At 36.9% G+C, this 57,671-nt stretch carries 39 protein-coding genes and 1 tRNA gene (1 of these 40 running past the window's edge); 24 read left to right on the top strand and 16 right to left on the bottom strand.

Going from position 1 to position 57,671, the window contains the following annotated elements; all coding sequences use genetic code 11:
• The 15 genes from HC176_RS12885 to HC176_RS12815 all read left to right on the top strand — a co-directional run.
• A protein-coding gene (locus HC176_RS12885) for a RagB/SusD family nutrient uptake outer membrane protein (protein WP_167918926.1) crosses the window boundary here: on the top strand, window positions 1–1,207 show its 3' portion. 374 nt of this gene lie to the left of the window's left edge; the window shows 1,207 of its 1,581 coding nt (coding positions 375–1,581); its start codon lies off the left edge, out of view; it ends in the stop codon at window positions 1,205–1,207.
• A 14-nt stretch (window positions 1,208–1,221) separates the two neighbouring features.
• Window positions 1,222–2,847, top strand: a complete 1,626-nt coding sequence (locus HC176_RS12880) for a glycoside hydrolase (protein WP_167918924.1) — start codon at window positions 1,222–1,224, stop codon at window positions 2,845–2,847.
• A 93-nt stretch (window positions 2,848–2,940) separates the two neighbouring features.
• Window positions 2,941–4,368, top strand: a complete 1,428-nt coding sequence (locus HC176_RS12875; RefSeq protein ID WP_167918922.1) for a hypothetical protein — start codon at window positions 2,941–2,943, stop codon at window positions 4,366–4,368.
• Between the two features lie 118 nt (window positions 4,369–4,486).
• Window positions 4,487–6,058 carry a glycoside hydrolase gene (locus tag HC176_RS12870; protein WP_209309711.1) on the top strand — a complete coding sequence of 524 codons (1,572 nt, stop codon included), beginning with the start codon at window positions 4,487–4,489 and terminating at the stop codon, window positions 6,056–6,058.
• 83 nt (window positions 6,059–6,141) lie between these two features.
• Window positions 6,142–7,746 carry a sulfatase gene (locus tag HC176_RS12865; RefSeq protein ID WP_167918920.1) on the top strand — a complete coding sequence of 535 codons (1,605 nt, stop codon included), beginning with the start codon at window positions 6,142–6,144 and terminating at the stop codon, window positions 7,744–7,746.
• A gap of 36 nt (window positions 7,747–7,782) precedes the next feature.
• Entirely contained in the window at window positions 7,783–9,186 is a 1,404-nt protein-coding gene (locus tag HC176_RS12860) for a sugar porter family MFS transporter (RefSeq protein WP_167918918.1), read from the top strand.
• A gap of 5 nt (window positions 9,187–9,191) precedes the next feature.
• Complete coding sequence (locus tag HC176_RS12855) at window positions 9,192–9,956, top strand: SGNH/GDSL hydrolase family protein (RefSeq protein ID WP_209309710.1); 765 nt, start codon at window positions 9,192–9,194, stop codon at window positions 9,954–9,956.
• A gap of 7 nt (window positions 9,957–9,963) precedes the next feature.
• On the top strand, window positions 9,964–12,804 hold the full coding sequence (locus HC176_RS12850; protein ID WP_167918916.1) for a glycoside hydrolase family 2 TIM barrel-domain containing protein: 2,841 nt from the start codon (window positions 9,964–9,966) through the stop codon (window positions 12,802–12,804).
• A 27-nt stretch (window positions 12,805–12,831) separates the two neighbouring features.
• Window positions 12,832–16,134, top strand: coding sequence for a DUF5107 domain-containing protein (locus HC176_RS12845; RefSeq protein WP_167918914.1), 3,303 nt, complete (start codon window positions 12,832–12,834; stop codon window positions 16,132–16,134).
• 71 nt (window positions 16,135–16,205) lie between these two features.
• Window positions 16,206–17,666, top strand: coding sequence for a sulfatase family protein (locus HC176_RS12840; protein WP_209309709.1), 1,461 nt, complete (start codon window positions 16,206–16,208; stop codon window positions 17,664–17,666).
• 6 nt (window positions 17,667–17,672) lie between these two features.
• Complete coding sequence (locus HC176_RS12835; protein WP_167918911.1) at window positions 17,673–19,547, top strand: sulfatase-like hydrolase/transferase; 1,875 nt, start codon at window positions 17,673–17,675, stop codon at window positions 19,545–19,547.
• Window positions 19,548–19,566: 19 nt separating this feature from the next.
• On the top strand, window positions 19,567–22,365 hold the full coding sequence (locus HC176_RS12830) for a sugar-binding domain-containing protein (protein WP_167918909.1): 2,799 nt from the start codon (window positions 19,567–19,569) through the stop codon (window positions 22,363–22,365).
• 339 nt (window positions 22,366–22,704) lie between these two features.
• On the top strand, window positions 22,705–23,547 hold the full coding sequence (locus HC176_RS12825) for a T9SS type A sorting domain-containing protein (RefSeq protein ID WP_167918907.1): 843 nt from the start codon (window positions 22,705–22,707) through the stop codon (window positions 23,545–23,547).
• 180 nt (window positions 23,548–23,727) lie between these two features.
• A complete protein-coding gene (gene lacZ / locus HC176_RS12820) occupies window positions 23,728–26,931 on the top strand; it encodes a beta-galactosidase, LacZ type (protein ID WP_167918905.1) in 3,204 nt (1,067 codons plus the stop codon).
• A gap of 27 nt (window positions 26,932–26,958) precedes the next feature.
• Window positions 26,959–28,374 carry a sulfatase-like hydrolase/transferase gene (locus HC176_RS12815; RefSeq protein WP_167918904.1) on the top strand — a complete coding sequence of 472 codons (1,416 nt, stop codon included), beginning with the start codon at window positions 26,959–26,961 and terminating at the stop codon, window positions 28,372–28,374.
• A 71-nt stretch (window positions 28,375–28,445) separates the two neighbouring features.
• Here HC176_RS12815 and HC176_RS12810 read toward each other — a convergent pair whose 3' ends face one another.
• The 13 genes from HC176_RS12810 to kduI all read right to left on the bottom strand — a co-directional run bounded on the left by HC176_RS12810 (window position 28,446) and on the right by kduI (window position 49,107).
• Entirely contained in the window at window positions 28,446–29,474 is a 1,029-nt protein-coding gene (locus tag HC176_RS12810) for a hypothetical protein (RefSeq protein WP_167918902.1), read from the bottom strand.
• A gap of 303 nt (window positions 29,475–29,777) precedes the next feature.
• Complete coding sequence (locus tag HC176_RS12805) at window positions 29,778–31,046, bottom strand: DUF4998 domain-containing protein (protein WP_167918900.1); 1,269 nt, start codon at window positions 31,044–31,046, stop codon at window positions 29,778–29,780.
• 31 nt (window positions 31,047–31,077) lie between these two features.
• Entirely contained in the window at window positions 31,078–32,283 is a 1,206-nt protein-coding gene (locus tag HC176_RS12800) for a DUF5000 domain-containing lipoprotein (protein WP_167918898.1), read from the bottom strand.
• Window positions 32,284–32,303: 20 nt separating this feature from the next.
• On the bottom strand, window positions 32,304–34,232 hold the full coding sequence (locus tag HC176_RS12795; protein ID WP_167918896.1) for a RagB/SusD family nutrient uptake outer membrane protein: 1,929 nt from the start codon (window positions 34,230–34,232) through the stop codon (window positions 32,304–32,306).
• A 28-nt stretch (window positions 34,233–34,260) separates the two neighbouring features.
• Window positions 34,261–37,389 carry a SusC/RagA family TonB-linked outer membrane protein gene (locus HC176_RS12790; RefSeq protein WP_167918894.1) on the bottom strand — a complete coding sequence of 1,043 codons (3,129 nt, stop codon included), beginning with the start codon at window positions 37,387–37,389 and terminating at the stop codon, window positions 34,261–34,263.
• Between the two features lie 192 nt (window positions 37,390–37,581).
• Window positions 37,582–38,136: a PepSY domain-containing protein gene (locus tag HC176_RS12785; RefSeq protein ID WP_167918892.1), complete on the bottom strand. Its 555-nt coding sequence runs from the start codon at window positions 38,134–38,136 to the stop codon at window positions 37,582–37,584.
• A complete protein-coding gene (locus tag HC176_RS12780; protein WP_245234894.1) occupies window positions 38,136–40,004 on the bottom strand; it encodes a Xaa-Pro dipeptidyl-peptidase in 1,869 nt (622 codons plus the stop codon). Before HC176_RS12780 ends, HC176_RS12785 begins: the two co-directional genes overlap by 1 nt.
• A 26-nt stretch (window positions 40,005–40,030) precedes the next feature.
• Window positions 40,031–42,604, bottom strand: a complete 2,574-nt coding sequence (locus tag HC176_RS12775; RefSeq protein WP_167918890.1) for a T9SS type A sorting domain-containing protein — start codon at window positions 42,602–42,604, stop codon at window positions 40,031–40,033.
• A gap of 20 nt (window positions 42,605–42,624) precedes the next feature.
• Window positions 42,625–44,631 (bottom strand): discoidin domain-containing protein, encoded by a 2,007-nt coding sequence (locus tag HC176_RS12770; protein ID WP_167918888.1) that lies wholly within the window; start codon window positions 44,629–44,631, stop codon window positions 42,625–42,627.
• A 412-nt stretch (window positions 44,632–45,043) separates the two neighbouring features.
• Complete coding sequence (locus tag HC176_RS12765; RefSeq protein ID WP_167918886.1) at window positions 45,044–45,928, bottom strand: AraC family transcriptional regulator; 885 nt, start codon at window positions 45,926–45,928, stop codon at window positions 45,044–45,046.
• Window positions 45,929–46,269: 341 nt separating this feature from the next.
• Window positions 46,270–47,358: a DUF4861 family protein gene (locus HC176_RS12760; protein ID WP_342448694.1), complete on the bottom strand. Its 1,089-nt coding sequence runs from the start codon at window positions 47,356–47,358 to the stop codon at window positions 46,270–46,272.
• 104 nt (window positions 47,359–47,462) lie between these two features.
• Window positions 47,463–48,257, bottom strand: coding sequence for a gluconate 5-dehydrogenase (locus HC176_RS12755; RefSeq protein ID WP_167918882.1), 795 nt, complete (start codon window positions 48,255–48,257; stop codon window positions 47,463–47,465).
• 7 nt (window positions 48,258–48,264) lie between these two features.
• Window positions 48,265–49,107: a 5-dehydro-4-deoxy-D-glucuronate isomerase gene (gene kduI / locus HC176_RS12750; RefSeq protein ID WP_167918880.1), complete on the bottom strand. Its 843-nt coding sequence runs from the start codon at window positions 49,105–49,107 to the stop codon at window positions 48,265–48,267.
• 134 nt (window positions 49,108–49,241) lie between these two features.
• Between kduI and HC176_RS12745 the strand changes: the two genes are divergently transcribed.
• The gene (locus HC176_RS12745) at window positions 49,242–50,258 is read left to right on the top strand and encodes a LacI family DNA-binding transcriptional regulator (RefSeq protein ID WP_167918878.1); all 1,017 of its coding nucleotides are present in this window, start codon (window positions 49,242–49,244) and stop codon (window positions 50,256–50,258) included.
• A gap of 6 nt (window positions 50,259–50,264) precedes the next feature.
• Window positions 50,265–51,236, top strand: coding sequence for a type I phosphomannose isomerase catalytic subunit (locus tag HC176_RS12740; RefSeq protein WP_167918876.1), 972 nt, complete (start codon window positions 50,265–50,267; stop codon window positions 51,234–51,236).
• Window positions 51,237–51,265: 29 nt separating this feature from the next.
• Here HC176_RS12740 and HC176_RS12735 read toward each other — a convergent pair whose 3' ends face one another.
• Window positions 51,266–52,228: a D-2-hydroxyacid dehydrogenase gene (locus HC176_RS12735; RefSeq protein ID WP_167918874.1), complete on the bottom strand. Its 963-nt coding sequence runs from the start codon at window positions 52,226–52,228 to the stop codon at window positions 51,266–51,268.
• Between the two features lie 60 nt (window positions 52,229–52,288).
• A complete protein-coding gene (locus tag HC176_RS12730) occupies window positions 52,289–52,762 on the bottom strand; it encodes a hypothetical protein (RefSeq protein ID WP_167918872.1) in 474 nt (157 codons plus the stop codon).
• Between the two features lie 161 nt (window positions 52,763–52,923).
• Between HC176_RS12730 and trxB the strand changes: the two genes are divergently transcribed.
• Window positions 52,924–53,904 carry a thioredoxin-disulfide reductase gene (trxB, locus tag HC176_RS12725; RefSeq protein WP_167918870.1) on the top strand — a complete coding sequence of 327 codons (981 nt, stop codon included), beginning with the start codon at window positions 52,924–52,926 and terminating at the stop codon, window positions 53,902–53,904.
• Between the two features lie 81 nt (window positions 53,905–53,985).
• Here the strand turns inward: trxB and HC176_RS12720 are convergent, their stop codons facing one another.
• The gene (locus tag HC176_RS12720; RefSeq protein ID WP_245234893.1) at window positions 53,986–55,017 is read right to left on the bottom strand and encodes a helix-turn-helix domain-containing protein; all 1,032 of its coding nucleotides are present in this window, start codon (window positions 55,015–55,017) and stop codon (window positions 53,986–53,988) included.
• A 226-nt stretch (window positions 55,018–55,243) separates the two neighbouring features.
• Here HC176_RS12720 and HC176_RS12715 point away from each other — a divergent pair, with 226 nt between their 5' ends.
• The 6 genes from HC176_RS12715 to HC176_RS12690 all read left to right on the top strand — a co-directional run bounded on the left by HC176_RS12715 (window position 55,244) and on the right by HC176_RS12690 (window position 57,577).
• Window positions 55,244–55,678, top strand: a complete 435-nt coding sequence (locus tag HC176_RS12715; protein WP_167918868.1) for a hemerythrin domain-containing protein — start codon at window positions 55,244–55,246, stop codon at window positions 55,676–55,678.
• Window positions 55,679–55,791: 113 nt separating this feature from the next.
• A complete protein-coding gene (locus tag HC176_RS12710) occupies window positions 55,792–56,241 on the top strand; it encodes a DUF2383 domain-containing protein (protein WP_167918866.1) in 450 nt (149 codons plus the stop codon).
• Window positions 56,242–56,419: 178 nt separating this feature from the next.
• Window positions 56,420–56,581: a DUF1328 domain-containing protein gene (locus tag HC176_RS12705; RefSeq protein WP_167918864.1), complete on the top strand. Its 162-nt coding sequence runs from the start codon at window positions 56,420–56,422 to the stop codon at window positions 56,579–56,581.
• A gap of 37 nt (window positions 56,582–56,618) precedes the next feature.
• A complete protein-coding gene (locus HC176_RS12700; RefSeq protein ID WP_167918862.1) occupies window positions 56,619–56,780 on the top strand; it encodes a hypothetical protein in 162 nt (53 codons plus the stop codon).
• Window positions 56,781–56,952: 172 nt separating this feature from the next.
• Window positions 56,953–57,027: transfer RNA gene (locus HC176_RS12695), tRNA-Pro, on the top strand.
• Window positions 57,028–57,256: 229 nt separating this feature from the next.
• Window positions 57,257–57,577, top strand: a complete 321-nt coding sequence (locus HC176_RS12690; RefSeq protein ID WP_167918860.1) for an Arm DNA-binding domain-containing protein — start codon at window positions 57,257–57,259, stop codon at window positions 57,575–57,577.
• The last annotated feature ends 94 nt before the right edge of the window (window positions 57,578–57,671 follow it).

Below are 57,671 nucleotides of genomic sequence, written 5' to 3'. Positions count from 1 at the left end.
TCTTCCAGAGAGTCCTATTTCTGAAGATTTAAAAAGACGATTTACTGGAGAAGCACAATTTTTAAGGGCATTTTTTTATTTTGAGTTAGTTAGAAATTTTGGAGGAGTGCCAATTGTTACCACCTATAGTGAGTTATTCGACCCATCTATTAATGATAAAACAAGAGCAACCGTAGCAGAGGTTTATGCTTTAATCGAGGACGATTTAGAAGATGCGATAAACGGATTGCCAGAAAAAAGCGAATACGCAGCAGAAGATTTAGGTAGAGCAACCAAAGGAGCAGCTCAAGCTTTGTTAGCCAAAGTGTATTTGTTTCAAGAAAAATGGGCAGAAGCTCAAGCTATGGCAAAAACAGTAATGGATTCGGGAGAGTATAGTTTGGAGCCTGATTTTGCCGATATCTATAAAGTTGGTAATGCTAATGGCGTAGAATCAATATTCGGTGTAGAATTTGTAAGTAATCCTAATCTAGTAGATGTTGGAGGTTATCTTCCTCAAACCAACGGAAGTCGTGGCGACGGAGGCTGGGGCTGGGGGTCACCAACAAGCGATTTAGAAAATGCATTTTTAAGTGAAGGCGACAACATCAGGTTGCGGTCAACAATAATTAAACATGGTGAACCTGTTTTCGGCGACCCTGATGTTACGGAATTCGACGGCAAGCCAACCGAAAACAAGTCAGGTCGTACCAACAGAAAATACTATTTACCCAAAGCAGAAAGACCAGCAAATTATGTGCAAGGTCAATTGCCAGGACATGTACTTTACTTAAGGTTAGCTGATGTTATTTTAATGCACGCAGAGGCTGCATTTTTTAATGGCGATGAAACTTCGGCTAAGAATTCTTTGAAACTAGTTAGGGATAGAGTAGGATTAAGCACTAATATGTCCTTGACCGGTTCTGCTTTGAGAGACGCAATCTGGAAAGAAAGACGTCTGGAATTGGCTTTGGAACAGCATAGGTTGTACGATTTAAGAAGACAAAAAATTAATGGGGTTCCTAGAATTGCATTAATCTTAGGTCCTAATGGGACGTTTGTAAAATATAATACCGAGGTAAGCACCGATCCATTTGAAACAACAAATTTGAAAGAATCTCAGGATAGCGGTGTGTTGTTCGACCCTAGCATACATCTACTTTGGCCTATTCCTCCTGAAGAAATACAGGCTTCTAGAGGTAATTTAGAGCAAAACCCTGGATATTAATAACAAGAGGCTATATGGGATATAGATTTTTTAAAGTATCATTTTGCTTGTTATTGGTTTTAGCGGTTTTTGGATGCAGCACAGATAAGGCTACAGATCCCAACGATCCTAAATTTGATGTGCCAGAAGAAGGAATAGTGCTAAATCTAAATAACACATTTCAAACCATAGATCACTTTGGGGCATCGAGCGGATTTCAGGATCAGTGGGTTGGTAAATGGCCCGATGCTTCCAAAAATAAAGTTGCAAAATGGTTGTTTAGTACTGAAACTAATACTTCTGGGGATCCCGAAGGTATTGGGTTGTCTATGTGGAGAACCATTATAGGAGAAGGCTCTGCCGATCAAGCTAATAGTGGCTTTAGCGCTTCTAATTGGTTTCGTGAAATGGAATGCTATTTAGCGCCAGATGGTACTTATGATTGGTCTAAACAGGCCGGCCAGCGCTGGTTTATGTCTAAAGCCAAAGAGTATGGTGTAGACAAATTCACAGCCTGGACCGGTTCACCTCCTTATTTTATGAGTAAAAATGGTTTTGTGTTTAGTACTTCTGATGTACCTGGCTTTAATTGTGACCCAGATAAATATGATGACTTTGCTAATTTCTTGGCAGATGTTGTTAAAAAATACGAGGATGACGGTTACAATATCACAGCATTATGTCCTTTTAATGAAACGCAATACGAGTGGAATGCAACAGTTGGAGAAGCACAGCAATCTGGTACTAGGGCAACTAATGCAGAAATAGCTAGCGTTACTAGAATTATTGATGATGCATTTACACAAAAAAATGTAAATGCTAAAATAATGATTCCAGAAGCGGCTCAATTAAAGTATTTGTTTGAAGGTAGTAGTAATAGGGAAAACCAGATAAATGATTTCTTTAATCCTTCTAGTACTAATTACATAGGTAACTTAACTAATCTATCAAAAAATATAGCTGGGCATAGCTATTTCAGTAATGAAACCACTAATGAGTCTTTAAGGCAACGCAAGTCTTTGAGGACAACACTAGAGAATTATGGTTTGAATTATTGGCAAACGGAGTATAGCCTTTTGGGTACTGCTTATCAACAAAACAAAGACGTATCAACTTTTCAAGAAATTGACTATGCGTTATGGATGAGTCGTATAATCCACACAGATTTAGTTTTTGGTAATGCTACTGGCTGGAGCTTCTGGACAGCTCTTAATCGTTCTACTTTCGGAGATCATCCATACCGATTCAACCTTGTACTTTGGACACCCAATTCCAATAGTCCAGCACATACAGATGGTACGGTTGAAGATAATAAATTATTGTGGGCGCTAGGGAACTATAGTAGGTTTGTTAGGCCTGGAATGGTCAGGTTTGAAGTTAAAGACCCTGATTATAGTGATAATACTTCGGTTGAAAATTTCATGATTTCGGGCTACAAAAGTACCTCGGGCAACGATTTGGTTTTAGTATGTGTTAACAATACCAATAGTAATAGGGAAATTATTTTACAAGAATATGGGACGCAATTTGAGGTTGTAAATGATCTTTTCGAGGTTTATACAACATCATCTACTAAGAACCTAAAAAAATCTACAACTACGTATGACAATATAGTTGTGCCGTCCAAATCAATAGTAACATTAAGGGCTCAGATAAAATAAACACATTAAATAGCTTTAAAGCTATTAGGTGTGTTAAGTTACAAGAGAGGGGTAACAATTTTCGAACTGTTATAAATTTTAAAAAAAACAAACATGAAAAAGACATTATTAATACTATTACTAGGAATAATTTTTTCCTGTACTTCGAATGATTTTACAGATCCTAACGATCCTAAATTTGGTGAAATTGAAGATGGAATAGGGGGTGAAGAAGAAGGAGAAGAAGAGGTAAACGCAGATGTGGTTATTATGGTTGATGCTACTGATGGGGTCGATATAAGTCCAGAAATTTTTGGTGTTAATAATGATTGGCGCCTAGTTCCAGATAATACCTTTTCAGCTTTTGCTTCTACACTCGGTACTATTGGTAGCACAGTGGTAAGATACCCTGGAGGGTGGGAATCTGAATTTTACGACTGGACAACCAATACAACCCCTAGATGGGACAAATCACCCGATACGCCAGGAGCTTCAATAGAAACGTTAAAGAGCAATGTTTCAAATTATAGTATTGTTCTACCAACGGAAGAAGCAATGATTACAGCGGTTGGTTCTTCTCAATATAACCTTGCAATTGCTAACTTAAAGACTAGAGCGAAACAGGCTATTAACATGTCTGGTATTAACTCTGTTAACGGAGGTCTTGTGGAAATTGGTAATGAATGGTGGTTGCAATGGGCAGGAGGCGTGAGTAGGTCGCAAAAACTCGATAAATATGTTAACATTGCCATGGACTTGACGGAATATATAGTTAGTGAATATCCAAATCGTAAGTTCAAGTTGTTAATTAATGGAGATTATACCCAGCCTCAGGAGTTTACAACCATGAAGAATAAGTTTACTAGAGGTTATGGTGCTATTGATGGGGTAGGTTTACATACCTATACAGGTTATGTAACTGATTCACATAACATCGCTGATTTAGAAGAAAGAATAAAGGAATGTGCCGATAACTTCAATCCAGATAAGAACTTCAAATACCTATCAGAATGGATGCCTTCTCGAGACTACAATGAAAGAGCATTATATATGGAAGCCGCTAATATTATACCAGATATTATTCATATTTATGCCAGATCTGGAGCTCAAGCAGCTGCATATTGGCCGCCAATCAACAGTCCTGTGCCTGGTTTGGGTATAACCAACTGGAACTATTCTAAAGTGTTTCCAACAGGGCAAATTTTAGGAGATATGGCAGCTTCATACAAGGGCAAATCTTTAAAAACAACATCAAATAAGGTTCATTTAGCAGCTGCGCTACAAGATGCAAATACTATGGTAATGTATATAACTGGAGCCAAGGAAAGTGGTAAAAAAGTAGCAGTTAAAGTAAATGGGTTTACAATAAATTCTATACAGAGTGTTGAGCGTTTTGTGCCAGCAGATTATAATGACACGGCAAAAGCAGAGCCTTATCTCACAGAAACGGCGTCTGCCCAGATTAGCTCAAACCATGTAGTGGTAGATGTTAATAAAGAAGGTTTATATCAAATCTATAAAATTGTTGTTAAGGGGAATTAGTTAGTGATGAAAATATTATTGTCTATGTTTTTAGTTGTTGTGTCTATTTTTGTGAATAAACATGTTTTTAAATTTGTCTTGTGTAAAATAGGCGTTTAAGCGATTTACTGTGTTTTAAATGAGATATAAAAAAACAAATTTTGTGCATGTTTTTGTTGTGGTATGGTTTGCAGGCTTTATCGGCACTGCTGGAATGGCACAAACTTTACAAGTGCAATTAAATATTGAAAAGGAACATCAAACTATTTTAGGTTTTGGAGCTTCTGATGCTTGGAGGTGTCAATTTGTGGGCAGTAATTGGCCAGAACATAAAAAAGAGAAAATAGCAGAATGGCTTTTTAGTAAAGAAACAGACAAAAAAGGAAATCCTAAAGGCATTGGGCTATCTATGTGGAGGTTTTATATCGGGGCAGGAACTACTGAGCAAGGTAACGATTCTAATATTGCAAATGAATGGCGTAGAGCAGAATCTTTTATAGATGTTAATGGAAATTACGACTGGAAAAAACAAGAGGGGCAACAGTGGTTTTTGAAAAAGGCGAAGCATTATGGTGTAGATAAGTTATTAGCATTTTCAATCTCGGCCCCTGTACAGTGGACAAAAAATGGTAAGGGATATAATGGCGATAATAAAGACGGTGAAATTAATTTAAAACCGGAGTATTTTGATGATTATGCCAGTTTCATGGTAGAGTTTCTAAAACATTTTGACTCCCAAGGAATCTTTTTTGATTATCTAAGTCCAATAAATGAACCGCAATGGGACTGGGAGAAAAAATCTCAAGAAGGCACGCCAGCAACCAATCAAAATATTTTAAAACTTACTAAAATGTTAGATAAGGGTATAGACGAGAGTGGCGTGTCTACAAAAATAGTGTTGGGAGAAGCAGCCGATTTGCGTTGGTTATACTCAAACTACAATAAGTCAGAACGGGGTAATCAAATCGACTTTTTTTTCAACGAAAAGAAAGAACTAAAGCATCTAGATAATACAATTACAGGTCATAGCTATTTTACAACATGGCCAGTAGATAGCCTAATTGGTATACGAAAAAAGTTGAAACATAAACTAAATGAATATCCTGGTCTTGATTATTGGCAAAGTGAGTTTTGTATTCTAGAAAAAAATGATGACATAGGCGGAGGGCATCAACGGGATTTAGGGATAAACACCGCTCTATATGTAGCTCGTGTTATACATGCCGATTTAACCCTAGCCAATGCCAGTTCTTGGCAATGGTGGACAGCTTTGACCATAGCCAACTTTAAAGACGGGCTTATTTATTTGGATACAGGTAACCCAAATGACCTCTATAATAAACAATCGCTAAAACATGATGGAGAATACCACGATTCTAAATTATTATGGGCGTTAGGCAACTATTCAAGATTTGTAAAGCCTGGAATGGTAAGGGTAGAGGTTGAATCAAACCGAAACAAAGAAGCTTTAAAAAAAGCATACAACAATATGATGGTTTCTGGGTACCTTGATAAAGATACTTCAGAGGTGGTTTTAGTTGCTATTAATTACAGTGACGAGGATCAGGTTTTAAATGTAACCAACTGTAAAATTGAAAATGTAAACGTTACCTCCGAAAATAGCAATTTAGAAACATTTAAAGTAGACGGCAAAGACGTTGTCCTTAAAGCAAAATCAATAAATACGCTAACGGGATCTTTAAAAAAGTAATAAAACACCCTAAACCAAAACAGCTCTAAGAATTAGAGAAAATAGGTTGGAAATTTTGGATACCATAAATTATAATGACACAAATGAAAAACAAAAATAAGTTCAGTTTAGTAGCACTTTGCTTAGCAGCTATTGTTTTTAATAGCTGCAAAAGCAAAGTTAATAATGAAGTAGTTAAAGTAGACAAAAAACCTAATGTCTTGTTTATTCTTGCAGACGATTTAGGTGCACACGATTTAAGCTATGCAGGGAGTAGCTATTATGAAACGCCTAATATTGATCGTATAGCAAAGGAAGGAACTGAGTTTACACAAGGTTATGCAGCATGCCAGGTATGTAGTCCTTCAAGGGCGAGTTTAATGACAGGTCAAGACCCTGCGCGCCATGGCATAACAGACTGGATTGGAGCCGCTACAGGTGAAAAATGGGGCGATTATTACAATACCAAAGTTATGCCACCAGAATATGTACACGCGCTTCCCGAAGAAAGTATCACTATAGCTGAAGCACTAAAACAAAACGGATACAAAACCTTTTTTGCAGGTAAATGGCATTTAGGAGATGTGCCATATGGTCCTGAAAACAATGGTTTCGATATAAACAAAGGAGGCTGGGAAGTAGGAGGGCCTAAAGGAGGATATTATGCGCCTTGGAGAAATCCTAAGTTAGATTATAAATATGATGGTGAAAACCTTACTAAGCGTTTAGCCCTAGAAACAGCTGATTTCATTACCGCAAATAAAGACAAGCCGTTCTTTGCATACCTTTCTTTTTACGCGGTACATGGCCCTATAGAAACTACAGAGGCAAAATGGAAAAAGTACAGAGATAAGGCCGAATCACAAGGAATTCCTGAATCTGGTTTTGAAATGGAAGCTAGATTACCTATTAGAACCGTACAAGATAACCCTATTTATGCAGGCTTGGTAGAGTCTATGGATGATGCAGTAGGCGTTGTTCTCAATAGGTTAAAAGAGTTAGGTTTAGAAGAGAATACCATTGTAGTATTTACATCTGATAATGGAGGTGTAGCTAGTGGAGATGCCTTTTCTACTACAAACTATCCTTTGAGAGGTGGTAAGGGATACCAATGGGAAGGTGGTATTAGAGAGCCATACCTAATTAAAGCACCCATGATAAAGAATGCGCCTAAACAAATTGAGTATCCTGCTTCAGGAATTGATTTTTATCCAACACTATTAGATATGGCTGGGGCAGAAAAAGACCCAAACCATATAATTGACGGAGTAAGTTTAGTGCCGCTATTAAAGGGTGGAGAATTAGAAGAAAGGCCCCTGTTCTGGCATTATCCTCATTATGGAAATCAAGGTGGTGATCCTGTAAGTATTATCAGAAGAGGGGATTATAAGCTTATTCATTTCTGGGAAGATGGACGTGATGAATTGTATAATTTATCATTGGACCCAAGTGAGGCAAATGACGTTTCTGCGGACAACCAGGAGATTGCACGAAATTTAAGAAAAGAGCTGGATGCATATTTAAAAAGTGTAAATGCTAGAATTCCTGAAGTGTATGCTAAGTATGATGATAGCAAAGCAAAAGCCAAGTATGAAGAGCGAAAAACTAAGATGAAACAACGTTTAGAAAAACAACGTATGGATTTTTTAAGTAAAGATTTTAATCCCAATAATAATTGGTACGATAGCAGTTTAAATACAAAAGACTAAAGTTTTAAATACACCAACACCAACTAACTAAACACCATGAATCAAACAAAATTTAATTTCACTTATTTATTATTTCTAGCACTTGTATCTGCTATGGGCGGTTTCCTGTTCGGTTATGACTGGGTAGTGATAGGAGGAGCTAAGCCATTTTACGAGCTCTATTTTGATATTACTTCAGAGCCTACCTTACAAGGATGGGCTATGAGTAGTGCGTTGATTGGTTGCATTTTTGGTGCGGTTATTTCTGGTTTTGTAGCTGATAAATTTGGTCGAAAAATACCGTTGATTTTAGCAGCAGCACTCTTTATTATTTCGGCCTTTGGAACCGGGTATGTTGATAATTTTACGCCTTTTATAATTTATAGATTGATAGGAGGTTTAGGTATTGGTCTGGCTTCTACATTATCGCCAATGTATATAGCAGAAATAGCTCCAGCAAAATATCGAGGTCAGTTTGTGGCTATCAATCAACTCACACTGGTAATTGGGATTTTGGCCGCACAAGTGGCGAATTACTTTATTGCCGAAGCCATTCCCGAAAATAGTACGCCCGAAATGATTTTAAATTCTTGGAACGGACAAACTGGTTGGCGCTGGATGTTTTGGGCAGAGTTAGTGTCGGCTACCTTGTTTTTTGTTTTAATGTTTGTTGTTCCAAAGAGTCCAAGATTTTTAGTAAAGATTAATCAGGGTGAAACAGCTAAAAAAGTGTTGGCAAAAATAGGAGGAGACTTCTATGCTCAAGAAGAATTGAATAGCATCAAGTTGACCTTGAAAGAGAGCGGACATGCGAAAGTTAATATAGCAGATTTAAAATCGGCTAAAATAAAACCCATTTTGGTAATAGGAATCGTACTAGCAATATTTCAGCAGTGGTGTGGCATTAACATCATTTTTAATTATGCCGAGGAAATTTTTACGGCTGCGGGTTATAGTGTAGGTGATATGCTATTTAACATAGTGATTACCGGAAGCGTTAATTTAATTTTCACATTAATTGCCATGCGAACTGTTGATAGCTGGGGTCGTAGAAAACTCATGCTATTAGGGTCTATAGGCTTAGGTGTGGTATATCTTATTTTGGGTGGTGCTTACTTTTTTCAGTTTACGGGGTGGCCAGTACTATTGTTAGTAATTACCGCAATTGCTATTTACGCCATGTCTTTAGCTCCAATTACATGGGTTGTGCTTTCCGAAATTTTCCCGAATAAAATTAGAGGGGTTGCCATGTCTATTGCTACGTTTTCTTTATGGGTAGCGTCGTTTGTTTTAACCTTTACATTCCCAATTTTAAATGATGCTTTAGGAGCTTCAGGAACGTTTTGGGTATATAGTATAATATGTATTGCTGGATTCTTATTTATTAAGTCGAAGTTACCAGAAACCAAAGGTAAAAGCCTTGAGGAAATAGAACTAGAATTGACTAAAGATAAGGAATAGAAACGATGAAAAAAGTATTTGTTACATACATGTTTTTAGGGGTGTTTTTAATCTGTAATGCCTCTAAGTCTTATGCTCAGGATATGGCCAATGAGACGATTGAAGATTGTCCTCATTCAGCACATTATTTAGATAGCTTAAAAACCGAACTTAAAGTAAAATGGCCAAATAACCGCACTATCAATTTAGTCTTTCATGGGCATTCAGTACCTACGGGATATACCACAAGAGGTGTTTTGGATAGGATAAATGCTTACCCGTATCGCACACTAAAAAAGGTTAATGATTTCTATCCGTACTCAGTGGTAAATACTATTACAACGTCCATTGGAGGGGAACAGGCAGAACAAGGCGCTAAGCGTTTTAAAGAGGAAGTTTTAATTTATAAACCAGATGTGCTGTTTATCGATTATGCGCTTAACGATAGAAAAATGGGTGTGGAACGCGCAAAAGTGGCTTGGGAACAAATGATAAAGGAGGCTTTGGAATATGGCACTAAAGTGATTTTATTGACACCTACACCTGATACTAGAGAAGATATTGCATCCAATGAATCGCCGCTAGCAAAACATAGTGAACTCATTCGTGATTTAGCTAATAAATATAAAGTAGGCTTGGTAGATAGCTATGCTTTATTTAAAAAATTGGCAGAAACTGAACCTTTGGAAGGCTACATGTCCCAAAGTAATCATATCAATATGAAAGGGCATCAATTCGTAGCAGATGCTATTTTCGAATATTTTAAAACTTCAAACTGCACAAAGAATTAAACATTATATGAAAGTTTTCAGAAAGTATATCATTCTTTTTTTAGTCGCATCAAGCTTCATTTTGCAAAATTGCAAAAGTGATGAAACTGCTTATATCGATTTATCTGGAACGTGGAGTTTTAAAATCGATTCGCTAGACCAAGGTGAAAAAGAAAAGTGGTTCAAATTGAATTTAGGGGACAGCATCAAATTACCTGGTTCAATGCCCGAAAATGGTAAGGGTAATGATATATCGGTTAAAACCAACTGGACGGGCAACATGTGGAACGATAGTCTTTGGTATAAGTCTGAAGAGATGAAAAAGTACCGACAAGAAGGCAACGTAAAAGTATCGTTTTGGTTAACGCCTGTTAAAGATTATAAAGGGGCTGCTTGGTATCAGAAAAGAATAGCCATTCCACAATCTTGGGAAGGTAAAAACATTGTCTTAAATCTAGAACGTGTGCATTGGGAATCTACAGTTTGGATAGATGACAAGAAACTGGGAATGCAGAATAGTCTGGCTACTGCTCATCACTATAATTTAGGCGAATTAGCAGCAGGAAATCATACTGTTTCCATTCGAGTGGACAACCGAATTAAAGATATCAATGTTGGTTTAGACGCCCATAGTATTTCAGACAACACCCAAACCAATTGGAATGGCATCGTTGGTGAAATATCACTTTCTGCGGTTCCTAAATTGTCTATCGGAAATGTAAAATTATATCCTAACGTCTCTGATAAAACCGTTAGAGTTGTAGCTAGAATTGAAAACGGAACTGGTAAGAACCAAACCGCAGAATTAGTACTTCAAGCCAAAGAAAAATCGGAAAATGGGGAAGCTCTTGAGGTTTTGAAAGAATCAATAGAAATAGGTGATTCCAAAATAATAGAGTTGGAGTACCCAATGGGTGATGCCCCTAAACTATGGGATGAATTTAATCCTGATTTATATGAGATGAATCTGTCTTTAAATTCCGAAAAAAGTGTAGACAAAAGGGTTGAAACTTTCGGTATGCGTGACTTTAAGGCAAGTGGAACAGTTTTTACTATTAATGACCGACCCCTATACCTTAGAGGAACTCTAGAATGTGCCATTTTCCCATTAACGGGATATCCGCCTACAGATGTTGATTCTTGGAAACGGATAATTAGTATTGTTAAAAATCACGGTCTAAACCATATTCGTTTTCATTCTTGGTGTCCGCCCGAAGCTGCATTTCAGGCCGCAGATGAAATGGGGATATATATTCAAGCGGAAGCATCAGCTTGGAAAGCTGGTTTAGGAGATGGAGAGCCTGTGGATTCATGGTTGTATAAAGAAGGTGAGGATATCATTAACGCTTACGGAAACCATCCGTCGTTTGTGCTAATGACTTATGGTAATGAGCCAAGTGGAAAAAACCATAAGCAGTATTTAACAAAGTATGTCAACCATTTTAAAGCATTAGATAACCGCAGATTATATACAAGTGGCGCAGGATATCCGTATCTAGAAAACATGGACTATTATAACAACGCTAGGCCTAGAATTCAAGGATGGAATCAAAATTTAAAAAGTGTTATTAACAAAGAGGCCCCGCAAACCTTATTTGATTATGAGCACTTAATCAAGCAAACACCCATGCCTTACGTAAGCCATGAAATGGGGCAATGGTGTGTGTACCCCAACTTTAAGGAAATGTCGAAATATACAGGGGTTTTAAAACCTAAAAACTTTGAAATTTTTAAGGAATCCTTGGAGGAGAACGGTATGTTAAAATTAGCAGACAGCTTTTTATTGGCATCGGGCAAATTACAAACACTTTGTTACAAAGCAGATATTGAAGCAGCTCTGCGAACCAAAGGAATGGCAGGCTATCAGTTATTGGATTTACATGATTTTCCTGGTCAAGGTACTGCACTAGTGGGCGTTTTAGATGTATTTTGGGATGAAAAAGGATACGTCACTCCTGAAGAATTTAAAGCCTTTAGCGGAAGTACGGTTCCGTTGGCACGTTTATCAAAACGAACATTTAAAAATATAGATACGCTAACCGCTGAAATTGAAATTGCCCATTTTGGAGAGTATCCTATGAATGAAGTGATTCCTAAATGGGAATTAACTAAAACAGATGGTAGTGTGTTCTCTAAAGGAGAATTCGAAAAAATAGATATTCCCATAGGAAATGGTATTCAATTAGGAAAGGTTAATCAACCCTTAAATACCATTACCAAGGCTCAACAACTTATCTTAAGCATTATGGTGGGTGACGCCAAAAATAGTTGGGATGTTTGGGTGTATCCTTCTAAAAAGGAGAATATTGAAAATGAGTCATCTATTAAAGTTGTAACTAAATTGGATGCAAAAACTATCAGTTATTTAGAGAATGGTGGTAATGTACTTTTAAATATCAACAAAGGAGATATAGCTCCAGAAAAAGGAGGAAATATAGGTATTGGTTTTTCAAGTATTTTTTGGAATACCTCATGGACCAATGAACAGAAACCACATACATTAGGAATTCTATGCAATCCAGAACATCCTGCATTAGCTCATTTCCCAACGGAGTACCATTCCGATTGGCAATGGTGGGATGCTATGAGCCATTCCAACGCAATCATTTTTGATGATATACCAGAATTGAATCCTATTGTTCGAGTTGTTGACGACTGGTTTAAAAATAGAAAACTTGCTTTAATTTTTGAAGCACAAGTAGGGAAAGGAAAGCTAATTTTTTCTGGAATTGACTTACATACAGATTTAGATAATAGACTAGAAGCACAACAGCTTTTATACAGTTTAAAAACATATATGACCAGCAAGGATTTTAATCCTAAAATCTCAATAAAAATTAATAAACTAAAGGAAAAGTTAAAATATTAAAAATAAACTAAGCTAAATTATAAGATTATGAAGACAGTAAACGCTTGGCACGAGAAAGTAACCATTCCTACTTATGAAGTAGGAACACCAGAGAAATACCCGGTTTTTTTAGAAAAACGAGTATATCAGGCAAGTAGTGGTTCTGTTTATCCACATCCCGTTATTGAAAAAATCAGTGATGAGAAGGTAGATAAAGAATGGGATGCTATTTTTATTGAAAATGATTATATCAAATTAATGATTTTACCTGCTTTGGGGGGAAGAATCCAAAGAGCGTATGATAAAATTCGTAAACGAGATTTTGTCTATTATAACCATGTCATTAAACCAGCGTTGGTTGGCTTAACAGGACCTTGGATTTCTGGTGGTATTGAGTTTAACTGGCCACAGCACCATCGTCCAAGTACGTACGACCCAACAGATTTTTATATCGAAGACAATGAAGATGGTAGTAAGACCGTTTGGGTAAGTGAGTTAGAGCGTATGTTCCGTACAAAAGGAATGGCTGGTTTTACCTTGCATCCAGATAAGGCTTACATTGAAATTAAAGCCCATTTATACAACAGAACACCGCACCCACAAACTTTTTTATGGTGGGCAAATCCTGCGGTGGCGGTTAACGACCATTACCAGTCGGTTTTTCCACCAGATGTAAATGCTGTATTTGACCATGGTAAGCGTGATGTATCGGAATTTCCAATTGCCAAAGGTGAATACTATAAGGTAGATTATTCTCCTGGTACTGACATTTCTCGATACAAGAATATTCCGGTTCCAACAAGTTATATGGCCATCACTTCTAAATACGATTTTGTTGGTGGTTATGAAAATGATTCAAAAGGTGGATTGCTACATGTTGCAGACCACAATGTGTCTCCTGGAAAAAAACAATGGACTTGGGGTAACGGAGAATTTGGTAAAGCTTGGGATAGAAATTTAACAGATGAAGACGGACCATATATCGAGCTCATGTGTGGGGTTTATACCGATAATCAACCCGATTTCTCATGGATGCATCCCTATGAAGAAAAAAGCTTTAAGCAATATTTTATGCCATATTACAACGTTGGGGTGGTTAAAAATGCGACGAAGGAGGCTTTGGTAAATCTTGAAATGGTGGATGGAAAGGCTCAAGTAAAAGTGTATGTTACTTCTACTTATAACAATTGCGTTATCACTTTAAGTGCCAACGGAAAGGTGTTTCACGAAGAAGTGTTAAACCTTTCACCTGAAGTTGGTTTTGAAGAATTGATAGACATTGGTTCTAACACTTTTGATGATTTACAAATTTCAGTAAATGATAGTCAAGGGAAAGTTTTGGTGGCTTGGGAACCCGATAAGGATTTATCTGATGAAATTCCTGAACCAGCCAAAGCGGCCAAAGACCCTAAGGATATTAATACCATTGAAGGTTTATATTTAAGAGGACTTCATTTAGAGCAATACAGACATGCTACTTTTGTGCCTACAGATTATTACGAAGAGGCCTTAAGAAGAGATCCAAAAGATGTCCGTAACAACAACGCAATGGGGCTTTGGTACATGCGTAAGGGGCAGTTAGAAAAATCTATTTCATATTTCGATACTGCAATTGAAACACTAACAAGTCATAACCCTAATCCGTATGATGGCGAACCTTATTTTAACAAAGGAATGGCTTTAAGCTACTTGGGGAAGAAAGAGGAGGCATATGCTAGTTTCTTTAAAGCTTGTTGGAATGCACAATGGCAAGATGCTGGTTATTTCAACTTAGCACAAATTGATTGCTCTAGAGGCGATTTGGAAAAAGCTATGGATTTGGTTGATAGAGCTTTGATTAAAAACTGGCATAACCATAAGGCCAGACATTTAAAAATTATTTTACTTAGAAAGACAGGTAAAACAGAAGAAGCAAAACAATTAATAGAAGATTCGTTAGCTATTGATAAATTCAATTTTGGAGTGCTTTATGAAAAGTATATTTTGTCTAATGCCAAAGAAGATTTAGAGGCATTCAAGACGATTCTCCGAAATTATGCACACAACTACATTGAGTTTTCTTTAGACTATGCTATGGCAGGTCAATATGACGAAGCTGTAGCCCTATTAAAAGTACATACCGATACCAATACCAAAGTGTATCCAATGGTGTACTATTTTATGGGGTGGTATTTAGACCAAAAAGGCGATGACAGTAGTGCATTAGAGGCCTACAAGAAGGCCTCACAAATGCCGGATACCTATTGTTTTCCAAATAAGATTGAAGAAGTAAAGGCATTGGAATCTGCTTGTAAAGCGAACCCGACCGATGCTAAAGCATTCTACTATCTTGGTAATTTCTGGTATGCCAACAGGCAGTACAAGGAAGCACAAGATTGCTGGGAAACTTCCGTTAAATTAGATGATAGTTTTGCTATTACCCACCGTAACTTAGCATTGCTATACTACAATAAAACCAATAAAAAAGAATTGGCAGTAACCCATTTAGAAAAAGCATTTGAATTGGATAGTTCCGATGCACGATTGCTGATGGAGCTCGACCAATTATACAAAAAGATTAATGTGCCAGTTGAAAAGCGATTAGCATTATTGGAGGAGCATATTGACTTGACTAATTCTAGAGACGATTTGTACCTAGAGCGTATTGCGCTTTATAATTTGAAGGGTGATTTCGAGAAAGCAAAAGCGCTGATTGAACAACGTCAATTCCACCCATGGGAAGGTGGCGAAGGCAAAGTGCCATTCCAATATTTAACAAGTAACATTGAGCTAGCCAAGAAGTATATTTCTGTTAAGAATTATGATGATGCTATTGAGCTTTTAACACAGTCAAAAGACTATCCGCACAATTTAGGAGAAGGTAAGTTGCATGGTACGGTAGAAAACGATATTGACTATTGGCTAGGATGTGCTTACGAAGGTTTGGGGAATGACGAAAAAGCCAAAGCTTATTTTGAATTAGCTTCGGAAGGATTAAGTGACCCGAGTCCAGCGATTTTTTATAACGACCAACAGCCTGATAAAATTTTCTATCAAGGGTTGGCATTACAAAAATTAGGACGTAAAGATGAAGCTAACAAGAGATTTGATAATTTGTTAAAATATGGACAAGACCATATAGACGATAATGTGAAACTGGACTATTTTGCCATATCCTTACCCGATTTATTGATTTGGGAAGAAGATTTGAATGTTATCAATAAAATTCATTGTAACTATATGATTGGCTTAGGGCAATTGGGCAAAGGTAACGATGCTGAGGCAACTGAAGCGTTCACTAAAGTTATTGATACTAATTTATCTCATATTCCAGCGCAGATTCATCAAGCGCTTGTTGGGGTTAAATCTTAACTAAAATTAATTACTTGTATATGAGGGTGTTATATTGTTTTAAGATTATTTTTTTTGGAATCTTCTGCTGTATGCCTTTTAAGGCATATACACAAAGCACCAACCCTAATATCGTCATCATTTATGTTGACGATTTAGGGTACGGTGATATTGGTGTCAATGGAGCCATTGGAGTAGAAACACCACATATTGATACACTTGCTAAAAACGGATTGAACTTTACAGATGCACATTGTTCGGCATCAACCTGTACACCATCAAGATATTCCTTATTAACGGGAAGCTATGCCTTTCGCAATAATGCTGAAATTTTAGAAGGTGATGCACCACTTATAATAAACCCTAATATGGGTACATTACCTAAAATGTTACAAAAAGCCGGTTACAAAACGGGTGTGGTTGGCAAATGGCATTTAGGTCTTGGTAAAGGGAAAATCAATTGGAATGAAAAAATTCCGTTAGGTCCCGAAGAAGTAGGATTTGACTATAGCTTTTTAATTCCAGCTACAGGCGATAGAGTGCCTTGTGTATTTCTTGAAAACCAAAAGGTGGTTGGTTTGGACCCTAACGACCCAATAACAGTAAGCTATGGAACAAGAATTGAAGGCTACCCATGGGGTTTTCAGCGTCCTGAATTGCTAAAACAACATACAGACCCTTACCATCAGGGAGCTATCATTAATGGCATAAGTAGAATTGGTTACATGAAAGGTGGTAAAGATGCTCTTTGGGTGGACGAGAACATCCCTTTTGTCCTAACCGATAAAGCCAATGCTTTCATTAATAATAATACGAACAATCCATTCTTTCTATATTTTGCTTTGCATGATATTCATCAACCACGTATTGCTAATATCAAATTTGTAGAAAGCAGTACCATGGGCCCCCGTGGCGATGTAATTGCTCAAATGGATTGGTGTGTTGGCCAAATTACCGAAGCACTTGAAAAGCAAGGATTATTAGATAATACCTTAATTATTTTTACAAGTGATAACGGTCCTATTCTGGATGATGGCTATTTAGATTATGCCAGAGAATTAGTTGGCGACCATAAACCAGGTGGAGGTTACCGAGGTAGTAAATATTCGGCTTATGAGGCTGGAACGCGTATGCCTACTGTGGTGCATTGGCCAAAAGAAGTAAAACCAGGTGTTAGTAATGCCTTATTGTCACAAGTGGACTTGTATGCCTCATTGGCATCCTTGGTCAATCAAAAGGTAGCTAAAGGCGATGCCGTTGATAGTCAAAACTTTTTAGCCTCTTGGTTAGGGAAATCGGATAAAGGGCGCAAATTTTTACTTGAAGAATCATACACTTATGGTTTTAGAATGGATAATTGGAAATACATCAAACCAAAAGAAGCGCCCGTACCTAATTGGATAGTTCAAAAGTTTGTAGACCCCGGATTTAGACCAGAACCACAATTGTTCAATTTAGCAGAAGACCCATCAGAATCTAAAAACATTGCCAGCAAATATCCCAAGATAGTCGCCAAAATGGAGGCCGAATTAAAAGAAATACTAGAAAAATAAAGTATTATGAGAATAATTTTGTTGACTTTGTGTATGTTAACAATAATGTCGTGCAAAGCGCAAGACAAGCCTAATATTCTTTGGGTAACTATAGAGGATACTTCTCCTCACTTTATAGGTTGTTACGGTAATGAAAATACTAGTACTCCTGTAATAGATAAATTAGCAGAAGAAGGTGTGAAGTTTACAAACGCTTTTTCTACAGGTACAGTATGTGCGGCCAGTAGGTCTACCATAATTACGGGAGTAAGAAGCTTTAAAAAGGGTACAGGGCATCAAAGGAGTCAATATTCAATCCCGGATTTTATTAAAGGCTTTCCTTATTACTTGAAGCAATTGGGGTATTACACAACCAATAATTCTAAAACAGATTATAATATTGCTAACGAAAAAGATTTTGTAAAAGAGGCTTGGGACGAAAGTTCCAACAAAGCCACTTGGAAAAATAGGGCCGAAGGCCAACCCTTCTTTGCTGTATTCAATTTTGCAGAATCGCATCAGTCACGAACCATGTCGTGGACTTTTGAACAGTACCAAAAGCATGTTTGGAATCATTTGCCTGAGGAAGATAAAATTGCTGACGATGCTTTTGATATGCCTCCTTTTTATAACGATACCCCCGAAATGCGTAAGCAATTTGCAAGAGTTTATAATTCCATTAAACTTACCGATAATCGAATAGGGGAATTATTGCAAAAATTAGAAGAAGATGGACTAAAAGACGATACCATTATTTTCTTTTATGCGGATCATGGCGAGGGTATACCAAGGGCAAAAACTAACGGCATAAATTTAGGGTACCGTGTGCCATTTGTGGCGTGGTTTCCTGAAAAATTTAAACATCTATCACCGTGGGAAACAGGAAAGCCAACAAATAAACTTATTAGTTTTGAAGATTTAGGGCCTACAATGATTGATTTGTTAGGAGGTAAAGTGCCAGAATACATGAAAGGACAACGCCTTTTCGACTCAGATTCAAATAATAAAAAAGATTTGTTGTTACTGTCTACAGATAGGGTAGATAATGGATTAGACTTAGTAAGAACCGTAACCGATGGTAAGTTTGTGTATTCCCGAAACTTTATGCCATTTATTCCTGAAGTAAGGTATATCAATTATTTAGAGATTGCTGATATCACAAAACACATGCGTAAAGATTTAAAGCATGGTAAACTTAACGCATTTCAATCTCGGGTTTTTGAGGAGCGCCCCTTTGAAGTGTTATATGATATTGAAAATGACATCTGGGAAACCAATAATTTAGCAGGTAACCCTAAGTATGAGTCTATTATGGATAATATGAGGCAATTTATGGATGCTGAGCTTTTAAAGGCGAAAGACATCATGTTTATGCCAGAATATGAAATGGCTAAACTATCAAAAACGCAAACACCTTATGAGTATAGATTAGATGATAATAAATATAAGTTTGATGAGATATTCAAAGTAGCATCTTTATCTGGTAAAAAAGGAGAAGACATTGCTAAAGCTCAAATAGCATACTTAAAACATGAAAATGCTATAGTGCGTTATTGGGCTAGTATTGGATTAATGTCTCAAGAAAAAACACTTTTACAATCATATCAAAAAGAATTGAATGAAGCGCTTAAGGATGATTATTCTCCCGTAGCTATAACTGTTTCTGCAATCTTATATAGTAAATTTCAAAGTAAAAAGGCTATGGAAGTTTTAAATAACTTCGCTAAAAATGAGGATTGGACTCTGGCTTTAATGTCTATTAATTATATGCTCTATTGTCAAGACAGAACACCGTTTGAGCCTACAATTGAAGCATTACTTCAAAACCAAGACCTTAATTGGCATGTAAAAAGTGCATGCCTTGATTTTGAGGAAAGTCAAAGATTGAAGAAAGAAATTTAAATTAAAAACCAAAGATACCATGAAATTATATCAAACCGTAGTTCTAGTTTTTATGCTCATATTGGGTGCTTGTGCGCCAAAGGTAGATCGAATAGATTTGTCGGGTAAATGGCAGGTAAAATTAGATTCCACAAATGTTGGAAAGCAAGAAAATTGGGCGGGGTCAAAACTAGAAGGAAGAGAAATTAGTTTACCAGGAACTTTAGATGATGCCGAAATAGGAACGCCAAACAAACTTAAGCCAGCTATAAACAATTATGTAATGTCCAATTTAACCCGAAAATATCAGTATATAGGGAAAGCGTGGTATCAAAAAGAAATTGAAATACCCAAAGATTGGAAAGAGAAATCGGTGACATTAAACCTTGAGCGGGTGCTATGGGAATCTACGGTATATATTGATGATATAATAATTGGTACAGCAAATAGCTTAATTGGCGCACATAGTTTTGAAATTCCAGATAATATTTCTGCGGGAAAACATATGCTTACTATTTGTGTAGATAACTCTAACAAATACCCGAACATAAACGTTGCAGGAACACGTTATCCAGATAAAGTAAACCAAGACATGGCTCATGCCTACACCAATCACACACAAATAAAGTGGAATGGTATAATTGGCGATATTTCGCTAAATGCTTCAGACCAGAATAAGCCCAATAATATTCAGGTTTACCCCAAAAAAGATTTAAAAGGATTAAAGGTAACATTCGAACAACCCGTCGCACTTGATGGAGCAGTAGCCTTAAATATTAAAACTATAAATGGGGAAGAAATTTACAGCAAACAATTAGAGGCTTTAAAAGTTTCAAACAATGAATTTTCTATTGAAGTGGATAAGCCGGAAGGCCTTGAGTTATGGGATGAGTTCAACCCCAATTTGTATGAGGTTTCAGTAAAAACAAATACCGGAACGGTTAGCACTACTTTTGGATACAAAGTTGTGGGTAACAATGATGGCGATTTAACCTTAAACGATAAACGTATTTTTTTAAGGGGAAATTTGGAGTGTGTTATATTTCCGCTAACTGGTTATCCGCCAATGCAGAAAGAAGATTGGACAACTCTTATAAAACAAGCAAAAGATTATGGTTTAAATCACTTACGTTTCCATTCATGGTGCCCTCCAAAAGCAGCTTTTGAGGCTGCAGACGAGGCTGGTTTTTACGTTCAGGTAGAACTGCCGCATTGGAGTTTAAAAGTAGGGGAAGACCAAGCCACTAATGCGTTTTTAAAAGCTGAAGCCGATAAAATAATAAAGGATTATGGTAACCATCCATCTTTTATTTTCATGGCGATGGGGAATGAATTGGAAGGTGACGCTGCCTTTCTAAATAGCCTTGTTAAAGATTTGAAACAGAAAGACGATAGGCATTTATATGCAACAACGGCATTTTCGTTCCAAAGGCCAATGGGGACAAGACCCGAACCAGAAGATGAGTACTTTATTGCTCAATGGACCAACAGAGGATGGATTCGAGGACAAGGTGTTTTTAATGACAAACCACCGCATTTTAATGCAGATTATACTTCTGGAGCCGAACACATAGAAATGCCTTTAATTTCTCATGAAATTGGTCAGTATTCTGTATATCCCGATATGAGTGAAATAGAAAAGTATACCGGGGTTTTGGAGCCGCTAAACTTTATAGCGGTAAAACAGGATTTGGAGAAGAAGGGGCTTTTGGATTTAGCTCCGGATTTTACATATAATTCAGGAAAGTTGGCCGCTTTGTTATACAAGGAGGAAATCGAGAGGGCTTTAAAGACACCAAGTTTTGATGGTTTTCAGTTGTTGCAGCTTCAAGATTTTCCTGGGCAAGGAACCGCTTTGGTGGGTTTGTTAAATGCTTTTTGGGAATCGAAAGGCGTTATCTCTGCCGAAGAATTTAGCCAATTTAATAGCGAATTAGTGCCGTTAATTAGATTTGAAAAAGCAGTTTACGAAAACGGAGAGTCTTTTAAAGCTACTATTGAAGTAGCCAATTTTTTCAAAGATATGAAAAACAAAACCATCAATTTTAGCATAACAGATGATGATGGAAAAGAAGTGAAATCTGGCAGTCTAACTAATATTAATCTATCTATAGGAAACAACACAGATTTAGGAGTTATTGATTATACTGTTGAGGCAAAAGAAGCCAGAAAACTAAATATTAGTGTAAGTGTAGCAGAAACAAAATATAAAAACAGTTGGAATATATGGGTGTATCCAAAAACTGTTTCTACAGCTTCAACAGATATCTTAATAACATCTTCTTTTCAAGAGGCTTCAAAAGCATTGCATAAAGGAAAAACCGTGTTGCTAAATCCAGATTATAAAGGACTAAAAGGTACAACAGGACGATTTGTGCCTGTTTTTTGGAGTCCTGTACATTTTCCTGACCAGCCAGCAACAATGGGTGTTATGGTAAATGAAGCGCATCCAGCTTTTAATCATTTTCCAACAAGTTCGCATACCGATTGGCAATGGTGGGATTTATGTATAAAATCAAAATCTGTTATTATAGATTCCTTGAAAGTGACACCGATAGTTCGAGTGATAGATAATTTTGTTACCAACCATCACCTAGCTAATGTTTTCGAAGCTAATGTAGGGCAAGGAAAGCTGGTGTTTTCTGCCATAGATTTAACTACAGATTTGAACAATAGACCAGTAGCGAGACAACTGAGATATAGCTTGCTGGAGTACATGAAAAGCGATAGCTTTAATCCGTCTGAAACAATCCTAATGAAGGACCTAGAACAAGTGAAAATTGAAGGTAAAAGTAGTACGTTTTCAGCAGAAGATGTCTATAGCAGTGGATACAATTAATGATAATAATCATGCCGATATTCACCATTAAAAAACGTTTTTATCTAGTATTTCTATTTTTTGTTTTCGTGAAAGTACCTGAGTAAAATGCTTGTGAATTTATAGATGAAAAAATAAATAATAGAGAGATAAGTTAATACCAACCCTAAATAGAAGGAAAGGAATATGTTAGAAAATGCGTTATTTTATTTAATTATTCTGTTGAAATAATAATAATAAGAGCTAAAATGGTGTCAAAAAAGTAGTATTGTCTATAAAAGCAAAATGTTAGTCCATTTAAATATTGCTTATTAAAATTAATTTTATACAAAACCAATTAACTAATTAAAATTATTTATTATGACAAAAAAAATTACTTTTTCGCTTACAGCATTTATATTTTGCTCTGTTTTAGCTTTTGGGCAAACATTGGTTAACGATTTTGAATCGGGGACTACGGGTATACTTAATATTGGGGGAGGTATAACCACTTCAGTGGTGGCAAACCCTAATACATCAGGCTTGAATACATCGGCCAACTGCTTGGAAATTAAAAGAACAGGAGCCCAATGGTGGGTTTTTCAAGGTATTGATGTTACTGATATGTCAATTTCTTCAAGCGATACTAAATTTTTAAGTATGATGGTTAATTTTCCAGCACAACCAGATTTGGGGGTTCGTTTTGATGCACCTGACGATGCATCAAATGGAACCGAAGTAGTAAGAGCCGTAAATTCGTATACAGATTTTAACCAATGGCAGGAAATTGTCTTTGAAATTAAAGATAGTCCGGCGGCAACAGCATTTACTTTGGGGACTTTATATAGATTGTCAATCCATCCAGATATAGGTTATGAAAATGTGCCGGCAGGTCAAGTATTAAATAATACAGATGCTTTTGGTTACATTGATAATATTCAAATTTTAGATAGCAATCCTTTGTCTACTTCCGATTTAAAGTTTGAGAATAGCGTTTCGTTGTTCCCAAACCCAGTACAATCTACTTTTAAATTAAAAACCCAAAGTAATACAATTGTTGAGAATGTATCGATTTATAATATTTTGGGAAATAAGGTGGCCGAAAACATAATTAGTTTTAATGATAATGAGTATGATATAAGTGGTTTGCAATCTGGAGTTTATGTTGTTGAAATAGCCAATTCTCAAGGGAACACAGCCTTTAAAAGAATCGTTAAGAACTAAAAAAATGAATCTTAATTTGATGGTATAAATACCTAAATAAAAAATAATACATCAAGTTGGTTTAAAATTAAAAAGGAGCAGGCATAACTATATTATGTCTGTTTTTTTTTAAATCATTTTAACTCCGTTAGAGCATTTGCATTCTGTAAGACTTTTTAAATTTTAATAAATAAATACCCGATGAAATTTTACTGTAACTTAATTTTAATACTAGTACTAACAGTTTCGTGCAATAAAGTGCAGCTTTCAAAACCTATTTATGTAGCTGAAACTTGGGAAAACCCCGAATGGGAAAACCCTGAAATATTCCAGATAAACCGGGAGGCCCCGAGAGCGACATTTTATAACCACAGAACAGTAGAGGAAGCATTAACAAATAAGGGATGGAAGTCGTCTTCATTTTACAAATCACTAAATGGCACTTGGAAGTTTTACTATGCAGATAGTGTGCAAGCCAGACCCAAAGATTTTTACAAAGAAGATTTTAGTTTAAAAGGTTGGGACACTATTTCTGTACCTTCAAACTGGGAGTTAAAAGGTTTTGGACTTCCTATTTATGTTAATGCGGGTTATGTTTTTCCTAAAAACCCTCCCTATATCGCTCATAATTTTAATAATGTAGGTAGTTATAAACGAACTTTTCAAATCCCAACAGATTGGAAAAACAAAGATGTGTTTTTACATTTTGCCGGGGTAAGTGGTGCTATGTATGTGTATATAAACGGCCAAATGGTAGGTTATAACCAAGGCAGTAAAACCCCTGCAGAATTTAAGGTGACAAAATATCTTAAAACAGGAGAAAACCAAATTGCAGTGCAAGTATTGCGTTGGTCGGATGCGAGTTATATGGAAGATCAAGATTTTTGGAGATTAAGTGGTATCGAGCGAGATGTTTATTTGCGAGTTGAAAACCCTGTTTACATAAAAGATATAAAACTTAAAAACGACCTGTCTAGCAATTATAAACAGGGCTTATTTGGTGCGAATATAGATTTAAGTTCATATTCAAAACAGCCGGAAAAGGGGATTGTCGAAATTAAGCTTATGGATAGCAATGAAGAAATCGAAGCTTTTTCAAAGAATTTTGAAATTTCTTCTCAGCAATCTATTGAAGTTTTTCATGAGGGATTAATTTCAAATGTAGTACCATGGACGGCAGAAACACCAAAACTCTATACGGTGCTAGTAACCCTTAAAGATGTTGATGGCAACATTATGCAGGCTACTTCCATAAAAACAGGTTTTAGAAATATAAAGATTGAAAACAACCAATTTTTAGTAAATGGGAAACCAGTATTGTTAAAAGGAGTAAACCTTCATGACCACGATGAAAAAACAGGGCACGTTGTAAGTGAAGAATTAACAATGAAGGATTTGGAGCCGATGAAAAAAAACAACGTAAATGCCATACGTTGTAGCCATTACCCTAAAAATCCGTTTTTCTATTCTATGTGTGATCAGTACGGATTCTATGTTATAAATGAAGCGAACATTGAAACTCATGGTATGGGAACTACCAACCAAGGATTGGATAATAACGAGGAAGCAAAAAAGATACATCCCGCTTACCAACCAAAATGGAAAGCAGCGCACTTAGATAGAACGATAAGAATGTTTGAACGCGATAAAAATCATCCGTCTATCATCACATGGTCTTTAGGAAATGAAGCTGGAAATGGCGATAATTTCGTGGCTACCTATAATTGGTTAAAAGAAAATGACTCTACAAGGCCTGTACAATACGAAGGTGCTACCGGTTATGAAAATACAGACATTCAGGCACCCATGTATTGGCGAATACCAAAAATGATTCAGTATGCCGAGAACAACCCCAACCGCCCTTTAATACAATGTGAGTACGCTCATGCTATGGGGAACAGTTTAGGCAACTTTAAAGACTATTGGGATGTTATTAGGAAATATGATATTATGCAAGGTGGTTTTATTTGGGATTGGGTTGACCAAGGGCTTGTTGCTACCTCCCCAGAAGGGGAGAAATATTGGGGGTATGGAGGCGATTTTGGAGCAGAAAACATCCATAATGATGCTAATTTTTGTTTAAATGGTATTGTTAATCCAGATCGTACACCGCACCCAGGTTTGGAAGAACTTAAAAAAGTTTATCAAGATATTCATTTTAAAGATGCCAATTTAAAAACAGGACAAGTAACCGTTTACAATGAGTATTTTTTTACCAATCTAAATCAATTTGATTTTTCGTGGCAACTTTTTAAAAACGGATCTAAAATTGATGGGGGGATCATAAAATCAATTGATTTAGAACCCAGAACTTCAAAAGTGATAACACTTAATTTACCAGAAATAGATTTTCAATCGGGCGAATTGGCACTTCAACTGTTCGCTAAAACAAAAGAAAAAAGGCCGTTAATACCAAAAGGCTACCCATTGGCTAAAGCAGAGTTTTTAACGGGAACTTATACGCCAATATTCAAAGAAAATACAACAGATAATATTACTATTACGAAAGTTAATGATAGCTTATTTTTTAAGTCTAATAACTTTGAAGCTGGTTTTAACCTGCAGACTGGTAAACTGGTAACATTGAATTATGGTAACGGAAATATAATCAAACAAGGCATTCAACCAAATTTCTGGAGAGCTACAACCGATAACGATTTCGGTTTTAATATGCCAAAACATTTTGCAGCATGGAAAAAGGCAACAGATCAACAGATGTTGACGTCATACGCACTAAAAGCTGGTAATACGATTGTAGACCTATCCTCTCTGTCTGAACATAAGTCCCTTGATACAACGGCAAAATTAGAGTTGGTTTATCAATTACCAGACAATATGGCGCAAATTCAATTAGATTATAAAATAGAGGCATCTGGCCAAATTACGGTTACAAATACACTAAAAGAGGTGAGTGGTGAATTGCCTAACCTACCTCGTTTCGGAAATAATTTTATTTTAAAAGCGGATTACAACCATGTGAACTGGTACGGTAGAGGACCGCAAGAAAATTATCAAGACCGAAATACCTCAGCTTTTGTAGGCATCTATAACGCTAAAGTGGAAGATTTATATGTTCCTTACATACGGCCTCAAGAAAATGGATATAAAACAGATGTTCGATGGGTCTCTTTTACAAATGAAAAAGGAAAAGGTATAAAAGTTACAGGAACAAAACTATTTAGTTTTAGCGCGCATCATCAGTATAATTCAGATTTTGATGCCGGTTTAACCAAGCAACAACGCCATACAACAGATATTAAAAAACGCGATTTTGTGAATATAAATATAGACAATAAACAAATGGGCGTTGGTGGCGATACCAGTTGGTGGGCCAGACCCTTAGAGCAATATCAGATAAAGCCTAAATCGATGGTTTATTCCTATTCTATTTTTCCTTTAAATTAAAGTTTGAATTGAATTAACGAACAAAAAATGAATATTCTTTTTAAAACCATATGTTTTGCACTCTTAACTTTGAGTTCGTTGGGTTGTAAAACAAAATTAAACATACAAACAGAGGCAGTCACAAAGCCACCCAACGTTATAGTTATTCTAGTGGATGATGCCGGCTATGTAGATTTTGGGTTTATGGGTAGCAAAGATTTGCGCACACCAAACATTGATGCTCTAGCAAGTAGTGGCGTTATTTTTACCGATGCTCATGTAAGTGCCACGGTTTGTGCACCTTCTAGGGCCGGTTTGCTAACAGGGAAATACCAACAGAGATTTGGGTTTGAAGCCAACGGTACTGGAGGTATTGGTTTAAGTGACGGTGTTGTAACCATGGCAGATGTGTTTCGAGCCAATGGCTACAATACCTATGCCTTAGGGAAATGGCATCTGGGAGAAGAAATGTCCGACCATCCAAATAACAGAGGTTTCGACGAGTTTTATGGGTTTATTTCGGGTAGTCGTTCTTATTTTCCTTTGGCGAATCCCAGCAAAGAAAAAATGCTTCAACATAATGGAGAGCGTGTGGTTTTTAATGGTTATATGACGGATGTTTTGGGAAACCAGTCTTTAAAATTTATAGAGGATTCAAAAAGGAAACCATTTTTTATGTATTTGGCATACAATGCCGTGCATACACCTATGGAAGCTAAAAAAGAAGATTTAGAGCGCTTTGAAAATCACCCGCGTAGAGAATTAGCAGCAATGACATGGTCGTTAGATCAAAACGTAGGTAAATTATTGAATAAATTAGAAGAACTCGGTAAGCGTGAAAATACCTTAATTTATTTTTTAAGCGATAATGGAGGCGCCCATAATAACCAATCGCAATCTGGTCCGCTTAAAGGTTGGAAAGGCAATAAGTTTGAAGGAGGGCATAGAGTACCTTTTGTAGTGAGTTGGCCAGCTGGGGTTAAGGGTGGCAAACGCTTTGATGGGTTGTCGTCTTCATTAGATATTTTTTCAACCTCTTTGGCGGCAGCTCACATTAGTAAACCCGAAAATCTTCAATTAGATGGTGTAAATTTAATACCATACTTAAGAAATGAAGCAGAAGGGAGCCCACACGGTGAGTTGTTTTGGCGAAAATTAGATGAGTCCGCAGCTAGGATTGGCGACTATAAATTAATTTCGCTTAAAAATTATGGTTCTGTTTTGTATAATCTAGAAAATGATTTGGGGGAAAGTCAAAATGTTATTCAAGATGAACCCAATGTTTTTGAGACGATTTCGGCAAGTTATAAAACTTGGGAATTGGAACTAATGCCTCCGTTATGGGATGAAGGAGAACAATGGATGGGGGTTACCTCCCATATCCATAAACAACTCATGCAAAATAAGGAAGCGGAATACAAAGATATTTGGAGTCCTGCTTTTAGGAAAATTTTGGAGAAGTAGTTGTTGGTAATAGCAGCTTTTTATTTTGTTAGATAGTTGTAATCATGTTGTTCCATTACTGGCAATATTTTCTAATTAAGCATATCAGGAGTAACATAGTTTCCTTTACTCTGAAAACTATGGCCCCAAGAACCTCCTGTTACAGTAAACTCAGATCCATTCCAGGACAATGTTATTGAAGTGGAAAATGGTGCATAATTGGAAATTACAGCTGCAAGTTCGTAATCACAAGAACCATAATAATACATCCCAGCTGGTGTAAAATTAATAATTTTAGCTTTGGAGTCCCCAGAGTATCCAGGTTGGTAATAGCCATTTGCCTCTGTACTTTTGCTTTGAATATATTTAGTACAGTCTGGTGCCCATTGTTCGCCAGAAACTGTTATGCGGGCATATGCATACGAACCACTCCCATAGAGTCCTTCTCGAGTTAACATGATTTCGTCATAAAAAAATATATTAAACGTTGTTGAACAGTCTTCTGTAACATTTTTAATGTTTGATTTTTTTGACATATTGGGTTCGTCGGAACTACAATTTCGTATATAATTTATTTCACTAAGATTAGATAAAATCTCATCATATATCAATTCTTTACCACTAAAAACAGCATTGGTGAAAAATTTTTTACCATGATAGTCCCATTCTAATCGCAGCAATTGATATTGTGAATCTGTAATTTGTAGAAGACGAAATTTGATTATGTCTTTTTGCCTTTTTATTTCATCTACTACTTCTGGTTTTTTCATGTTGTTGATAGTAAAAGGTTGCTTTATTACAAATTCATTTAGGGTGTTTTTATCTTTTCCAATGTAAATGGGTAAATATGTCTTTTCTGTAATAGGTGTATTTAAAATATTGTCAATTGTAGATTCATCACTACTTATTATTTCATAACCTGTCAAAAACAAACCATAAGGGTTTATCTTTACCAGGCTTTTATCTTCCATTATCATCTGTAAAAAATCTTTTTGGGTTTTAATAACCGAATCTATTTTTTTTGTTACAGTTTGGTTACGGTAATCTTCATATGAAATAAGTGTTGAAAGGTCAGGGAGACTAGACTTAGAGAGTTCTTTATTAATGCTAACCTTGTCCATAGTCCCATTCGAGCAACTCGAAAACAACATTAAGCTTAAAATGACTGTGGAATAAAGGCAGAAATTTTTCATTGTCGTAAAGTTTTTATAACAGATATTAAATATAAAAAATAGAAAATAAAATCCTACAAAATTTTAATTAAAAATGAGTTTATTGAAATTTAGATTTGTTCAGTGGTGGCAGCAAGAGTTATTTTATTTGGCATTTCGTTGATCTTAAATTAGAAAAAATATTGAATAAAAAAAAATCTCGAGGGCTATTTCTCGAGATTTTTTATAATATAAAAAATTAAAACAATAAACTTACTGCTTGCTTAACGTGAAAGATGCAAACGTCATATATCTATTAATATTTACTGGTTCGGCATCTGGGTTATTAGGGTCAATACCGTTTGTTGCTGCAAGGCCAATAGCTATATCTGTAAAATCTTCTGTGAGAGTAAATTCTATTGTGTAGGTATTGGCTGGACCAGATATACGAGCAAAGCCAAGTGTAGATGATGCGGTTTCAACATTTTTAACATCGGGTAGGGTGTTGCCCAAGGCTACTGTTGCGTATACTTGATCGTTAACACCGTTGTAATTGTTGCCTTCGGTAACAACTTTATAAGTGTAAGTTCCTGGTGTTAATCGCATTTTTTGGTACACCTTTGCATTGACCAATTTGGGTTCGCCATAGCCACTCACTAGATTGAATATGCCACCGCCATTATTATTGTCATAAACTCCGTAGCCGTTATGGTTCAAAGCACCTTCGTTATGAATCCAATCTTTTGGAGTGCCATATCTAATTCCGCTAAATTCTGCAACAGCAAATGGTTTTACTCCATTTTTAAAGTATGGAGGTTTAGAGATGGGAACTGAAGGTGTTATTACTTTGTAATCTGTATAAAAGGTATCAATTGCTGTTTCTTCTGGCAAGAAGGCTGTACGGTATTTAAAGGTGTTACCGTTTGTAAATTTCTCCAGAGTGATGGATTCTGTTTCAGTGGGAACTTCAATAGTTATTAGGTCGCCATCACTATCTACATACTCCAATTCAGAGAACAAGATACCAGAAGTAAGATCAACTGGTGCAAATTCAACAAAGGCAGATTGGCTTTCTTCTTGTAAATCTTGTTTTATAAGCGGCCTGTTAATTAATGAGTTCTGGTATCTATTGCCATAAACTTTTCCTGTAATAAAAACAGGAATAGAACTGTTATCATCATCATCGAAGGTTTGTATTTCAAAGTTGTAAAGGTTTTCTTCTAATCCATCAATAATATAACTAACAGGTTTGGCTATATCTTCTTTGTTTACGGGTATAACGGTACTTTCTTTTTTGTTAGCCCAATAAACTTTGACAGAAGTTACTTTAGGGTCTGGGCTAAGTAGTCCGTTAAGCTTAATACGGTTTTTACCGGAAAAAGTTTTTAAAGAGTCTATTTTGCCTGTGTATATTATCTCTCCATCAGAAACAAATTTCTTGTAATCATCCTCTTCTTGGTTCGAGCATGAAGAAAGGGCTAAAATGCCCGCAATAACAAAAGTTATGCGAAGTAGCTGTATTGTTTTTATAATATCAATCATTTTTTAATTAAATTTTAATTTTCAATTTATATTATCGGGTATCTCCGTATACTCTCATTTCGGCAATGGCTAAACGCCCAGAACCAGCCCAATTTTCTAAGTTGTTAATTCTAAGGTACCTATATTTGGGCGCTGTAATAGGGATAGGCCAATTGAATCCGTCTTGGGCAAATTCTATATCCTCGTTGTTCTGTTGGGTAAGAGGTAGCCCTGATGGTTTAATTACTTCGTAGGTACCCAACAATTCCCAACTGTCCCAACTGCCGTTGGTGTTTGGAGAGTTGGAACCCCATATCTCAAATTTTCTCATGTTAAATTGCCAATAGTAGAAAAAGCCACTGGACGTTTGTTGTGGATAATCCCAAATCTTTACACGGCTTATTTTTACTTCTTGCCCTAGGTCTATGGTAAAGGCGTGGGGTGGTGGTGGGGCAGCGTCAGTGATATAAATTCTGGGCCAACCTCTAAAGTTATTGTCAAAAAGCCTGTCTAGACCAAATCCAAAATCGTCTGTAGGAGCATCACCAGGTAATGGATAACCACTGTATTGAGTTCTTGGTATTTCAGTTTCATAAATAGGTTTTATAGTTTGAAACAAGGTGTCTGAAGTATTTAAAAACCTATCGCGAATAGTGAATGCAAATTCATAATCTAAAGTATCTAAGCCTCTTATGGTTCTAAAAATTTCATTTGTAGAGGTGTAAATGCTATTGCCATTGGTAACCCAATCGCCGTTATCGTCTTTTTCCATCACTAATATGGCTATATCTGTACGGTCTGGGTTGTCTGCTTCTACAAATAGCCCTCCAAAATCAGGCCCTACCTCGAGGCTTCTAAAAATATCAAATAAGGGAGATTCTTTTGGGTTTATTGTTACCACAACTGGATCGGACTCAACTTCGTTTCTGCTAACTGAATACAGAGTTATGTCTCTGGGACCAGCTTCGGCAAATCCATCAATGAGCAAAGATTTTTTGTAGTATGAAGATTTTACCTCCATATCGGTTCCATTATCAAGTTTGTAAATGGCTTTAACATACAATAAGTTATCATCATCTGGTAAAGCGTAATTGATTTCTGATTTTCCTGATAGATTTGTAACCGTTATGTTGGTTACCTGGCCAGGTACAGAGTTGTCATTACTTAAAGGAGAGTGTTCGTTTTGATCGTCACTACAAGACATTTGCATGGCAAGGCAAACTATAGCTAAGCAGTATTTTAAGATAATATTTTTCATATTCATTATTTTTTATGGTTTTACCAACCAGGGTTTTGAACGAGATTGGGGTTTTGTAAAAGTGTGTTTTCTGAAAGCGGCCATAGGTAATCTCGGGGTGCTACAAACTTTTGAAGTTCTAAAGTTCTTATTTGGTAATATTCTTCTTGTGTAACGCCTAAATAGTTCCAACCTGTAATGTCTTTGTTTAACTCTTCAGATGCTTTTTTCCATCTTCTTAAATCCCAAAAGCGTTGGCCTTCAAAGGCTAGTTCGATTAAACGTTCTTGATGAAGTATTTCCCTCATGCCTTCTTTAGTGGTATATTTTGATGGGTTTACAGAAAAATTAGTCCAGGATTCTGCAATACCTTCAAGACCTGCTCTTTGTCTAACTCTGTTGGCATACTCAAGAACATTGGCTGTTGGGCCTTCAGCTTCGTTTAATGCTTCTGCGTACAATAGGTAGAGGTCTGCCAATCTTATTTCTGGCCATGCGTAAGACCTGTAGGGTTCTCCCGTTGAATTTGTCATGCGCCAATCTACTAGTTTTTTAATATAGTACCCAGAAACATTGTAAAGCACCCCTGCGTTACTACCAGCATAGTCATTATATTTAGCTCGTATCACCCAAGTGTTCTCATCGGATTTGGAAGGGCTGTCCCTTTTGTAGAACGTGCTGCCGTCAAATCCTAAATCTGCGTAAAAGCGAGGTTCTCTGTCAAAATTTATTCTTGCTGTTTGGAAGCCTTCTTCAATGTTATAGCTATCCTCTGCGGTAGCAAGCCTTAATTCTGTTTCGTTAGTGAAGTTCAATGTTTTGTCTTCATTAATAGGAACACCATTTTTAGTATAAAATAATTTGGCCATTTTTAGAGGTGGTGACAAAATCTTTTGTGCAAGAGTATGATTATAATCTGCACTTACAGGAACCATACAGTAATATTGCAGGTTTGTTGTTCTGCTGTTAGGATTAGACCATACAATTTCTGGGTTCCACCGTTCTGTTATGGCTTGCCTAATACTGAGTTTGGTGAGGGTGGTTTCAGATAGGTCAAACTGGTTTTGTTCAAAATAGAACAAGCTATTGCCACTTGCCTCGGCTGATTGAATGGCTGCTAAGGCAGCATCGGCCGCTTTGCGCCATTTTTGTGGGTCGTAAGTGGTATTCATTAATGCTGTGCCTTGGCTATCAACAAAACCAACGTAGTCTGGATTGCCGTTAAATAGTGGGCTTGCTGCCATAGTAAGGAGTTTTGCCTTAATGCCCAGCGCGATGGGTTTTGTTATGCGCCCTAACTCATTGGTTATGTCTTCTATAGATTCTGGTAGCTTTTCGGCTGATTGGTCTAATAAATCTGAGATATATGAAACACATTCATCAAAAGGCGCTCTGTATACATTTATTTCATCGGTTGATGCTTCAATAGGTATATTTTTATCGATTATTGGAATAGGACCATACATCCTGAGTAGATAATAGTGGTAATATGCCTTTAAAAATTCGACCTCTCCAATCCACCTTGTTCTTTCTAATTCGTCTAAATCTCTAGCATTGTTCCTGTCGGTCATTTTTTCTATAAAAATGTTACAATGTCGAATACCATCAAAAATGTCAAAGTTGTTGTTAGGGCCGGCACCATAAGAGTTACCGTCCCAAACATTCACTAATGGGTTACCGGCACGTTGGTTGCCTTTTGCAATTTCAAAATTTGAAACATCGTCTAAAGTGATGTCATTCTTCCAAATTTCGTCTCCAGCGAGCATGGCTATATTGAACCGTACATCGCCGTTTTTAGGTAAATAAGAATAACAAGTGAATAAATATTTTTCAGCTTCGTTTCGTAAGGTAAAAGCATTGTCTATTGTAGGTGCGCTATCTGGAACAACATCTAAGTGGCTCTCACATGATTGAAAGCTTATGATTGATGCTAACAGAATAGCTAGTGTTCTAATTTTATTTAAAAACATATTGTGTGATTTTTTAAATTAAATTTAATTAAAGTCTTGCAGTTAAGCCTATGTTATAAACTGATTGTATAGGGTAACCCAGTCCATTTGCTCCTTGTTCAGGATCCCATAAGTCAAAAGAACTCCATACGGCAACATTTATAGCACTAGCATAAACTCTTAGGTTTTCAAGACCTATTTTGTTGGCGATGGATTTTGGTGCATTATAACCAAACTCAATGTTCTTTAGTCTTAGAAAAGCACCATTGCGCATCCACCATGTTGAAGGTTGGTTGTTGTTTACCTCTTGTTGGGTGCTTAGTCGGGGCCAAAAAGCATAAACGTTCCGGTTACTCTCAGACCAATGGTCATCGGCAATTGCTTTAAGTAATCCACTTTCAGAACTACCATTTATAAAAAATGGTTGTATTAAGTTGGGTCTTATAAAAAAGCTAGACCTGGCCGAGCCTTGAAAAAACAAGCTAAAATCAAAATCTTTATAGCCAATCGTTCCACCAAAACCGTAGATAAGTTCTGGGGTTGTAGGTAGTCCTATCGGTACACGGTCTGCATCAGTAATAGCACCATCGCCATTAACATCTCTGTATTTTATGTCGCCCCCTCGCACATCACCAAACTGTGTGGGTGAGTTTGCTACTTCTTCGTCATCTACAAATAATCTTTCAGCAATTAGCCCATAGCCCTGAGCGATGGAGTTGCCTTTTCTTTTTAGGTACGAAAGTTCGTTAGGATAGTCTATTTCTGCAAACTCTAAAATTTCGCTTGTAGAATAGGTCATATTGGCTCTAAGGCTAGTCCACCAGCTACTAGAAAGCTGTTGATTATAATCCATGGAGAGCTCAAAACCTTTACTTTCTACTTCGCCAAAGTTTGTTGAAGGTGTTACTTGTAGTCCTAAGGTTGATCCAACATCACTTCTTTCTTGAAGAATATTAAATCTATGTTGTTTAAAATAATCGGCCGAAATGGTTAAGGATTTAAACAAACCTACATCTAAACCAATATTGGTTTGTTTGGATTTTTCCCAGGTTATGTTAGGGTTTGAGTATCGACTTGTTGAAACCCCAGGCCTACTAAAGCCAAATTCCTCACCAAAAGAAGCTCCATAGGTACCGTCGTTCAGGTTAACGTTTGATAGGTAGAAGAACCTATCTTCCTGTCTTCCTATTTCATCATTTCCAATCTCTCCAAAGGTAAATCTCAGTTTTAAATCGTTGACAACATTTTTTAAAGGTTGAAAATAGTCTTCGTTGGAAATCCTGTAAGCAAAACCTATTGAGGGAAAATATCCATATCTTTTGCCAGCAGAAAAACGCTCTGAACCATTGTAGCCAAAATTAAACTCAAATAGATATCGATTGTCATAACCGTAGGTAAACCTGCCTGATAAACCGTGGTTTCGGCTAGGTAAAGACGCTTGTAAAGATCCAGCATTGCCGGTTTGATAGCTTGATATTAAATTTATCAACATACCAGAAACAGAGTGCACATCATTAAAAGTGCGGTTGTAATTGATAGCTGTTTCAAGATAAATTCTGGAGTCCAGCCTTTTGTTTCCTGGATTGTAATCCAAAAATTCAGTACCTGTAGTTCCAATTGAACCTTCACTGCCATCGTTTAAAACATTCAGGATTATTTCTCCATTTTCTGGATTTCTTCGAGATGAATAATAGAAGGGATTATAGCTTCTTGTGACATCAAAAAAGGAAAACCTTCTAATATACCCCATGGCTCTTGCGCTCAGGCCTTCAGTCCAAAAGCCTAAATCTTGTTTTAATTCTAACTGTACTTGTAAAGTAGAATTTTTATATACTTGATATCCCCTCACCATTTCGGCATAAGGATTTTGGGCTAAAACACCACTTCCTGGACGAGTTTCGGCACCCCCAAACATGGGGTGGGTTGTAAATGGAGATAGACTTTCCGGGTATACATTAGGAAATAATACCGGATTGGAGTATAGCGCTGAGTTAAATATTCTTTGCCCTCCGCCTATAGGACCAGTATAATCGTCAAATTGGCCATATAGCCTTACAATTCCTTCTGTGGTTGGTGTTAACTGTAGGTTTATATTACTTCTTAATGAGTAATTGTATAATTTAATATTATTATTAAAATCGTTTAGCCCGTTTACGTTTAATAGACCATTATCTACATTAAATGTTCCGGCTACATAGTACTGAGCTTTTTCAGCCCCACCACTGGCACTTAGGTTAAAAGCTTGATTCCAAGTGTAATCCTTTATTAATTGGTCTATCCAATTGTTGTTAGGATAGAGTAGTGGGTTAGCACCAGCAGCAGTTCTTTCTATTTTGTTTTGCGAATAGGGTAACGGCGCCAATGGGTCTCGTGTTAAAGTAGCTTCATTGGCAAGCTTCATGTAAGTGATGTTATCTGCAATCTTAAAATTATCGGTGTTGGAAGAAAATCTGTTTTCAACTCTAAAATCAAACTTAACTTTACCTGCTTTACCACTTTTAGTAGAAATAAGCACTACTCCATTAGCACCACGAGCACCATAAATTGATGCAGCAGCAGCATCTTTTAGTACAGAAAATGATTCTATATCATCGGGTTGTAGTCTGGCCATATCAGTGGGTGAAGATTCAATGCCATCAATTAGGATTAATGGATTGCGTTTACCGGCACCGAAAGACCCCAACCCACGAATAAAGAAATCTGAATTGTTGGCACCAGGTTCACCACTTCTTTGGAATGCAATCATACCAGCCACACGGCCAGCCATCATTGTGGTAAGGTTGCTAGTAGGTGCTTTTAGCTCGCCAGGCGATATACTGGTGATTGAACTTACTAAGCTTTCTTTCTTTTGTTTGCCAAAGCCTACTAGAACGACTTCATCTAGTTCAGAAAGGTCTTCTATAAGAACGGCGTTGATGGTTGTTTCGTTTTTTACAGCAATTTCTTTTGTTTGGTAGCCTACAAATGAAAACACTAGAATGGCTTCATTGTCTGTTACTTTAATTTCGTAATTGCCGTCAAAATCTGCAGCAACCCCATTAGTAGTGCCTTTTTCGAGAACGTTAACGCCAAGTAAAGGGGTTCCGTTATTGTCTTTAACGGAGCCCTTGACTATAATTTGCGAAAAAACAGTCTGGCAGAACAAAATTAGTAGAATAGGTAAATGTTTTTTTTTCATATTTTTCAATTAGGTCGGTTAGTTAATCCTCTGTTGAAAACCTAATAAGATGGCCTTTCAGTTAGAGGTTTTGAGTGTTTATTGCTATTGTGGTAACTAAATTAAGATTAACGATGTGTTAAAAAATGGATAAAAAAATGGGATATATGGATAATAATATTAATCCTTTGTTAAAATTTGTTAAGTCTTGAACTACTTGAGTTTTTTCATTCTTTTTGGTCCCATCCATAGCCAAAAACCTGTTATAGTGAAAAGGATTAATGCGCAACCCATAGAGGTTGTGTAAAATAGTTTTATGATCTCTACTCTTGTTTTGAATAAATCGTCAAGGATAGAGCCGTCATGAATGTCTTCCAGCCAATCTGAATGTCTTTTGTTTATTGCCAATACTTTGGCTGTTGTACAATCCATTTGTAGCTCCCAATATTCATTTTTGAATATAAACTTAGCAATACCTTTTTCTGGACGTATATCAATCCTACTTATTTCTGTAATACTCTTGTTTTTTGATTTTATGGATTCAAGGGCTTTACTTTGTAAGTTGGATAGGGGAAGCCAGTCATTAGGATTGGTAGAAACCCCGATTTCGGTTCGAGGAAGTATTAGGCCTTTACTGTGCTTTTTCCAGCCCAGTAGCAGTCCAGAAATAGATAGTATGAAAAAAAGAACAAATAGGTAAATGCCAGTGATTCTATGGGCTTTTCTAAAAAAACGGATTACTTTGGCTTGCTTGGCTCTTTTGTTCATTAAAAGGTAATTGATTTTTTTATGGCATCAATACCATTAACAACAGGTAATTTTAACGATGTAGCTTTCAGGTCTATGGTTAGCTCGGTACCTGGTTCGGGGTGAAGGGTAAAGTCTTTATCGCTAGAGAAAATCATTAAGCCTATTTGTTGTCCTTTTTTGATGATTTGATCATCTGGCATTAACTCGAAAGAAATTGTATAGAATTGATGTTTTTCCAGTGGAGTACTATGCCATATTGAATGATTGTTTTGTGGGTCTACCCATCCGCGGGTTATAATATTGTCTGTTATTTTAACATTTTTTCCTTTGTTCCAAGGGAGTGACACAAGCCAAACAGATAGGTTAGCTGCTGGTTTGTTGCATGAAAGTTTTATGGTTACTTCAGGAACACCCGATAAATGTATGTCGTTATTAAGTTTCGGCGTTGCGTAAAGTAGTCGATGATTGCTATACTCTGCTTGAGCTAATACTTCGCCAGTGAACGAGTAATTATCAATAAGGGTTTCTGTCGCATCTGTGTTTGGAGGTGTTAGGGATAGTGTTCCCGTTTTAGGTGCTCCTTGGGTTAAATAAAAAGTTACAGGTTTTGCATCTGGGTTTGGATAATCATCGTAAGGTGTAGGGTTGGTTTGGGGGTCATTTTCTCGTACAATCCAAGCTTTGGGAGCGTTTTTTATGTCATTTTGAATGCCGTGTAAGTAATGGGTAAACCATTTGTTCATCATACTTAAAGGCGGTGGTCCACCGTGACCATCTTGGTGATAGTAAATATTGGTGTGTAGCCCCATTTCCTGTGCTTTTTTGAATATTCTATGACTGTGTTCAGGCATTACGTTCCAGTCGTTAAAACCGTGAGACATAAGCATAGCGGCCTTCATTTTGCCCATATGGTTTAAATAATCTCTCTTTGCCCAAAATTCATTATAATCTCCTGTAATTCTGTCCATGCCATTTATCATTTCAGAATCTCTGATTGTTGAATTGTTATAAGCTCTTTTGGTTTTATCATTAATGGTGTGTATAAAGTCATATAACACATCGATATCTTCCCCCAAATAACCACCTGGTGATTTAACAAGTCCATTTGATCGATAATAATGATAGTAAGAGGTGTTGGGAGCAATAGGTATAATAACCTCTAAACCTTCTACTCCCGTAGTAGCAGCTGCAAGCGGAATGGTTCCGTTGTATGAGGTGCCTGTCATCCCCACTTTACCTGTAGACCAGTAGGCTTTTACCGTTTCGTTGCCATAAGGAGTTTTGTAGCCTGGGCGCCGTCCGCACAACCAATCTATTACCGCTTTGGGGGCTAAAGATTCATTTATGCCACCTATGGTGGGAGCACCTTGCGAAAGGCCTGTGCCCGGTGAAGAGGAATGAACAACTATAAACCCTCGCGGTACCCAAGTTTTAATCTGCGAGTTAGAAATAATCGGTCGGTTAATGGTTCCTATTACCTCTGGATGTTTTCTGGGTTTACTTTTTTCACCTAGTTCGTGTTTTACATCCCAGAATGCCTCTTGCGAAAAAGGAGCACCACCTCGAGCATAGTATGGACTAGATTCGTAAATTACAGGCAATTTTAAACCTTCTGTTTGGGTTTGTTTGGGGCGGGTAACATCCACATGCATGCGGTCTGGTTTGCCATCTCCGTCCGTATCAAAATCTGTTTCCACCCAAAGGTCTTCCCTAATCCATTTTGTTTCATCTGAAAATTCTGGAACAATCTGACTTTCTCCATTTTTAAAAATAGGAGATGCTTTAAGTTGATTTTGTGAATGAAGTTCTAGAATTGGTGATGGCAAAATAAACACCAATAATAGAACATAAAATAACTTGCGGAACATATATTTGAGTGAATTCATTTTATAGACTCGATAAATTTAGAAGATTAATTTTTAACTACTTTAATTGTGTGTGTTTTTTCTAAATGCATTTTTAAAATGTACATCCCATTGCTTTGGTTGGTTAAGTCTAGGCTTATTTTTCCATTTTGTTGTTTGTAGTTTTTTCGGGATAAAAGCGTACCATTTTCAGAATACAAATCAATATTTACTTTATCTGAGATAGTGTTGGTTTTTATCTCAAAAATGCCAGAAGTAGGGTTGGGAACAACCTTTATTGAAGGGGATTTACTTTCGTTTTTTGATATAGATAATAAATCTTCGTTAATTTTAAAGTCCAAAACACCAGAGCCATAGGTTGCAAACCTTACTAAGTTTTTAGATTTTATAAATTGCACATCAGTAAATTGCACATTTGGTAAGTGGAAACCATCCATTTTATACCATCTGTTTTCTTCAGTGGAATAAACCCAAGCACCATCAGTTTCGCATGAAGCGAAAACGTATTTTCCATTTGGCGAAACCGCTAAGTCTGTTATCCGTGCTACGTTCAGTCCCGTATTTTTATTGGAGAAAGTTAAGCCTCCGTCCTTCGATTCAAGGAAGATGTTTCCTTTGCCAGCAAAATAAACAGTAGATTCATCAGTTGGGCTAGTAGCTATAACGGTGCGTCGTTTTCTATGTGAATCGTCTTGTCTAGGCCAAGGGCCAGAATAATTAGAAGTACTGAAACTTTGGCCTCCGTTGGCGGAAAACATGAGCCCTCCGTTTTTTAGACCTACATACCATCTGTTGGTATTGATTTTGGAATAAGCAAAGCTAATGGGCGGGCCTGGAAACACAAATGGATGGAAAGATTGCGTAATAGTACCGTTTTGATAAGTATATTTATTTAGTTTGTTGCCTCCGGCAGGGATGTAAATGGCATCTTCGTTGGTATTAGGAGACGGAACCATGCTTGTGGCCCACCAACTTGAATAGAAATCTTTTCGTACTACAGTTCTATAATCTCCACCGTTTGTTACCGAAGCACGACCAATGGTTCCGTAATAATACCAGAACCATACAGACGATTCATCATTTGAAACTTGAACACGTAAAACATCCGTATTAGCTTCACGGGCTGCATTATAAATATTATCGCTATTAGGAATATCAATAAAGCCTTGGGAGCCCCGATCTTGGTTTGCTGTATAAATTTTATCGTTTATTTCGCTTGTTGTAGCATCATAGGCCATAATATTTGGTGATCCCGAATTAATAGATGTCCATGAGTTCCACAACATAGGGTTGCTGGTATAGAAACTTCCAAAATCAAATCCAGCAAAAGTAAAATGGTCTCCATTTTCTTTATCGTAGGTTTTCATGTGTTGTAAGTCCCATACGTAATAACTGCTTAAATAATGGTTGTTTTTGCTCCATGTTGCGCCATAGTCTGTAGACATGAACAGTTCTACAAATCCTTTATAACAAATATTAGGTTGTGTTGGGTGAACCTCGGTAACAGGTCGGTCGTTATTACTGTTGGTTTGTAGCCATGTTAGACCTTCGTTATTGGAATAAAAAAGCTTGTTGCCACTACTAATGTAAAAGTGTGTCGCATTGTTAACATAAGAGCCAAAAACACTGTTGATTGCTGAAAAAGATTGTGTTGTGGTGTGTAGTAGAGAAAAGTCATTGTCGCTTTCGCCCATTTTATAAACTAAAATTTTAGAATCACTTTTTCTTCTGGCAAAACAATAAATGGTATTGCTGCTGTGTGGTTTGTTTATGCTTACTTCAAAATCTGATTTTTTGAACCTAATGCTCGATTCGGTATAGTTTAAGCCGTAATCGGTTGAAATAAATAACCGATCGTAGGCGGTACCGTTAATGTAGCTTCCGCCATGGGCGGTAATCTTTCTGCCGGAAGGGGTTTTGTTAACCAAGGTTTTGTAATTCCAGGAGCTTTGGAAAAAGGCACCATTTGCATCAATCCAATTTCGGCCTTCATCATCAGAAAACTCCATGGGGCCATTTGCTTTTTGGTGTAATAATCGAAAACTGTTATCAGGTAGGTTAATACCATTAAAATCGTCTCCTAATAAGTTTTTTTTATGGTTTCTAAGCGACCATTTAATTGGAGCACTTTCGTCAATTTTATATAGGTGACCTGCAAATGAAACTACATAAAGCTCTTCGTTTACAGGATCGTAGGTAGAGCCATCTGCTCGAAACCCACTATCGTCAAATAACGTAAGGTTTTTTTGGTGCCAAGAACCTGTAATGGCGTTGTTGGCGTAAGCGTATTGATTAGGGGCTTCTTCTATATTGTCGAATTTTAAAAACTCCGTTTCGGAAGATGTCAATACGTCGTAATTGGTAAACTTATATCCTGTATTTTCAAGGGTGTTTCTCCATTTTTTATATTCGGCAAGCTCTTCGTTGTTTAGGGTTTTTGGGTCAAAAAATTCTTCAGGTAGCATGTCTTCTTCCGGTTCTTCTTCGTATTCTTCTTGGTGCTCTTCAGTTTGTTGGGAAGTAATAGGTGTGTTGGCGTTTTTTAAAAATAGCACCAATGCCAGTAACAGCAGTAATAATAAAAGAGAAACGGTTATAATTATTTTTTTTGAAGTTTTCATGTTTTTAAATGTTAAGCGTGTTATTCTTTTATAACTAGTTTGTTTTTGTAGGTAGAGTTGCCAAGAACAGTAAAGACGTATATCCCAGGTGCTAGATTATCTAGTTTTATATTGATTTTGTCTTTTGAAATTGGGATGCGCCCTTCCTTTAGAAGTATGCCATTTATAGAGAATAGTTGCCAAGTTTTATATATACCACGATAAACCTGTTTAAGAAAAAGCTCGTCATTAAAAGGAGAAGGATAAACGTTAAAATCTGTTTTGGTTTTAAGCTGAGTATTTAATTGGGAATTGTAAGAACCGTTTAAATAAATTTCGGCAATGTTGGTAAATGGCGAGTTATTTACATCGGATAAGGCAACTATTTTAATATACTGGCATTCTACAGTCTCGTTAAAATAGGTTATTTGTAAAGCCTCGTCACCAAGAAAAGAGCCAGCAGATATCGGGCTGCCCCAGTCTGATAGGGTTTTAGTTGCATAAAATTCATATTCTGTAATGTTTCCATTGGTTTTTCCATCTTGTCTGGGTAAATACTTAAAGGCTTCGATGGTTGCTTGTTCTCCAAGATTAATTTGAATTTCGTGCGGGTGTGTGGGCTGTTCGTTTGCCCAATCTGTAAACCAAAAAGTATTTGGATTATCATCAAAAGCATTAACGGCAGGGTTTCCTGTGCCTTCTGTATCCTCACTATCGGCCATAATTAATTGCCAGGAATCTTGGCTTAGTTGGGCGGGGTAAGTGCCCTTGAGGTATAATTCTGCAATATTGGCAAAAGGGGCACTGTTGTTAGCCGCTAAGGAAACCATTTTAACATACCTACATTCTATAGTTTCATTAAAGTTTACCGTTTTAAGGGTGTGGTCTCCAATAAAACTCCCGCTAGCAATTGGGGTGCCCCAATTTGATGTATTGTTTGTTGCGTAGAATTCATATTGGGTAATGTTCCCGTTGGTATTGTTGTCTTGCCTTGGTAAGTATTTAAATGCATCTATTTTTGCTTTTTCTCCAAGGTCAATTTGTATTTCATGAGGGTGTTGTGGCTGATTGTTTTTCCATTCTGTATGCCAAAATGTATTTGGGTTGTCGTCAAAGGCATTAACGGCAGGGTTTCCTGTGCCTTCTGTGTCTTCGCTATCGGCCATAATTAATCGCCATTTATCTTGTTTTAAAAGGGACTCGTCAAGATCGGTTGCCGTGGGTGTTTTCCAAACTCTAATATAGTCTACATGTGTTTCTGTAAGATAACCAACAGGATAGTCTTTAAAGTATTGGTCTCCGCTAACGCCAAAACTTGCCCCGTTGGACAACCAAAGAAACTCAAGACTTTTTACAACCCATTTAGGGTTTGAATATCGCACTTTAAAAACACCGTCATAGTAAATATCCATGAAGCTTTCAGTCCAATGAAAACCCCATGTGTGAAAGCCGGAATGAATGCCAGGGGTATTGTACTGCTTTGTGTTGGCTTGATGGTCTGCTCCGTAACCGTCAATATGTACCACAGATTTGGTGTAGTCTTCTGTCCATGCCGTTTCAAAAATGTCGATCTCAGCACCGTCGTTGGCGGTGCCATCAACATTACCCATGTTAGGACTTTGCAACCAAAAAGCTGTATGGGTGCCCTTTCTGGCATCACCTACTTTAATTCGGGCTTCAAAATAGCCGTACTTGGTTAAATACTTATTATGGCTGTTTATAGATCCGTTAGTCATCGACGAGTTTCCGGTTTTGTACACTTTAAGTATTAAATTTCCATTTTCTACGGAAACGTTCTCTGGTTTCCACCTCCAATCATCGATTCCTATCTTGGGTCTAGCAGCTCTTGATTTGGTACTGTGGTCTATATTCCACTTGTTTTGGTCTACCATATTGGAGTTGAATTCGTCACTAAAGTCAAGAATCCAATTGCCATTAATGTGAGGGTTGGATGGTTGAACGTTCTTAGGCGTATTTTCATCTATGTACTGTGAAAAACAGGTGTTAATTGATAGAAATAAAAATAGGATTGGTAAAAATTTCCTCATAGTTTCAGCTTTTGTTTAATTTCAGTCAGGTTGGTGTATTGAATTGTTGGAATAAACGGTAATAGTAATCTACCAAACTTAATCACTTCATGTTCTTCAAACATGGATGATTTTATTCAATGAATAGATTTTTGTGTTTATTTTGAAGTGTGATACGGAAATAGGTATGCACATTTTGAAATTTAGCAGGACTTGTATGTCACTTTTAAACGTTACTGCATAAAAATGCTTGTCTAATAAGGAGTGTTTTTTATCAATATAAATGCTCCACTGGGTTTATGGGTTGAATGGATTAAGAAGAATTAGAAAAACAGCTAAAAGTTGTAACTAGGAGGCAGGTTAATCTGCTCTATTCTAATATTGGGGCTTGTTATATTTTAAAATAGGAAAATCGGCTTTTCAAAACAGTTTTTTATTTTTGCCAACCATTTTTATATTTCCTAGGGGACTTGCCCATATATTTTTTAAATATCCTTGAAAAATATAAAGGGTCGTCAAAGCCTACTTTAAAGCTTATTTCCTTTATGCTTAAGTCTGTATAAATTAAATACTCGCAGGCTTTTTGTACCTTCTTCAAATTATGGAAAACAATAATAGAATAGCCGGTTCTTTTTTTAAACTTGGTGTGTAGGTAAGATTTTGAATAGTTGAACCTCTCGGAAATGTGGTCTAAGGTGTGATTTTTTTGCAAGTCACTTAATAAATATTCCCTAATGGCATTAATAACATTGTCGCCTTGATCTAACTCTTTTTGCTCCTCGGCGTTGTAATATATAAATGAACTTATAAAGTTAAGAGCCAAGATGTTTGCAAATTCTAAACCGTGTTCTAGATTGTTATTATCAAATAAGTTGAATATCTTATCGAAAGATTCTATATTCTCTGCAGAGAAAGGGATGTTTCTTAAGTTGGTAGGGTTTGATGCATATCTGTTATAAAGTTTAGATGCCAGGTTACCGTTAAAATGAAACCAATAAATGCTCCAGGGGTCTTTTTTGTCCGCCATATACTCATGCTTAACTTTCTTGGGGAGTATGAAAAATTGGTTTGGACTTATCTTTGTTGTGGTATCATTTAGCCTAATTTCTCCTTTTCCTTTGGTGCAATAAATGAAAATATATTGTTTGGCTCCTTTTTTTCGGGTGCGATGATGGTGATGGGCGGTTGGATAATATCCTAAATCACTTATGTAAAACGATTTCGTTATTGGGTTTTTTTTAATGGTTTTAATAACAGATTTAGGTAAAGCTATCATCTTTTGCCCTAAAAAGCCTTCTTTGAGAGTAGTGGTGTTCATGTTTAGTTTTGTTGTTTTTTGAAAAATTACATAGGTAAAAGGGATGAGCCTATTACAAAAGTATTACTTTTTCAATACATCAATTAAATTTAGAGCTAAATTATAAAAGGTTTTTTTATAGGTTATTTGTTGTTGGTATTCAAAATTACGTCTAAAAGATTTTGTGTTAGTTTTTTTTACTTGAAGGAGTTAATCTTCAAAATAAAGTCGGAGATTGTTTTAAGGCCTATGCCACATTTTTAATCTAAAGAATTCCTCGTCTGCTTGCTACGGGGTCATTCATTTAAAAAATCCAAGACTGAATTTCAATCTTGGATTTTTTAAAATTTTAATCTAATAAATTACTCAGCCCAACTCACTTTTAAAGGTGTGTTAATTTGATTTGAAAATTTAGTAAGATAGTTTTCCCACTCTGAAGGAGTTGTGTATTGTTCAGCTTCTTTCCAAGCAAAGCCAGCGTAATATACCACTTCATTGTTATTCACTTTTAAATGGGCGTAAGCATTACTAAGGTCTTTAGCTTCGGTGTCATATTTTTCAAAGCCTAAAAAAGTTCCTTTCTTGGCTACAATGGCCATACCAATTTCAGAATCGGCATGTGGCTGCCAATAGCTTATCCAACCGTTTTCATCGTTACCAGTAACTTCTCCATCTTTTTCGTGTAAAGTTAAACCGGCGGAAATAGTATCGGTACCTTCAATATGGGTAACGAACTTAGATAGGTTACTACCCAAATCCAAGCTAATGGTTTTCGATTCCTTAATTTGATTTCCTCCAGCATCCCAAGTTTCGTATTCCAAATGGAAACTGGTACGAATTGGACCCGTAGTAATGGTGCGCCATTTGGTGTAGTTTTTGGAGAAATAATATGTGGTATCTTGCTTAACGGCAATACCACCAACTCCACGACTCACACCAACATGAAAATTATCCAACCCCTCAGGAGAAGGTTTGTGGTAAGCACCAGGTTTTTCGGCGTTTTTCTCGTACCAATTATTGATAATGGGGTATTCTACTTTTTTCAACCAAGCGTCAACTCCACTGGAAAGTGTGCCACCCGGCTTACCATCTTCGACCATTTTTTGGGCAACGGGGCCATAAACTCGAAAGGCTACTTTGTTGTTTTCCCAAGTATAATCGTCGGTACGTTCTGGTACAAACCTAGAGTAGCAAAGTGTTTCGGCTTTTGGTTTTTCAGCTTCAGTAATCGTAACAATATCAAATGTCTTTTCGGAATTTGCAGCTACTGTTGGTTGAAATAAAATTTCGTCTAAAGTACCATCTCCGTCAATGTCTACAGTTTGGGTAACTTGTAACTCGCCACTTTCGACATCTTTAATGCCAATAGTGTTTAGGTCTTCAATCTTCAAAAACGACTTACTCAGTTCAACTGTTTCCGAAGTTCTTTCAAAATCTAATGTGTTTTTCACAACAATTGACTTTGTGTTTTCTTTTTGATTACAAGAAGTAAACAAGGCAGCGCACAAAACACCTGCCCATATTGTGTTTTTATTCATAGTACTCTGAGTTTTTTTTAATCTTCGTTTGAAGGCTTTCCGATAGTGGCCAAAATGCCACCATCTACATAAAGCACTTGCCCGTTTACAAAATCACTAGCCTTAGAGCTCAAAAAGATAGCAGCCCCTTGTAAATCGTCTGGGTCGCCCCAACGTGCTGCTGGAGTTCTGTTAATGATAAACTCATTAAACGGATGCCCGTCTACACGAATAGGTGCTGTTTGACTTGTAGCGAAATAGCCTGGGCCAATGCCATTGGTTTGTATGTTGTGCTTGGCCCATTCTGTCGCCATGTTTTGGGTAAGCATTTTTAGTCCGCCTTTAGCAGCAGCATAGGCACCAACGGTATTTCTTCCCAATTCACTCATCATAGAGCAAATGTTGATGATTTTACCGGCCTTTCTTTTAATCATGCCTTTTACGACATGCTTGGACATGATAAATGGACTAACCAGATCGACTTTAATCACCTGTTCAAAGTCTTCGACTTCCATGTCTTCTAGCGGTGTTCTTTTTATTATTCCGGCATTGTTTACCAAAATATCAATATTCCCTACTTCCTTTTCAATGGCAGCAATATTTTTTATCACTAAGCTTTCGTTGGTCACATCAAAAAGGTAACCGTGGGTATTTATGCCTTGAGATTTGTAGTATTCTACAGCTTTGTCAAGTTTTTCCTGTGAAGACGCCCCGTTTATTACCAAAGTGGCTCCGGCCTTTCCTAAACCTGTTGCCATGGCTTGGCCCAAACCGTGTGTACCACCGGTTATTAAAGCAACTTTACCTGTTAAATCGAATAAATTAATAGACATGTTTATCTTATTTTAGTTCGTTAATTTTGCAATGGTCCATATCGCCGTAATCTAAATTTTCGCCGGCCATGCCCCAAATAAAGGTGTAGTTACTGGTTCCTGAACCCGAGTGGATAGACCATGCTGGAGAAATTACCGCTTGGTGGTTTTGCATCCAAATGTGGCGGGTTTCCTGTGGCTGCCCCATAAAGTGGCACACGGCTTGGTCTGCGGGTACATCAAAGTAAAAATATACTTCCATTCTTCTGTCGTGCACGTGCGCTGGCATGGTGTTCCAAACACTTCCAGTTTTTAACTCGGTCATTCCCATTTGCAACTGGCAAACATCAACCACGCTGTTTACGATGTATTTTCTAAGGGTTCTGGCGTTGGCGGTTTCAGGAGCGCCCAATTCCACAACTTCAACATCTTTTATTCCTATTTTTTTGTTGGGATACTCTTTGTGGGCTGGTGTTGAATTTAGGTAAAACAATGCCGGTTCATCAGCCGATTTACTGGTGAAAGTTACTTCTTTGTTGCCTCTTCCAACATATAAAGCTTCTCTGTTATTCAATTCGTATTCGGTACCGTCAACATTTACCGTTCCTGAACCACCAATGTTGATGATGCCCAATTCGCGTCTTTCAAGAAAGTATTCGGCCTTTAACGGGTCGATAGTTTCCAATTTTAAAGCTGAATTTGTAGGGACCGCACTTCCAGAAATAAATCTGTCATAATGGGAATACACCAAATTTACTTGGCCTGGTTCCATTAAGTTGTCAATAAGGAATTCGTCTCTTAATCGCGTAGTGTCGTACGATTTAACATCTTGTGGAGATGCCGCATATCTTACTTCATAGTTTGTTTTCATATTACTTGTTTTTTATGATTTAAATTTGTTTCTTTTTTCGAAAAACTCCGTAAAAGTACTAAAAATATATCAGAATACAATCGATTGGATTTTGTTATATTTGCAAAACTAGACTAACCCTTCAATTATAGAAATTGAACAACAAACCTACAATACACGACATAGCCAAAGCTTTGGGGGTAGACAGTTCTACCGTTTCAAGGGCATTAAACGACAGCCCGCGCGTTACCAAGGCTACAAAGGTTAGGGTTTTGGCCATGGCGGCCGAGTTGGGGTATCAAAGGAATATGTTGGCTTCTAATTTACGAAAAAATGTAACGAATACCATAGGAGTGATCGTGCCACGGATTTCGCGTCATTTTTTTTCGTCGGCTATTCAAGGTATTGAGGAAACCGCATATTTGGCTGGCTATAATGTGATTATTAGTCAATCATTGGAACAGCTTGAAAGGGAAAGGAAGATTGTTGAAGGATTGGTTGCCAATAGGGTAGATGGGCTTTTGATATCCGTATCGATGGAAACGGTAGATTACCGGCATTTGGAAGTCGCCAAAAACAATAGCATTCCCTTGGTTTTTTTCGATAGGCATTGTGGTATTTCCGGCTACAGTAATGTTCTTATTGACGATTTTAAATGCGGATTTGATGCCACCGAGCATTTAATATTTAAAGGCTGCAAACGTATTGCCCATTTTTCCGGTTCTCAGGAATTAGAGATATACAAAAACCGTTTTAACGGTTATAAAGCAGCGTTGGCAAAACACAACATTCTGTTTAAAAATGAATATGTTGTAAATTCCAGATTAATGGAGCAGGATGGTTATCTTGGCATGCAAAATTTATTGGATAACCAACAGGAGATTGATGGTGTGTTTTCAGCAAATGATGTAACGGCTATCGGAGCCATGAAATGTATAAAGGAACGGCAATTGAAGATACCTGAAGATATCGCCATAGTAGGGTTCAGCAACGAGCCTATTTCTCAGGTTATTGAGCCTTCGCTGACCACCATAGACCAATCGGGCTCTGAAATAGGAAAAACAGCAACCGAACTATTGTTGGAATACATATCGAAAAAAGAAATACCCGTTGAGGGGCAGACCATAATTTTAAATTCGAAATTAATAGAACGGAATTCATCAAAAAAATAGCATAATATGAAATTATACCCAATAAAATTTACCCCGCTTTACAAATATAGACTTTGGGGCGGCGAAAAATTGAAGACCCAACTTAACAAGGACTATAATGAAAATAATATTGGCGAATCTTGGGAGATTTCGGATGTTAAGGGCGACGAGACCAAAGTGGCCAATGGCCCATTGGAGGGGAAAACCTTAAAACAGCTTATTCAGCAGTACAAAGGTGATTTTGTTGGTAAACCGGTTTACGAAACTTTTGGCGAGGAATTTCCTTTGCTCATCAAGTTCATCGATGCCAAAACGCCATTGTCCATTCAGGTACATCCCAGTAACGAATTGGCCAAGGAGCGTCATGATTCTTTTGGAAAAAACGAAATGTGGTACGTTATGGGCGCCGATAAAGATGCAGAACTTATCGTGGGTTTTGAAAAAGAGATTGATAAAACCGAATACCAAAAGCATTTGGAGAACGATACCATTTTGGAAGTGATGCACCACGAAACGGTAAGCAAAGGCGATACGTTTTACATTCCGACAGGAAGAGTCCATGCCATTGGAGCTGGGGTGCTGTTGGCGGAAATCCAGCAAACATCGGATGTTACCTATAGAATTTACGATTACAAACGTGTGGATGCCATAACGGGTAAAGAACGCGAACTGCACAATGATTTGGCCTTAGACGCTATCGATTTTACTTACCACAGCCATTTTAAGACAGATTATAAAACAGAGGCCAACACTAGTAACAAGTTGGTGCATTCGCCATACTTCAAGACCAATTTTATGAAAGTTGATGGTACGTTGGAAAAAGACTATTCGGGATTGGGCTCTTTTGTAATATATATGTGTGTTAGCGGAGGGTTGGAACTCCAAAGTGGCAATACATCCTATTCACTAAAAATGGGAGAAACCATTTTGTTGCCTGCATCACTCAGCCATGTTAAAATTGAATCGGAAAATGCAGAATTTTTAGAAATATATCTGTAATCAATATTTTAAAATTAAATAACAACTCATCAATTTACTACATTTTTGGGATTCCCTTCGATATAAGCCGCTAAGTTTTCAATAGTGGTTTGCATTAAACGTGTTCTGGCTTCTTTGGGTGCCCAAGCAATGTGTGGGGTTATAATACAGTTTCTTGCTTTTAACAACGGATTGTTTTCTTTCATTGGTTCACTTGAAATAACATCGAGCGCAGCTGCAGAAAGCTTTCTGTTGTTAAGGGCTTCAACCAAGTCATTTTCATTAATTAATGGGCCGCGAGAAGTGTTTATCAACATGGCACCATCTTTCATTTTTTTAATGGAGCTTTGGTTTATGAGGTTTTCAGTTTCAGAGGTTAGTGGGCAATGTAGGCTTATGATATCAGATGTATTTAACAGTTCTTCCAACGAAACAAACTTTAAATGGTCGTTTTCAAATTCACTGTAAACTGTCCGGTTGTAAACCTTGATTTTGAGTCCAAAAGCCAAAGCTAGTTTGGCCGTAGCCTTTCCAATTTTTCCAAAACCAATAATGCCCATGGTTTTTCCGGCCAACTCGATGAGTGGGTAATTCCAAAAAGAAAAATCTTTGCTGCTTATCCAATCACCATTTTTGACAGCATTGTTGTGCTCACCTATATGGTGGCACATTTCTAGCAATAATGCCAAGGTAAATTGGGCTACGGCAGTTGAGCTATAATCGGGCACATTGGTAACGGTGATGTTTTTTTGTTTGGCATATTCGATGTCAATAATGTTGAAACCTGTAGCTAAAACACCGATGTATTCAAGGTTAGGACAGCTATCGATAACCGAGCGGTTAATTGGGGTTTTGTTGGTGAAAATGATTTTTGAATCACCAATATTGTTGATGATATCTTCATCATTACAAGGTGTTCGGTCAAAAACGGTTAACTCGCCAAATTGTTTTATGCCATTCCAATTTAAATCACCAGGGTTTAGCGTAAAGCCATCCAATACAACTATTTTCATAAAAAACTTTTATTTTTTAAATATAAGAGTTGTGATTTAAAAAGCTTTACACTTTATGGCTTATTTAACACGATGGTAAATTTCACCATAGATAGGATTTCCTAGGCTATCTTTTTCAGTTTGCATATAAGAGTCCTTGTCAATAAAGAAGATGCTCAATCTATGGATACTATCTTTTTCAAGGATAGTAAGCAAGGCTTCAGAGCCATATTCTGTATGCTCGATTAGTGTATCGTTTTTAAAGGTGTAGTCTCCACTTCCAAACCATTCAGAAGGGTGATAGGCAGTAAACCGATTCCACATATACTTTGTTTGTGAAAACATTTTCATTTGCATAAATTTTTCGGAAGTCTTGATAGTGTCTATTGAGCCATCACCGCCATAATTTAGGTAGCTAGTCATTTCCCATGCACCTTCAAGGGTGTATTCTTTATTGGTTTCTTCAATAGCTTCCGCCATAGCGGTTTCGTTATTTTTTTTACAGCTCGAAACGGCAATTAGCGTTATTAATGCCAAGGTTAGATGCTTTTTCATATCGTGTTAGTTTATTTTGGTCCTATTTAAATTTACGAAAAAAAAATGACAAGATTAAAATGTAATAGATTTTAAATATGAGGTTATAAGAAAGTGTTAATAACTTATGTACTCATTTTACACTAAAAATTCTACATTTGTTGTTCTAAAATGAATTCGATATGGCAGAGGAAATAGAAAGAGTAAAATGCTTGATTATAGGCTCGGGACCTGCAGGCTATACAGCAGCAATTTATGCGGCGAGAGCAAACATGCGTCCGGTGTTGTACCAAGGTACGCAACCAGGAGGGCAATTAACAACTACTAATGAAGTTGAGAATTTCCCAGGATACCCTGAAGGTATTACCGGGCCGGAAATGATGATGCAACTACAAGCGCAAGCACAACGTTTTGAAACCGATGTGCGAGACGGTTGGGTTACAAAAGTCGATTTTTCTGGAGAGGTGCACAAAATTTGGGTTAACGATGTAAAGGAGATCCATGCTGATACGGTTATTATTTCAACCGGAGCATCAGCTAAATATTTAGGTTTGGATTCTGAACAGAAATATTTGAAATTGGGCGGAGGCGTTTCTGCTTGTGCCGTTTGTGATGGATTTTTCTACAGAAACCAAGAGGTGGTGATTGTAGGGGCAGGCGATTCGGCTTGTGAAGAAGCACACTACCTGTCTAAGCTTTGTAAAAAAGTAACGATGTTGGTGAGACGCGATGAATTTAGAGCGTCTAAGATTATGGAAGCACGCGTTAAAAACACCGAAAACATTGAAATTTTGTTCAATACTGAAACCGATGAAGTTTTAGGTGACGGACAAGTGGTTACAGGCGTGCGTGTTTTTAATAACAAAACCAATGAGAAGCACGAAATTCCTGCAACGGGATTTTTCGTAGCCATAGGGCACAAACCAAACACCGATATTTTTAAAGATTATTTAGAGTTGGACGAAACGGGGTATATTATAAACGAACCAGGAACCGCTAAAACCAATGTGGAAGGTGTATTTGTTTCTGGTGATGCGGCCGACCACGTTTACCGCCAAGCCGTAACTGCAGCCGGAACAGGTTGTATGGCAGCTCTAGATGCCGAACGTTATTTGGCAGCAAAGGATGCTAGTTTTGAAGTATCTACTTCAACATACAATTAGAGCATATTTACATTAAAACTAAAAGAAAGCCGAAACTGTTACAGTTTCGGCTTTCTTTTTTTATAAATTTTTAAATCGAAATTAAACGGCAACGGGTACCACAAGTTGTTTTTTAAATTCGTTGGGGGTAATGTTGTACTTCTCCTTAAATATTTTAGAAAAGTAGCTTCGGCTAGTAAAGCCAATCGTGTAAACTATTTGCGATATATTTAAGTCGGTTGTTGAAATTAAATCGCGAGCCACTTCAAGCCTTACGTGCCTAATGTATTCGGTTACCGTTCGTTTAAAAAGAAACTTAAAACCATCTTGCAGTTTGGCTTGCGAAAGTCCCGACTCTGAAGCCAAATACTCTAACGAGTAATCCTTTGAGGGGTTCTTCAAAATGGCCTCTGCCAAACGCCTAATAGTAATAAGTTCGCTTTTTATTAACGAAGTTGGTAAGGGAATGCCTTGTTGTAATTTATTGTGTTGTTGAATGTGAAGTGTTAAAATTTCGTAAACAATGGCTTCAATATTTAAAATCTTGACCATGCCTTTGGTTTTTATCTTCCAAAGCCTTTTTACATGGTCGGCCATCTTTAAATTCAAAGTCCCGTAGTGTCTGTATCTGTTTTCGTGATCAGTGTCAACAAAAATTTCGTAAAGCTTTTTATTTAGGGTGGATATATTGGTTGTTCGTTTTTTTAAAAACTGTTTTCTTACAATTTGGATGACGTTGATTTTCAGGTTAACACCTTTTGGGAATTCCAAATAATTTATTCCGCCAGTTTTGTTTGTATAGATTAAAGACTGGAATTGCTCAATGTCTTCACCCTGTTTATCCACATCAAATTTATGCGTAAAATTACCACTAAGCGGGTAAACAAACCGAATAGGATTAAAGTTGGAAGCGTGTATTTTTAAACAGATGTTATTACTGAATGTGATATTATAATCCAATAGGCTAACTCCCCAGTCAAAAGGAATAAAACGGATGGTTCCATTGGCTTTGTCGTTGCTTACCGTTAAACAGCACTCACTCCATTTTTCTTCAATCGTGCCTCCAATGTGGTTTTGTATTTCTTGTAGAACTTCTTTGGTATTGTCTGCAATAATTTCAATTTCTGTCATCATTATTTGAGGAGAGGGTTAAAATTAGTTATTCAATATACGGGGTAAGTTATTTCTTTAGATGGTTATTAGCCTTCGAAAGCCCTAAAGTTAAGATTATTTTAGGCTTTATGAATCCTATAAGTTAAAGATTCAATAAAATCATTTGAGTTAATTCTTAATTCGATTCAACAAATGAAATTATGAGTAATGCCATAATTTTGATTGAAACACAAAACGATATTTAACTATGAATATTTTTGAAGCTATTAGAAAAGACCACGATACGCAAAGGGATTTGTTGGACAAGTTGGTTGAAACATCAGGCGATACTAAAAAGCGTGATGCCCTTTTTAAAGCAATTAAAAACGAATTGGAGGTGCATGCCAACGCAGAAGAAAGACATTTTTACAAACCGTTAATCAGCAATGAAATGATGCAGGAAAAAGCTAGGCATGGTATTGCAGAGCATCACGAAATTGATGAGTTAATCGAGCAACTGGAAACCACCGAATATGATTCCTCGGCGTGGTTGAAAATAGCAAAAAATTTAAAGGAAAAGGTAGAGCACCACTTAGAGGACGAAGAGCGTACTTTTTTTCAATTGGCGGGAAAAGTGTTTTCAGAAACGCAAAAAGAAAGTTTGGCCAATGATTACGTTGGTTACATGAAAGAGCATATATAAAAAACTGTCCTTTACCGAAACCTTTAGTTCTTTTCTTCTTCAACTTATCACTATAAAAAATCACCATCAGTAAGAAGCTTAAAATCAATTACTGTAAACAGAAATAAATTGTTATGAATACCTACACCGAAGAAGTTGGAAAGCAATTAAATGAACTGCTTCAAAAAACATATCATACCCAAAAGGGATTTAAAACAGCTGCAAAACATGTAGATAATGATGCTTTAGAATCTTACTTTAAATTAAAGGCACAAGAGCGTTATGATTTTGGTAACGAACTGGTTGCCGAATTCAAAATATATAATTATACCGTGGGCAGCTTAGGAAAACCTATAGAACATATTAATAGAGGCTGGGTTGATGTAAAGGCCATTGTGTCTTATACAGACGAAGAATCGATGTTAGAAGAAGCCATTACAGGCGAAAAAGCGGCTATAGAGGAATACAGCAAGATAATTGGTAATGAATCATTGCCGTTAAGTACTAAGGTGCTAATGGAAGCACAAAAACAAAAAATTATAAGAGGGCTGTCGCGATTTAAGACTTTAGAAGAGCTTTGTTAGCGTACATGCACATTGGTTGGTTGTTAGCCTTGGCCGTATTCTGGTCAGGGCTTTTTTGTGTTTAAATACTGAATGAGTTAACAAGTGAATGAATACGATTAAGAAACCGCTTGAATGTTATTTAATTTGCAGGTAACCGATTGAGGGTCAGTCGGGATTAACTTAAAATTTAAAAATTATGTTACGTTGGACGATCATATTTGTAGTAATCGCATTAATTGCCGGAATTTTAGGTTTCGGTGGTATTGCTGGAGCTTCAGCAGGAATAGCAAAAATATTATTCTTCATTTTTATAGTGCTTTTTGTGCTATCGCTATTAAGGGGCTTAATAAAGAAGTAAAAAACAAACCAATAAATAACCATTAAAATTTAATCTTATGAAAACTGTAGCGAAAATATTTTTAATACTTTTTACGCTTTCAACGGTTTTAACCAGTTGTAGAGAAGTAAAAGAAGATAACAAAGTAGAAGAAGCCGTAGAAGATGTTGGGGATGGCGTGGAAGATGCGGCTGAAGAGGTAGAAGATGCCGTTGAATAAATCAGTATATTTGGTAGACTAACTTGAAGTAAAAACAGGTCTTTTTCGAAAGGGAAAGGCCTGTTTTGATTTTGGAAGATTTATGAACAGTAAGTTATTTTAAGATAAATTACATGTAAAACTTTTAAAATAATTTAAAAATTGTTTTCTTTGCCGTCCAATTAAAAAAAATCGGGATGTGGCGCAGTCCGGTTAGCGTACACGGCTGGGGGCCGTGTGGTCGCAGGTTCAAATCCTGTCATCCCGACAAAAAGGGTGTCAACGGGACATCAATAAAAAGCTAACTATATGGTTTTTAGTGATTTTAATTTTTGTTGATTTCATATAGTTGGCTTTAAAATCAAAACAAAAGTTACCTATTCGGTTACCTATCTGGTCCCGAAATTTTTCACTACATTGGTAACGATTTAGAATGTGACTTTCGCTTCGATTTGATTTTCGTAAACAAATCATTTATTAACTTAAAGCGAGAGTATATGGGAACTTCAAGAACTTTTAGTATTCATTTTTGGCTAAATGTAGCCAAGAAGAAAGGGGATTTGGCCCCAATTTATGCAAGGGTTACCGTCGATGGAAAGCGAGCTGAAATCAGTTTACAGAGACAAACTTCGGTTACCTATTGGGACACCAAATCAAAGAAAACCACTTCCAGAACGCCTATGCTAGCGCTCGTTTGTAACGAGTGCGTATTTATATTTGTTAGGTTGCACTCGTCACTGATAAGTACTAGCCGGGAAGGAAGCACTCGTTACAAAAGTTTGTTAGGGATCAGTCCTAAAAGTTGGGGAGTTAAATAGTTTTATCTTTGGGGAAAATTAAATTTGTGGAAATTTCTAAAGAATTACTATCCTTATTGCTACCTGATTTTTTGGTAGACCATTTTAGTTTTAT

This window comes from Tamlana crocina (assembly GCF_012037625.1).
The sequence above is the reverse complement of the archived record's forward strand: the minus strand, read 5'-3'. Positions and strand labels throughout refer to the sequence as shown.

What these genes read in the sequence shown, in the direction of transcription:
- HC176_RS12880 (WP_167918924.1), top strand. Translation starts at nt 1,222, where the DNA reads ATGGGATATAGATTTTTTAAAGTATCATTTTGCTTGTTATTGGTTTTA.
- HC176_RS12875 (WP_167918922.1), top strand. Translation starts at nt 2,941, where the DNA reads ATGAAAAAGACATTATTAATACTATTACTAGGAATAATTTTTTCCTGT.
- HC176_RS12870 (WP_209309711.1), top strand. Translation starts at nt 4,487, where the DNA reads ATGAGATATAAAAAAACAAATTTTGTGCATGTTTTTGTTGTGGTATGG.
- HC176_RS12865 (WP_167918920.1), top strand. Translation starts at nt 6,142, where the DNA reads ATGAAAAACAAAAATAAGTTCAGTTTAGTAGCACTTTGCTTAGCAGCT.
- HC176_RS12860 (WP_167918918.1), top strand. Translation starts at nt 7,783, where the DNA reads ATGAATCAAACAAAATTTAATTTCACTTATTTATTATTTCTAGCACTT.
- HC176_RS12855 (WP_209309710.1), top strand. Translation starts at nt 9,192, where the DNA reads ATGAAAAAAGTATTTGTTACATACATGTTTTTAGGGGTGTTTTTAATC.
- HC176_RS12850 (WP_167918916.1), top strand. Translation starts at nt 9,964, where the DNA reads ATGAAAGTTTTCAGAAAGTATATCATTCTTTTTTTAGTCGCATCAAGC.
- HC176_RS12845 (WP_167918914.1), top strand. Translation starts at nt 12,832, where the DNA reads ATGAAGACAGTAAACGCTTGGCACGAGAAAGTAACCATTCCTACTTAT.
- HC176_RS12840 (WP_209309709.1), top strand. Translation starts at nt 16,206, where the DNA reads ATGCCTTTTAAGGCATATACACAAAGCACCAACCCTAATATCGTCATC.
- HC176_RS12835 (WP_167918911.1), top strand. Translation starts at nt 17,673, where the DNA reads ATGAGAATAATTTTGTTGACTTTGTGTATGTTAACAATAATGTCGTGC.
- HC176_RS12830 (WP_167918909.1), top strand. Translation starts at nt 19,567, where the DNA reads ATGAAATTATATCAAACCGTAGTTCTAGTTTTTATGCTCATATTGGGT.
- HC176_RS12825 (WP_167918907.1), top strand. Translation starts at nt 22,705, where the DNA reads ATGACAAAAAAAATTACTTTTTCGCTTACAGCATTTATATTTTGCTCT.
- lacZ (WP_167918905.1), top strand. Translation starts at nt 23,728, where the DNA reads ATGAAATTTTACTGTAACTTAATTTTAATACTAGTACTAACAGTTTCG.
- HC176_RS12815 (WP_167918904.1), top strand. Translation starts at nt 26,959, where the DNA reads ATGAATATTCTTTTTAAAACCATATGTTTTGCACTCTTAACTTTGAGT.
- HC176_RS12810 (WP_167918902.1), bottom strand. Translation starts at nt 29,474, where the DNA reads ATGGACAAGGTTAGCATTAATAAAGAACTCTCTAAGTCTAGTCTCCCT.
- HC176_RS12805 (WP_167918900.1), bottom strand. Translation starts at nt 31,046, where the DNA reads ATGATTGATATTATAAAAACAATACAGCTACTTCGCATAACTTTTGTT.
- HC176_RS12800 (WP_167918898.1), bottom strand. Translation starts at nt 32,283, where the DNA reads ATGAAAAATATTATCTTAAAATACTGCTTAGCTATAGTTTGCCTTGCC.
- HC176_RS12795 (WP_167918896.1), bottom strand. Translation starts at nt 34,232, where the DNA reads ATGTTTTTAAATAAAATTAGAACACTAGCTATTCTGTTAGCATCAATC.
- HC176_RS12790 (WP_167918894.1), bottom strand. Translation starts at nt 37,389, where the DNA reads ATGAAAAAAAAACATTTACCTATTCTACTAATTTTGTTCTGCCAGACT.
- HC176_RS12785 (WP_167918892.1), bottom strand. Translation starts at nt 38,136, where the DNA reads ATGAACAAAAGAGCCAAGCAAGCCAAAGTAATCCGTTTTTTTAGAAAA.
- HC176_RS12780 (WP_245234894.1), bottom strand. Translation starts at nt 40,004, where the DNA reads ATGAATTCACTCAAATATATGTTCCGCAAGTTATTTTATGTTCTATTA.
- HC176_RS12775 (WP_167918890.1), bottom strand. Translation starts at nt 42,604, where the DNA reads ATGAAAACTTCAAAAAAAATAATTATAACCGTTTCTCTTTTATTATTA.
- HC176_RS12770 (WP_167918888.1), bottom strand. Translation starts at nt 44,631, where the DNA reads ATGAGGAAATTTTTACCAATCCTATTTTTATTTCTATCAATTAACACC.
- HC176_RS12765 (WP_167918886.1), bottom strand. Translation starts at nt 45,928, where the DNA reads ATGAACACCACTACTCTCAAAGAAGGCTTTTTAGGGCAAAAGATGATA.
- HC176_RS12755 (WP_167918882.1), bottom strand. Translation starts at nt 48,257, where the DNA reads ATGTCTATTAATTTATTCGATTTAACAGGTAAAGTTGCTTTAATAACC.
- kduI (WP_167918880.1), bottom strand. Translation starts at nt 49,107, where the DNA reads ATGAAAACAAACTATGAAGTAAGATATGCGGCATCTCCACAAGATGTT.
- HC176_RS12740 (WP_167918876.1), top strand. Translation starts at nt 50,265, where the DNA reads ATGAAATTATACCCAATAAAATTTACCCCGCTTTACAAATATAGACTT.
- HC176_RS12735 (WP_167918874.1), bottom strand. Translation starts at nt 52,228, where the DNA reads ATGAAAATAGTTGTATTGGATGGCTTTACGCTAAACCCTGGTGATTTA.
- HC176_RS12730 (WP_167918872.1), bottom strand. Translation starts at nt 52,762, where the DNA reads ATGAAAAAGCATCTAACCTTGGCATTAATAACGCTAATTGCCGTTTCG.
- trxB (WP_167918870.1), top strand. Translation starts at nt 52,924, where the DNA reads ATGGCAGAGGAAATAGAAAGAGTAAAATGCTTGATTATAGGCTCGGGA.
- HC176_RS12720 (WP_245234893.1), bottom strand. Translation starts at nt 55,017, where the DNA reads ATGATGACAGAAATTGAAATTATTGCAGACAATACCAAAGAAGTTCTA.
- HC176_RS12715 (WP_167918868.1), top strand. Translation starts at nt 55,244, where the DNA reads ATGAATATTTTTGAAGCTATTAGAAAAGACCACGATACGCAAAGGGAT.
- HC176_RS12710 (WP_167918866.1), top strand. Translation starts at nt 55,792, where the DNA reads ATGAATACCTACACCGAAGAAGTTGGAAAGCAATTAAATGAACTGCTT.
- HC176_RS12705 (WP_167918864.1), top strand. Translation starts at nt 56,420, where the DNA reads ATGTTACGTTGGACGATCATATTTGTAGTAATCGCATTAATTGCCGGA.
- HC176_RS12700 (WP_167918862.1), top strand. Translation starts at nt 56,619, where the DNA reads ATGAAAACTGTAGCGAAAATATTTTTAATACTTTTTACGCTTTCAACG.
- HC176_RS12690 (WP_167918860.1), top strand. Translation starts at nt 57,257, where the DNA reads ATGGGAACTTCAAGAACTTTTAGTATTCATTTTTGGCTAAATGTAGCC.